Here is a 53,451-nt window from a genome sequence, read left to right on the forward strand (position 1 = left end):
CAGCCAGCTTGCCATCCCGTTCTACTTCGGGGGCACCTCGGTGCTGATCATCGTGTCGGTCACGATGGATACGATCAATCAGGTGCAAAGCCACCTGCTCGCCCACCAGTACGAAGGGCTTATTGAGAAATCGCAGCTGCGCGGTAAACGCGGTGGGACGACTGCGAAAAAGGGACGGAAGGGACCAGCCAGACGATGAACATCATTCTTCTTGGACCGCCGGGAGCCGGCAAGGGGACACAGGCCAAGAAACTCGTGGACAGCCGGGACATGATCCAGCTGTCGACCGGGGACATGCTTCGGGAGGCACGCACCTCGGGCACGGAAATGGGAAACAAGGTTGCCGCGGTCATGGACGCGGGCGGGCTCGTCACCGACGAAATCGTGATCGGTCTGATCCGTGAAAAGCTCGAGGGCGACAAGAAGGGCGGCTTCATCTTCGACGGCTTCCCGCGGACGCTGCCGCAGGCCGACGCGCTGGGCGATCTGCTGGCGGAGAAAGGCGAAAGCCTCGATGCCGTGATCGAGATGCAGGTGGACGATGATACGCTCGTGAAGCGCGTCGTGAACCGGGCCGCCGAAGCGGCCGCCGCCGGCCAGCCGGTGCGCGCCGACGACAACGAAGACTCCATGCGCACGCGGCTCATGGAATACTACAAGAAGACCGCGCCGCTCATCGGCTACTACTGGGCCAAGGGCGACCTCTCTTCGGTCGACGGTCTCGCCTCGATCGACGAGGTTTCGGGATCGATCGACAAGATCCTGGGGTAACCCTGACCCAATTGGCGAAAGACAGGGATCCCCGCGAGCTCCGCCTCGCGGGGATTTTCCATTTCCGGACCCGGTGGCAGGGGCCTGCCGCCGACACGAGCCGGTCACGGCGAAACATGCTTGACATCGCCTTTGCCCGGGGGCTTGACGTCCCGACCAAACACGCATAACCAGCCCCATCCCGAAAGGGTTAATCCGTCGAATCGGGCGCTTGCACGTTCTGCGCCACGGTCGACAGACCACCTCGAATGACTGCGGCCCGCAGGGAGATCCCGGCGGGCTTACGTTGTGAAAAAAGGACCTGGAAACACGGGTCCGCAACGAAAGGAACAGACACTTGGCACGTATTGCCGGCGTGAACATCCCGACTGCAAAGCGGGTTCCCATCGCTCTTACCTATATCACTGGCATTGGCCCGGCTTCTGCCAAAGCCATCTGCGAAGCCGTGAACATCGACGCGACCCGTCGTGTGAACGAACTGTCGGATTCCGAAGTGCTCGCCATCCGCGAACACATCGACGCCAACTACACCGTGGAAGGCGACCTGCGTCGTGAAACGCAGATGAACATCAAGCGTCTCATGGACCTCGGCTGCTACCGCGGCCTGCGCCATCGTCGCAACCTCCCGGTCCGCGGCCAGCGGACTCACACCAACGCCCGCACCCGCAAGGGCCCGGCGAAAGCCATCGCTGGCAAGAAGAAGTAAGGGAGGGACAACGATATGGCTCGTGACAAGACCCGCATGAAGCGCAAAGAGCGCAAGAACATCGCCGCCGGCGTTGCTCATGTGAACTCTTCGTTCAACAACACCAAGATCCTGATTTCCGACGTGCAGGGCAACGCGATTGCCTGGTCGTCGGCCGGCACCATGGGCTTCAAGGGGTCGCGCAAATCGACCCCCTTCGCCGCCCAGATGGCTGCGGAAGACGCTGGCAAGAAAGCCCAGGAACACGGCGTGAAGACGCTCGAAGTCGAAGTTCAGGGCCCCGGTTCGGGCCGTGAATCGGCGCTCCGCGCTCTGGCTGCTGTCGGCTTCAACATCACGTCGATCCGCGACGTGACGCCGATCGCCCACAACGGCTGCCGCCCGCCGAAACGCCGCCGGGTCTAAGGCTGATTTTATAAGCGCGGGCTGGGGTTTTCCCCGGCCCGCTGCTGTCATTTTGAAACCTCGGGCGTCTTGTCTTTTGGACATGGAGACGAGACTGGAATGGAGGGACGCATGATCCACAAGAATTGGGCTGAACTGATCAAGCCGACGCAGCTTGACGTGAAACCGGGCAACGAGCCCGCGCGTCAGGCGACTGTGGTCGCGGAACCGCTGGAGCGTGGCTTCGGCCTGACCCTCGGCAACGCGCTACGCCGCGTGCTCATGTCGTCGCTTCAGGGCGCGGCCATCACCTCGGTGCAGATCGACAACGTGCTGCATGAGTTCTCGTCCATCGCGGGTGTCCGTGAAGACGTGACCGACGTGGTTCTGAACCTCAAGGGCGTGTCCCTGCGCATGGAAGTCGAAGGGCCGAAGCGCCTGTCGATTTCGGCCAAGGGTCCGCAGATCGTCACCGCCGGCGACATCTCGGAATCGGCCGGGATCGAGATCCTCAACAAGGATCACGTGATCTGCCACCTCGACGACGGCGCCGACCTGTTCATGGAACTGACCGTCAACACCGGCAAGGGCTATGTCTCGGCCGACAAGAACAAGCCGGAAGATGCGCCCATCGGTCTGATCCCGATCGACGCGATCTATTCGCCGGTCAAGAAGGTGTCCTACGACGTTCAGCCGACCCGTGAAGGTCAGGTGCTCGACTATGACAAGCTGACGCTGAAAATCGAAACCGACGGCTCGATCACGCCGGACGACGCGCTGGCCTTTGCCGCGCGCATCCTGCAGGACCAGCTGTCGATCTTCGTGAACTTCGACGAGCCGGAATCGGCCAGCCGTCAGGACGACGAGGACGGTCTCGAGTTCAACCCGCTTCTGCTCAAGAAGGTGGATGAGCTCGAGCTGTCGGTGCGTTCGGCGAACTGCCTGAAGAACGACAATATCGTCTATATCGGCGACCTCATTCAGAAGACCGAAGCCGAGATGCTGCGCACCCCGAACTTCGGCCGCAAGTCGCTCAACGAGATCAAGGAAGTGCTCTCGGGCATGGGTCTCCACCTCGGCATGGACGTCGAGGAGTGGCCGCCGGAGAACATCGAGGACCTCGCCAAGAAGTTCGAAGATCAGTTCTAAGACCATTTCGGGTGCGCAGGCTCTGCGCACCCGTCCAATGCCCGGGTTTGCGGGGAACATCAGGGCACAAGCCCCAAGGAGAACGGCCGCTACGCACGGTCGTCAGACAAAGCAAAAACGCAAAGGAGATAGAAAATGCGTCATGGTTCCGGCTACCGCCGTTTTAACCGCACTCAGGAACACCGCAAGGCGATGTTCGCAAACATGGCTGGCTCGCTGATCGAGCACGAGCAGATCAAGACGACCCTGCCGAAAGCCAAAGACCTGCGTCGCGTGATCGAAAAGCTCATCACGCTCGGCAAACGCGGCGACATCCACGCCCGTCGTCAGGCTGCCGCGCAGCTCAAGCAGGACAAGCACGTTGCAAAACTGTTTGAAGTCCTCGGGCCCCGCTACGCCGAACGTCAGGGCGGCTATGTCCGCGTCCTGAAAGCCGGCTTTCGCTATGGCGACATGGCCCCGATGGCGATCATCGAGTTCGTGGACCGCGACCCGGCCGCCAAAGGCGCCGACGACAAGGCCCGCGTGGCTGCCGAGCTCGAGGCGTCCTTCGAGGATTGATCCCCGCACGGACCAGAATACGAAAGGCCCCGCGCATCACGCTGCGGGGCTTTTTCTTTGCGGCCTCACGCCTTGGACAGCGGCGGCCAGATTCGGGGAAGGCCTAGCAGAGGCGGCTTTTCGGTGCGTCTCGTCGCGCGGCGTGCAACAGGTCGAGCGCGGCCTGGAGCAGGACATCCCGCTCCTCGGCCAGAGGCGCGGCGTCCAGATCGGCGTATCCCAGGAACTCCGTCAGGTCGGATCTTTCCTGCCTGCTCAAGTCGTTATACCATTGAGCTATATCCGGATCCAAAATTCGCACGCACAACTCCGACAAAGTTGTGCTAGTGTGTGGTTGCAATTTAAAGTTGTCAATTGTGTGAACGGGTTCGGGACAGGCGCTCGAATCGGGGCGAGGGGATATGAACGACGTATTGGGACTGGATCACGGGTTGGCGCAGTTGTCCGACCTTGCGCCAAAGGGATATGCCCTTGGATTGCACATTCGGTTCGGGGCGGCGCATCTCATGATCCAGACCTATGATCCGCGCTGGTCGGAAACCTATACCGAGAAAGGCTACATGCTTGGCGACCCGATGATTTTCTGGGGGTTCGGCAACGACGGCCACATCCGGTGGAGCGAGATCACGCTTCCCGATCCGCACAACATCATCGCCCAGGCGGCGAGCTTCGGGCTGCGCTACGGGGTGGCCATCGCGATGGGCCCGACAAACTCGCGCACGATCGGCGGCTTCGCGCGGGACGACCGCGAGTTCACCGACGAGGAGATCGCCGAGATCCATGCGATCGTCGCCCAGTTGCATGACCGTGCGACGCCGCCCGACCAACTGACCTCGGCCCAACGCATGGCGCTTCGCCTCGTGGCGCGAGGCAGCCGGCATGCCGAGGCGGCGGCGCTTCTGGGAATTTCCGAAAGCGCGTTCAAGGCGCGGCTCAGATCGGCCCGCGATGCGCTCTTCGTGCGCACCACGGCGGAAGCGGTGCAGCGGGCGCAGGAACACAACCTGCTCTGAACGCGAAGCGACTGGTCAGGGACGCGCATCGCGATTAGCTAGGTCCTATGGCCGATCTCTTTTCCTCCATGGACACGCCCAAGCCCGACGCGGGCCCGCGACCTCTGGCCGACAGGCTCAGGCCTGCCGCGCTGTCCGAGGTCATCGGACAGGAACATGTTCTGGGCCCGGAGGGGCCGCTGGGCGTGATGCTTGGCGCGGGATCGCTTGGCTCGCTCATTCTCTGGGGGCCGCCGGGGGTGGGCAAGACCACCATTGCGCGGCTGCTCGCGCGCGAGACCGACCTGCATTTCGTTCAGATTTCCGCGATCTTCTCGGGCGTGCCGGAGCTTCGCAAGGTGTTCGAGGCGGCCAAGATCCGGCGCGGCAACGGGCAGGGGACGCTGCTTTTCGTCGACGAGATCCACCGCTTCAACAAGGCCCAGCAGGACGGATTCCTGCCGCATATGGAGGACGGGACGATCCTTCTGGTCGGGGCGACCACCGAGAACCCCTCGTTCGAGTTGAACGCGGCGCTCTTGTCGCGGGCGCAGGTGATCACGCTGCGTCGTCTTGAGCCTGCGGATCTGGAGCGGCTCATCCAGCGGGCTGAAAAGGAACTTGGTCGCGGACTGCCGCTCGACGGGCATGCGCGGGACGCGCTGATCGAGATGGCCGACGGTGACGGACGGGCGCTTCTCAACCTCGTGGAACAGGTGGCCGCCTGGAAGGTGGACGCGAAACTCGGCCGCGACGACCTGATCAAGCGGCTGATGCGGCGGGCTGCACGTTATGACAAGGCGGGTGACGAGCATTTCAACCTGATCTCCGCGCTTCATAAATCGGTGCGCGGCAGCGACCCGGACGCCGCGCTCTACTGGTTTTCCCGGATGCTGGAAGGTGGCGAGGACCCGCGCTTTCTGGCCCGCAGGCTTACCCGGATGGCAGTCGAGGACATCGGCCTGGCCGATCCGCAGGCCAATCAGGTCTGCATCGACGCCTGGAACACCTTCGAGCGGCTGGGAAGCCCGGAGGGCGAGCTCGCGCTGGCGCAAGCGGTCATCTATCTCGCCCTCGCGCCGAAATCGAACGCGGGCTATGTGGCCTACAAGGCGGCCAGGGCCGAGGCCCGCAAGACCGGATCGACCCCGCCCCCCAAGCATATCCTCAATGCGCCCACGAAGCTCATGGAGGACGAGGGTTACGGTGCCGGTTATGCCTATGACCATGACGCCGAGGACGGGTTCTCGGGGCAGAATTACTTCCCCGATGGCATGAAGCGCCCGATCTATTACGTCCCGGTCGAACGGGGGTTCGAGCGGGACCTCAAGAAGCGGGTCGAGTTCTTCGCGGGCCTGCGCGCCAAGCGGAACGGCTGACGCCCTGTTGACAAGGGCCGCGGCAGAGAGGACAGGAAGGCCATGTTACAGACACTCCTCGCCGTCGCGGCCGGAGGCGCCATTGGCGCTTCGGGCCGCTATCTCGTCAACGTCACGACCGGGCGGATGTTCGGGCTCGGGTTCCCCTATGGCACGATCACGGTGAACGTGCTTGGCAGTTTCCTCATGGGCGCGCTCTTCGTCGTTATGGCGCGAAAGGGCGGCACGGCGCTTGCCCCCTTCCTGATGACCGGCGTCTTGGGCGGGTTCACGACGTTCTCGGCCTTCTCGCTGGACGCCCTGACGCTGTTTGAGCGGGGGCAGGGCGGCACGGCGGCGGTTTATGTCGTGCTCTCGGTGGCGCTGTCGCTCCTCGCGCTTGTGGTGGGTGCCTTTCTGACACGGATGGTGATGGCATGAGTGGTGTTCAGACAATCACGGTCGCCAAGGGCGACGGCGACCAGCGGCTCGACCGGTGGTTCCGGCGTCAGTTTCCCCATGTGGCGCAGGGCCGCATCGAGAAGATGTGCCGAAAGGGCGAAATCCGCGTCGATGGTGGTCGCGTGAAGCCCGCGACCCGGGTGGAAGAGGGGCAGGAAGTGCGCATTCCGCCGCTGCCCGAGCCGGGACCGGAACCCGAGCGGCCCGAGCGTCCGCAGCGCGCGCGCGTATCGGATGCCGACGCCAAGATGATCCAGTCCTGCGTGATCTACCGGGACGACCAGATCATCGCGCTGAACAAGCCACCGGGCCTGCCGACACAGGGCGGCACCGGGGTCACGCGGCATGTGGACGGGCTGGTCGAGGCGCTGACCTTCGGGTTCGACGAAAAACCGCGTCTCGTGCATCGGCTCGACAAGGACACCTCGGGGGTCCTCCTGCTCGCGCGGACCCGTCTTGTGGCGAAGGCCCTGACCGATGCCTTCCGCGCGCGGGAATCGCGCAAGATCTACTGGGCGGTTGTCGCCGGCGTGCCGAGCCCGAAGAAGGGCACCGTGAAATGGGGGCTGGTGAAAGCCCCGGGCGGCGGTCACGGCGAAGGCGAGAAGATGCTCTGCGTTCACCCGGCGGAAGTCGCCAAGGTCGACGGCGCGAAACGGGCGGAAACGGATTACGCCGTGATCGAGAACCTCGCGCAGCGGGCGGCCTGGGTCGGACTGGTGCCGGTCACCGGGCGCACCCATCAGCTGCGCGCGCATATGGCCGAGCTTGGCCATCCCATCGTGGGCGACGGGAAATATGGTGGCTCGTCTCAGGAGAACCTCGGCGACGGTTGGGGCGCCATGCTGGGCGGTGAGATCAGCCGCAAGCTGCACCTTCACGCGCGCTCGATCGAAATCGACCACCCGGTGACGAAGAAGCGTCTGCGGATCGAGGCGGACCTGCCCGAGCATATGGCGAAGACCTGGGAGCAGTTGGGCTTCGACCTGCGGGGCGCGCCGGAGGATCCTTTCGAGGACGAAGAATGGGCCCCCTGAGGCTGGTGCTCTTCGACGTCGACGGCACGCTGATCGACAGCCAATACGCGATCGTCGCGGCGATGGAGATTGCCGCTGGTGTAGCGGGATTACCGGTGCCCTCACGAGAGGCCACGCTTTCGGTTGTCGGGCTGTCGCTGCCAGAGGCTGTCGCGCTTCTCTATCCCGCCGAGCACGCTGATGCGCAGGCGCGGATGGTAGCGGCCTATCGGCAGGCCTATATGCAATCACGCGCCGACGATGGCGCGCCGCCTCTCTTCGAAGGTGCGCGCGCCGCGATGGAGGAGCTCGCCGCGCGCGACGAGGTCTTTCTGGGCACGGCCACGGGCATGTCGCGGCGTGGAATGACCCGCATCGTCGAGGCCTACGGGCTTCACAAGCTCTTCGCGACCACGCAGACGGCAGACGATCACCCGTCCAAACCGCACCCGGCCATGGTCCTTGCCGCGCTGCGCGACACCGGGGTTGCGCCCGGCGATGCGGTCTTTGTGGGCGACACGGCCTATGACATCGAGGCCGGTCGTGCCGCCGGGGTCTTTACCATTGGGGTCACATGGGGATACCACGCCGCCGACAGGTTGCGGGCAGCCGGGGCGGATGCGGTGATCGGGCAATTCGCCGAGCTGATCCCGACGATCGACAGACGATGGAGTGCGGCATGAGCGAATGGGCCCCGAAACGGTTCTGGAAAGAGACGAAGGCAGGCGCGGTCGAGGGCGGCTTCACCGTGTTTCTCGACGCGCGGACGGTGCGCACACCCGCCAAGGCCGCGCTGACCGTGCCCACGCTGGCGCTGGCCGAGGCGCTGGCGGCGGAATGGGACGCACAGGCCGAGCGGATCGACCCGAGGACGATGCCGATGACCCGGACCGCCAATTCCGCCATCGACAAGGTGGTGCCGCAACACGCCGAGGTGGCCGAGATGCTTGCCGCCTATGGCGACAGCGACCTGACCTGCTACCGCGCCGATGCGCCCGACGAACTGGTGGCGCGACAGGCCGCTGGTTGGGACCCGTTGCTCGACTGGGCGGCCGAGACCTTTGGCGCGCGTCTGGCGCCCCGGACCGGGATCGTGCATGTGGCGCAGGAAGACGCCGCGCTCGAACGGCTAGCGGCCGAAGTCCACGCGCTCGACCAGTTCCGTCTCGCGGCCTTCCACGACCTCGTCGCACTGTCCGGATCGCTCGTCATTGCTCTCGCCGTCACCCGGGGCCGGCTGATGCCGGAAGAGGCCTGGCGCTTGTCCCGGATCGACGAAGATTTCCAGATCGAGCAATGGGGCGAAGACGAAGAAGCTGCCGAACAGGCAGCGATCAAAAGACAGGCATTCCACGATGCGGCGCTGTTTTTTCGACTGATCGATCAAAATTGAACACGCGTTCCTGACGGAATATCCAAACTTGACGGGGCGTTAGCCGGTTCCGCCGCGCTATGCGGGCAAGGGGCGGGTTGACCTGACCCGGAATATTTGCCCAAATCCTTGGCACGTAGGGAGAAACTCCCTTCCAAGTATCGCCAGGGGCGATCAGCCCCCTAAAAAAAGCCCACCAAGGGCATCCATCAGGAAGAGGTTAATAATGAAGAAATCCGTATTTCTCGGCGCAATGACCGTCGCTGGCCTGGTCGCCGGCGTGGCGGGGGCCGCGACTCTGGATGACGTGAAAGCGCGTGGTGCCCTCAAGTGCGGCACCAACTCGGGTCTGACCGGCTTTGCGGCACCGGATGCGAATGGCCGTTGGGAAGGCTTCGACGTGGCCGTGTGCCGCGCTGTCGCCGCCGCCACCCTCGGTGACCCGGAAGCCGTCGAATTCGTGCCGACGACCCCCAAGACCCGCTTCACCGCGCTCGCTTCGGGCGAAGTGGACATCCTCGTGCGCAACACCACCTGGACCCTGTCGCGCGACGTCGACCTGAAGTTCACCTTCACCGGCGTCAACTACTACGATGGCCAAGGCTTCATCGTGCCGAAGGCGCTGGGCGTGTCTTCGGCCAAGGAACTCGACGGCGCGACCGTTTGCATCCAGACCGGCACCACGACCGAGCTCAACCTCGCGGATTTTTTCCGCACCAACAACATCAGCTATGAGCCGGTGCCGATCGAAACCAACGCCGAAGCCCAGCAGCAATACCTCGCCGGGGCTTGCGACACCTACACCACGGACGCCTCGGGCCTTGCCGCCACGCGCGCCTCGTTCGAGACCCCCGGCGATCACGTGATCCTGCCGGAAATCATCTCGAAAGAGCCGCTCGGACCGCTTGTTCGTCATGGCGACGACGACTGGGCCGATATCGTGAAATGGACCTTCTTCGCGCTCGTCGCGGCGGAAGAATACGGCATCACCTCGACCAATGTCGAAGAGCTGGCCAAGGGCACCGACAACCCGGAAATCAACCGGATCCTCGGCACCGAAGGCAACATGGGCGAAATGCTCGGCCTCGACGCCGACTTCGGCATGAAGGCCATCATGGCTGTCGGCAACTACGGCGAGATTTTCGAGGCCAACATCGGCGAGTCGACCCCGATCGGCCTGTCGCGCGGTCTGAACGCGCAGTGGAAAGACGGCGGCCTGCAATACGCACCGCCGTTCCGCTAAGGAACACCAGAGGGGCGCGGGGCAACTCGCGCCCCTCTCGCTTTCACGCGACCAATAACCCGGGCCCGGGCGACGTGGGATCAACCCGCGCGAAAGAGGGCCGGGGCGCAACGGGGACCAACACATGACCACAGCGACGGACCCGCAAGGGAGCAAGTTCCGTTTCTCGATGCTGCTGTATGACAGCCGTTATCGCTCCGCGACGATCCAGATCATCGCGCTCATCCTTTTTCTGATCCTGATCGGCTGGCTGGTGTCGAACACGCTGTCGAATCTCGCGTCGCTCGGGAAATCGGTGGGCTTCGATTTTCTCGGCCTTCCGGCGGGCTATGACATCAACCAGCGCCTGATCGACTACACCTCGCGCGATCCGCATCTGCGCGCGGCTTTCGTCGGGCTTCTGAACACGCTGCTTGTGGCCTTCATGGGCTGCGTTACGGCGACCGTGGTCGGGATCATCGTGGGCGTGCTCCGTCTGTCCAACAACTGGCTCATCGGCCGGATCATGACGGTCTATGTCGAGCTTTTCCGCAACGTGCCGGTGCTGCTCTGGATCGTCTTCACCATGGCGGTGCTGATCGAAACGCTGCCGGCGCCGTCGGCCTTCCGGGGGGACGAGCCACAGGCGAGCATGTTCCTCAACGACAGCGTGGCGCTGACCAACCGGGGCTTCTATGTGCCAGAGCCGCTCTTCGGCCATACCGACGAAGAGGGCAATCCCGTCGGCTGGCGGCAGGGGATCGGCGATGTCCATCTGTTCGGAGACAGCGCGGTCGCCTTCGACGTGAGCCTCGACCTGATTGCCATCGTCGCCATTCTGGTCGCGGGGATCCTGATTTCGAGGCTTATCGGTCAACGCGCGGACCGGGTGCAGGCCGCGACAGGTGTGCGGCCCAAGACATGGTATTGGCGGGTCGGCGTGATCGTCTTGCCCACGGCCATCGTGCTGTGGCTTCTGGGGTTCTGGCTGTCGTCGCCTGAACTGCGCGGGTTCAACTTCGATGGCGGCACCTACATGCGCAACTCGCTCATCGCGCTCTGGCTTGCCCTGTCGCTCTATACCGCGGCCTTCATCGCCGAGATCGTGCGCGGCGGTATCCTCGCCATTTCCAAGGGCCAGACCGAGGCCGCGGCGGCGCTGGGCATGCGTCCGCGCCGGATCATGTCGCTCGTCGTCCTGCCGCAGGCACTTCGGGTCATCATCCCGCCGCTCATCTCGCAATATCTCAACCTGACCAAGAACTCGTCCCTCGCCATCGCGGTGGGCTACATGGACCTGACCGGCACGCTGATGGGGATCACCCTCAACCAGACCGGACGCGAGCTCGAGGCCGTGCTCATGACCATGCTCATTTATCTCGGCATATCGCTGGCCATTTCGGCGGTGATGAACGCCTACAACAATGCCGTGAAACTGAAGGAGCGCTGAGATGTCCGACTATTCCTTTGTTCGCACGGACATGCTCCCCGAGAAGGAGCCGCCGGTCACCTCGGTCGGAGTTATTGGCTGGATGCGGCAGAACCTGTTTTCGGGCTGGTTCAATTCGATCGTCACCGTCGCGCTTCTGGTGCTCGTGGTCTGGGTCATGGTCAACCTCCTGTCCTGGGTCCTCACACCCACCTGGAACGCGCAATCCCTGTCGGAGTGTCGCGAGATCATTGCGGCCCTCGCCAAGGAACATGGCGCCTGTTGGGGCGTGATCCGGGAACGCTGGATTCAGCTTCTGTTCGGGTTCTACCCAAGCGAGCTTTACTGGCGCCCCATCCTGACGCTGCTGCTGCTGTTCGTGGCGATGGCACCGATCCTGTTTTCGGGCGGCGTGCCGCGCCAGCTTCTCTACGTCTCGGCGGCTTTCCCCTTCCTCGCACCCTGGCTCATGTGGGGGGGAACCTTCTGGCTTCCGCTCATGGTCGCGGGCGGGCTGCTGATCGGCTATCTTGCCTTCCGGTTCCTGTCGCCCGTGATCGGGTCTCTGGGCGGGACCCTCGCGGCGATCCTTCTGCCGATCCTTTGGTGGCTCTTTGCCGTCGGGCCGGTGGCGGAGGCGCTGCATTCCATCCTTCCCATCGGCATTCAGGGTGTCGAAAGCCGCCTCTTCGGGGGCTTCATGCTTTCGGTCTGGATCGGGGTCGTGGCCATCGGGATTTCGCTGCCGCTTGGCATCGTCCTCGCCCTTGGCCGTCAATCCGACCTGATGATCGTGAAATACCTGTCCGTGGGGTTCATCGAGTTCATCCGGGGTGTGCCGCTGATCACGCTTCTTTTCGTGGCCTCGACACTTCTCAACATCTTCATGCCGCCGGGGACGAACTTCGACATCATCCTGCGCGTCATGATCATGGCGACGCTGTTTGCCTCGGCCTATATGGCCGAGGTGATCCGGGGCGGGCTCGCCGCACTTCCGCGTGGCCAGTACGAGGCGGCCGATGCGCTCGGTCTCGATTACTGGAGGGCGCAGCGGCTCATCATCATGCCGCAGGCGCTCAAGATCTCGATCCCCGGCATCGTGTCGACCTTCATTGGTCTCTTCAAGGACACGACGCTCGTCTCGATCATCGGGCTGCTCGATCCGCTCGGGCTGTCCACCTCGATCCGGGCCGACGCCAACTGGAACGGGATCGTCTGGGAGCTCTACGGCTTCATCGCGATCCTCTTCTTCCTCTCCTGTTTCTCCATGTCCCGTTACTCGATGTATCTGGAGCGCAAGCTGCGCACCGATAACAGCTAAGGAGCTTTTCCATGTCTCAGATAGACCTCGAAACAACCGTCGATCCCTCGGGCATGCAAATCTCCGATGAGGTGGCCATCCAGATTTCCGACATGAACAAGTGGTATGGCACCTTCCACGTGCTGCGCGACATCGACCTGACCGTCTATCGGGGCGAACGCATCGTGATCTGCGGGCCGTCCGGGTCGGGGAAATCGACGCTCATCCGCTGCATTAACCGGCTCGAGGAACATCAGGCCGGGCAGATCATCGTGGACGGGATCGAACTGACCTCGGACCTCAAGAACATCGACAAGGTGCGCTCCGAGGTCGGGATGGTGTTCCAGCACTTCAACCTCTTCCCGCATCTGACCATTCTCGAGAACTGCACGCTCGCGCCGATCTGGGTCCGAAAGGTTCCCAAGAAAGAGGCCGACGAACGGGCGATGCATTTCCTCTCGAAGGTCAAGATCCCGGATCAGGCGCACAAGTATCCTGGGCAGCTCTCGGGCGGTCAACAGCAGCGCGTGGCCATCGCCCGGTCGCTCTGCATGATGCCGCGGATCATGCTCTTCGACGAGCCGACCTCGGCGCTCGATCCCGAGATGATCAAGGAGGTGCTCGACACCATGATCGAGCTCGCCGAAGAGGGCATGACGATGATCTGCGTGACCCACGAGATGGGCTTTGCCCAGGCGGTGGCGAACCGCGTGATCTTCATGGCGGATGGTCAGATCGTGGAACAGAACGAGCCGCGAGAGTTCTTCAACAATCCGAAGTCGGAACGCACGAAACAGTTCTTGTCCCAGATCATCGGGCACTAGGGCCCGGAGGGACCAGGCGAAGCGTCAGACCGAGACGGGCGTGTCGGTCTCGGCGCCGGAGGCGGTGAGGGCAGCTTCGGTCGCCGCTTTCGCCTCTTCCTCGATCAGGTGGCGCGGCACCTCGAAGGCGGCAAGGGTGCCGCTCCGCCAGCCGATCGCGTCCCAGCTGTCGGCGTCGAAGTCGATCACGGCGGTCGCACCGGTGGGATAGCGGTCATAAAGGCTGTCGAGCCGCGGCGTTTCGAGGATCGAGCGCGCGAAGAAAGAGATACCCGGATTATGCGCGATCAGCATGACCACCTGTCCCGTCGCTCCCTTCAGGATCGACAGCATGGTGTCGGGTTCGGACAGGTAGAGCGCCGGGGAATGATCGGCCTTCACGTTGAACCCGGCTTCGCGCTTCACGATCTCCCAGGTCTCGCGCGTGCGTTCGGCCGCCGAGACGAGTGCTTGATCCGGGCGCATCCCGGAGCCGGCAAGCCAGCGCCCCAGCGCCGCCGCCGAGGCCCGCCCGCGCCGATTGAGCGGACGCTCGCGGTCCGTGATCAAAGGGTCGTCCCAGGAGGATTTGGCATGGCGGGTCAGAATCAGGCGCAGGGTCATGCGGGATGGAACGCTCTCATATGGAAATGGGACTGGTCCGCCTTTCTACCGTAAGAGGTACTGACGGGGCAAGCTCTGCGTGCCGCGCAACCCATGTTCAGGCAATCCGCACCATTTTCCGTGGAAAGCAATTCATGGCATGCATCGGTGTCATAGCTTGTCGCACTCAAGGCATTGACGGGACAGGCATTCAGGCAGGGTTGGTCTCCGCAGGATAGGCAGGGATTGGCCAGCTCCGGCAGAAGCGGCGCATGGTCGAGAAGGATCGCCCCCCGAAACGAAGTCCAGAGACCCTGACGCGGATGCACCAGCAGTCCGACCGGCGATTGCCAGACCTGCCCCGATCCGAGCGCCCAGCGGATGAAGGGGGGATAAGGCGGCCCGTCCGAGGGAAAGACCGCGCTGCCCCCCCATTGCGTGGCAAGGGCGCCGATCACACGCTTGGACCAGCGGTCCATCGGGTCGGGAGCACGGTCGGCGGCCTCGGGGCTGTTCTGGAACGCCTCCCAGAAGCCGGGCTCGTGCGGGCCGAGCAGGGCGACGAACCGTTCCCCTTCGGGCGCGACGGCGAGGAGGTCGAGATAAACCGCCCGCGCCTCCGCCGCATGGTCCATCAGCCGAGCCGGATGATCGAACCGGGGCCTTGCTCGGTATAGAGCTCGAGCAGGGCCGCGTTCGGCACGCGCCCGTCGAGGATCACCACCGCGCGACAGCCGCCCTCCAGCGCCTTGAGCGCGGTTTCCGTCTTGGGGATCATGCCGCCGGCGATGGTGCCATCCGCGGTCCAGTCCTTGATCTGCGAGGAGGTCAGCTCGGTGACGAAATTCCCATCCGGCCCCTTCACGCCCTGCACGTCGGTCATGAGCAGCAGCCGGTCGGCTTTCAGGGCCGCTGCAATCGCGCCTGCCGCCGTGTCGCCGTTGATGTTGTAGCTCTCGCCTTCGCGTCCCACGCCGATGGGGGCGATGACCGGGATCGTCTCGCTTTCGACGAGGCGCTTGAGCACGAAGGGATCGACTTCGACCGGGGTGCCGACGAACCCCAGTTTCGCGTCGGTCGGTTCGCAGACCATGAGGTTCGCGTCCTTGCCCGACAGGCCCACGGCGCGCCCGCCTTCCTGGTTGATCGCGGCCACGATGCGCGCGTTGACCGGGCCAGAGAGCACCATTTCCACAACTTCGACCGTGGCCGCATCGGTGACGCGCTTGCCGTTCACCCATTCGCTTTCGACGCCGAGTTTCTTCAGCATGTCGTTGATCATCGGCCCGCCGCCGTGCACGACCACGGGGTTCACGCCGACCATGCGCATGAGCACGATGTCACGCGCGAAGCTCGCCATCGCCTCGTCGTCTCCCATGGCGTTGCCGCCGAATTTGACGACGACCGTCGCGCCCTTGTAGCGCTGGAGATAGGGCAGGGCTTCGTTGAGGGTGCGCGCGGTGGCGATCCAGTCGCGGTTCATGCTGAGCTTTCTCATGTGCTGATCCTGTTGACGGCTGCCAACTTGATACGCGGCAGGACCGGGCTCTTCAAGGCGGGGGCTGGCCGGGCGCGGGCCTAGTCCAGCGATGCGATGATCGCGCGCAGCGTTTCGATCCCGTCGCCCTTCTCGGAGGAGGTCAGGACGATCTCGGGGAAGGCCGCGGGATGTTTCGACAGTTTCTCGCGCACCTGGGCGAGGATATTGTCGCGCTCGACCGCCTTCACCTTGTCCGACTTGGTCATCACGACCTGAAAGGTGACGGCGGCCTTGTCGAGCAGCGTCATGATCTCCTCGTCCACGGTCTTGATGCCATGGCGGTGGTCGACGAGGACGAAGGCCCGGCGCAGGGTGGCGCGGCCCTGGAGGTAGGATTTGAGAAGGCGTTGCCATTTCTCGACGATGGCTACCGGCGCATTGGCATAGCCATAGCCGGGCAGGTCGACGAGGTAGGGCCCGCCGGTGGTCGTGAAGTAATTGATCTCCTGCGTCCGTCCCGGCGTGTTCGAGGCCCGGGCGAGCCCCTTGCGGCCGGTAAGCGCGTTGATCAGCGTGGATTTCCCAACGTTCGACCGCCCCGCGAAACAGACCTCCAGCCGGTCATCGGGCGGCAGGCCATTCATGGCCACGACACCCTTCAGAAAGTCGGTCTGCGCCGCAAAGAGTTTGCGCCCCGCTTCGCGGGACGCATCATCCGGCTCTTCGGCCAGCGGAAAGGGCAGCGACGCCGTCACTTCTTTTCCGGCTCCGGCTTCTTCTTGAAGCTTGAAATGATGTTGCCGAAAATATCGGGCTTCGCGCCGTGGCTGCGCATGATCGTATATTGCTGAATGAAGGTCAGCGTGTTGTTGGTGATCCAGTAGAGCACGAGGCCGGAAGCGAAGCGTCCCAGCATGAACATGAAGACCCAGGGCATCCAGTTCATGATCATCGCCTGCGTGGCATCGGCCGGTGCCGGGTTCAGTTTCTGCTGGAGCCACATCGAGATGCCCAGAAGGATCGGCAGGATCCCCAGCGAGAAGAAGTAGAACCAGCTGGTCGGATCGGGCGCCGCATTGGGGAGCAGGCCGAAGAGGTTCAGGATCGACGACGGATCGGGAGCGGAGAGGTCGCGGATCCAGCCGAGCCAGGGTTGGTGGCGCAGTTCGAGCGTGACGAAAACCACCTTGTAGAGCGAGAACCAGATCGGGATCTGCAAGAGCACGGGCAAACAGCCGGAAGCCGGGTTCACCTTCTCCTTCTTGTAAAGCTCCATCATCTCCTGCTGGACCTTCATGCGGTCGTCGCCGGCTTTCTTGCGGATCTCCTCCATCTGCGGCTGCAGTTCCTTCATCTTCGCCATGGAGACATAGGACCGGTAGGCCAGCGGGAAGAGGATCGCCTTCATGATGAAGGTGAGCGCGATGATCGCCCAACCCATGTTGCCGATTAGGCCGTGGAGCCAATGGAGCACAGCGAAGATGGGCTTCGTGAGGAAGAAGAACATGCCCCAGTCGATCGAGTCGAGGAGCCGGTAGACGCCGCCCTCGTTCTGATAGTCGCGGATGACGTCCCATTCCTTGGCACCGGCGAAGAGCCGGGTGTCGATCGTGGCGGTCGCGCCGGCCGCCACGTCCATCACCGGCAGGCGCACGTCGGTCTGATAGATGTTGGCGCTGGGCAGGTACTTCACGACCGAGGTGAAGGTCTGGCCGTTTTCGGGAATGATCAGCGTTTCCCAGTAGTGATCGGTGAAGCCGACCCAGCCTTCGCCGTTGGCCTGCACCGTTTCGGCGGGCGCGCCCTCGCGGCCGTCCTGCTCGAATTCGCGCACGTCCTTGTAGTCGATCTCGGCCAGTTCGGCCTCGGTTTGACGGATGACGCCCTCGTGAAGGATGAAAAACCCCTTGAGATCAGAGGGTTCGCCATGGCGCACGATCTGGCTGTAGGGGGCGAGACGGATCGCCGTCTCGGTTCCGTTCTCGACGGACTGGGCGACGGTGAACATGTAGTCCGCGTCGATCGAAATCGTGCGGCGGAAGGTCAGGCCACCGGGGCTTTGCCAGACGAGGGTGATCGGGGTCGTGGGGGTGAGCGTCTCGCCCTCTTCGAGGGTCCACTCAGTGTTGGCATTGGGCACTTCGGCGGCGTCGAGATCGCCGGCCGGCGCCCAGCCGTAAAGCGTGTAATAGGCTTCCGGTTCGCCCGCGGGCTTAAGGAGCGTCACCGTATCGCTGTCGGCGTCGAGCGAGACGTTGTAGTCGTTGAGGTGCAGATCGTCGATCCGGCCGCCAAGCAGCGCGACCGACCCCGACAGCTTGGGCGTGTCGATGGCGATGCGGGGGCTCGCGGCAAGGGCGGACTGGGTGTCCGCCGGCGTCGCGGCGGGGGCGGTGTCGCCGGGGGCGTCGGGCGTGCCCGTCGCGGCCGGGGGAACGGCGGCCGAGCCGTCTTCGTTCACGGCGCCGGGGGCCAGGGTTTCGGCAACCTCCTCGGGTTCCACCGGGGCCGGGTCGGCTGGCGGGAACAGGACGAGCCACGCCGTGATGACGATGAAGCTCAGCACTGTCGCGATCAGGAGGTTCTTGTTCTGGCTGTCCATAGGGTCCCACCACGTCCTTTTTTGGGTCAGTGGCGTTCAACAGGCCACAAGGCCAAAGGTCAAGCAGATTCACCGGGCCGGCCGGCCCGCGCGCCTTGTTTCGCTTGGACGGCGGCGGGGCCGTGACCCGCCGTCAAACAGGCCGCGCGGGTCAAGACCGTGGTCAGCCAAGGGCTTGACCACGGTCGTCGGCACTGCGTCCGATCCGGGGCGGGCGAGGCACCTTTTCGTGATGTGCAGCGATCCAGTCGAGGGTGGCGGAGAAGGGCATCGGACGGGCAATTGAGTAGCCCTGAACATGGTTGCATCCCAATTGAGCGAGCATCGCATGTTCGCCGTGGGTTTCGACGCCTTCGCCCAGACTGTCGAGACCGAGCCGTTCCGCCATGGTGAGGATCGCAGAGACCATGTTCTGCTGGTCGCGGTCGGTGTCGACATGGGAAATGAAGCTCCGGTCGATCTTGATCCGGGTCACATCGAACCGCCGGATGTTGGAGATCGAGGCGTGGCCGGTGCCGAAATCGTCAAGGTCGATGCCGCAACCCAGGCGTGACAGCGCCGCGATGTTGCGCGTGGTGGTGTCGTCCTCGGATTGCGCGACGACGTTCTCGAGGATTTCGATGACCAGCCGTTCGGGTTTCAGGTCGAAACGGTCGAGTTCCCACCGGATCTTTTCGAACAGTCGGGGATTGCGCAACTCGTCCGCCGAGACGTTGACCGCGACATTCGGCACGATGAGCCCGCGCCGGTCCCATTCCTTGAGTGCCGTGAGCGACTGAAACAGCATTACCTCGCCCAGCCGTTCGAAGAGCCCCGCCGATGCGATGGCGGGGAGGAAGGCGGCGGGGGCGATCTGCCCCTTTTCCGGATGTTCCCAGCGCGCCAGCGCCTCGAGCCCCGAGAGCGCCCCGTCGTTCGTGGAAATCTGTGGCTGGAACCAGGGCACGATTTGACCAGTCTCGAGCGCCGCGACGACCTCGCGCGTCATGTTGTCGGGCACCGAGACACGGGGCCGCATCCCGCGGGAGAAGGCGCGCACCGATCCCGGCCCTGCCTCCTGCGCCTCGGCGAGTGCGCTTTCGGCTGCGTCGAGACAGCTCTCGCCGGTCTGGTCGGGCAGCCGCGACGGCAGGGCAAAGCCGATGCAGGCCGACAGGAGCACGCGCGTGCCATCGAGCGAAATCGGCTGTTCCAGCCGGTCCTGCAGCCGGCCGGCAAGCTGGATCATGGCTTCGAGGTCGGTGCGCGGCGTCTTGGCCAGGGCGAGACCGAAACGCCCAGGAGCCAGGGCCGCGAGGAGGTCGCCCTCCCGCAGGGCAAAGGCGATACGGTCGGCGCAGGTCCGGAGCACAAGTTCAAGCCCCGCATCACCGAATTGCGACAGGATCGAAGGGACATTGTCGATGTCGACGACGAGGCAGACGGATGGGTCACCCCTGTCGTTTGCGCCTTCCGTCATGCCCCGTGACAGCCGGTCGACCAGATCGGATCGCCCTGGCAGCCCGGTGAGCGCGTCGCGACCGCCACCCTTTGACCAGGGCCATTCGAATGTCCCGGTGAGGGCCAGAAGCGTGGGCATGGTAACAGCGATCACGAAAAGGAACCCTTCGCCCCCGAACCAGAAGGCGCCGAGCATGATGGCGGGCAGGAAGGCGAGCATCTGCGGACCGAACGCCAGACGCCGCAGTTTCCGAAAGAAGTCTTCGCGGCGTCGTGCCGGGGAAATCGTCATGTGCGCACCGTCCGAGGTCGTCAAGCTGAGGGAGCAGTCCCGAGTCGCGACGACCTTAGGGGTGTCGAGTCAATCGGCGGTTAACGCACTAGGCCTGATCCGGGTCGTCCGGCTTGCCAAGGCTGAGACCGGCGAAATCCCAGAGCTTCGGGTCGAGCAGATGCGATGGCCGCGCGTTCATCAGCGCGCGGAACATAACCTGCCGGCGACCGGGAGAGTTCTTCTCCCAGCCATCGAGGATCTGTTTGACCTGCTGACGTTGCAGCCCGTCCTGCGAACCGCAGAGATCGCAGGGGATGATCGGGTAATTCATCGCCTTCGCGAACTTCTCGCAATCCTCTTCGGCCACATGGGCCAGGGGCCGATAGACGAAGAGATCGCCCTCTTCGTTGACGAGTTTCGGCGGCATCGTGGCGAGCCGACCGCCGTGGAACAGGTTCATGAAGAACGTCTCGAGGATGTCATCACGGTGATGGCCGAGCACCACGGCGGTGCAGCCTTCTTCCCGCGCGATGCGGTAGAGGTTGCCACGCCTGAGCCGCGAGCAGAGCGCGCAGAAGGTGCGGCCGGCGGGCACCTTGTCCATCACGATGGAGTAGGTGTCTTCGTATTCGATCCGGTGCGGCACGCCGCGTTCTTCAAGAAACGTCGGCAGCACGGTCGCGGGAAACCCCGGCTGGCCCTGATCGAGGTTGCAGGCGAGGATCTCGACGGGCAGGAGCCCGCGCCACTGAAGCTCGTAGAGGGCTGCGAGCAGAGTGTAGCTGTCCTTCCCCCCCGACAGGCACACCAGCCATTTCGCGCCGCGTTCGATCATGCCGTATTGTTCGACCGCCTCGCGGACGTTGCGCAGGATCCGCTTGCGCAGCTTCTTGAACTCGGTGGTCGAGGGCGCGCCGTGGAAGAGCGGATGGATATCGTCGTGATCGTCGAGCATGGCCGCGAAATACGCCGCGAGGGGCCGCGTGGCAAGCGAGACTGCGCGCGTCAGGCGTCCATCAGCACGGTTTCGTCGAAGGCAAGTTCCGGGAAGACCGACAAGAGGGTGGCGTTGCCCGCACCGAGCCTTTCGCCAAGGCCGGGGGCATCCACCCAGGCGCCTTCGGCCAGAATGACCTGGGGTGCCTCGAAGCCCAGCACGACATAGATCACGGCGTCGCTGTTCAGCGCGTCGATTCCGGTGTCTCCCACGAGCCAGCCGACCGGCACCATAGGAGCAGTGGCGTCATCGGGATGCGTTGTGACGCGCAGGCGTGGTGCCACGACCATCGGACGGGTCGGAACGCCGGGACCCAGGGCGCCGCGCTCCACGCGGACCGGACGCAAGGCAGGGGACAACTGGTCGCCCGCGACTTGCCGTTGACCGACCCAGAGGACCGGCTGAAACCCGTTCTCCCGCGTCAGGACGAAATCGCCGGGTGTGAGATCCTCGACCGCACGGGGGCCTTCGACGGAGGTGATCCTGAGGCCGGGGGTAAGACCGGGAAAGCGCGTTCCGTCGGCCTCGCGTTCGAACTGCGCGGCCCGGTCGTCGGGCGCGCGGGTGGGGCCGGACGGCGCGATCGGTTCGAGACCTTCGGCGTCGCCGCGTGGCGTGGTGGTCATGTCGTTCATGTCGCTGCCCTGTTCCTTGGTGGGGCGGCTCTTGCGCAACGCCCGCAGTTTTGATCGTCCTCTAGAACGGTCAGGCGCCCCTGTGCAAAAAATGGTGCGAGAAACACAGATTTGGAGTGACTGACGCCCGGTGGCCGGCCGTCACATTCACGCTGCGTGAGCGGGAAGCGATCTTGCGGAGAGGATGTCGCGAATTGCCTCGACCATGTTCCGGCTCACGGGGAGGTTCTGCCCGTCGACCAGGGTGAGCCTCGGGTTGCCGGATTCGAAGCGAAGCGCGGCGAATTGATCCTTGGCGACCCAATGGGACCGGTGGATGCGCAGCCCAGTCTCGGGCGGCACGAGGTCCGCGGCCTCGGCCAGGGTCATGCGCAGAAGTTCTTCCCCATTGTCGGTGAGCACGCGCACATATTGGTTCTCGGCGGTCAGGCGCAGCACGCGGCCGCGGGTGTCGAAGCTGAGGTGCGGCTGCAAGCGGCAGTCTCCGACCGGGCGGAAATACCAGAGTTGTGCAGGGGTCACGTCGATGCCCGCCTTGGGCAGGGCCACGACCCAGAACAGGAGCAGGCCAACGATCACCGAGATCGCGGTGATCATCAGGACGGTCGCGAAGTGAAAGGCCATGGTCCAGGAATAAAGCGCGGCACCGTCGAGCAGCGCAAAGTTCGCGGCAACGAGGACCGACAGACCCAGATAGCTCGCGATCTGGACCCAGAGGATCGGCCAGCCGGCTGCGAAGGCCTTGCGAAAGAGCATTGGAAGGACGGCATAGCTGAAGCCCAGAAAGAGGGTGATATGTCCAAAATTGACGGCCAGCCGAAGCCAGATGGGATGAGCTTCCAGTAGCCCGCCAGGAGTCGTGAAGGCGACGAAGGCGCCCGAAAACAGGGCGAATCCTATGCAGGGAAGCGACAGGATATAGCCGCGCAACAGGTCTTGCACGTCACGTCCCTTGGACCTGATCTGCCGTGTGCCTGCGATCATGGATAAATCGTCGCGCCCCCTTGGCCGTCGTCTCGCGCCGTCCGTCGACCAGATTAAGGGGCGGTGTGGGCGGCTGTCCATGTGCAATGCGCAATAAAATTGCGTGGAGTGCACCTTCGTCGGGTCTGAGGAGCCGTCAGCCGGGATCAGATTGTTTTGTCTTCGCCAGAGGGGGGCGCGCCAGACGGCGGCCCGCGTCGAAAAACCGCCGGGCGATGGCTTCCGACTGAAGCGGTGTCCCGGCGGCGAGCCTTTGGCAGAAGGACCGCATCCTGTCGTCGAAGAAGGTTTGTCTGGTCTCGTTCTGGCGCGGCGGCATCTGAACGGTCTCTGCGGTCGCCGGGGTGCCGAGCGCGGAGAGAAGTCGCGCGGCGCCTTCGGGGATCGTGATCTCGGACAGGTCGACGCGGTGGATGTGGACGCGGGGCATGTCGGCGGTCAGGAGCGCGTAATACTCGGCCCGTGCGAAAACCTCGTGCACATACCAAAGTGCGTTGCCTGCGACCCCATGCTCGGCGAAGGGGGCGTTCCTGATGATGGTGTTGGGATAGCGGGGGTCGAGTGCGAAGAGCCAAGTGTAGCCGAAGTTCGCGAATTCGAAGCGGTTCACATAACTCCACTGGATCTTGAAGGCATCGCGCGTGAGGATGATCAAGTGAACATCGCCTGCCTCGGTCAGGGGGGCTATGTTCTCCACAAGCCCGGCCTTGAACAGGAAATGCGAAATCTCGGCGTAGCGGTCGGTGCCGGAGGCGAGGAGCCGGTCCCATTTCTGCCGCCAGAAGGCCTGCACATGCGGGTGATTTCCGACCGAGTTGAAGAAGGTGAAATGGCTCGCGTCGGGCGTTTCGATCCCGAGCGAGGTGTAGCCCAGCCTTTCGTGATGCACCAATCCGGGCCAGTTGCGGCGCAGGAGCTCGGTCAGGAAGACGGTTCCGGAGCGACCTGTGGTCAGGGGAAAGACGAAGGTTCGGGGCATCGTGCCTCCGGTTACTGCTTTTTCCCCTGATTACCCGGCTCGGGCACCGGGTCAAAGCCGGAACTGCCCAGGGGGTGACAGCGCCCGATGCGGCGGGCCGCGAGCCAGGTGCCCTTGAACGCGCCGTGTTTCTCGAGCGCCTCGAGCGCATAAGCCGAACAGGTCGGCTGAAACCGGCAGCTGTGCCCGACCCAAGGCGACAGGACGAGCCTGTAGGCGCGGACCGGCAGAGCAACGATATGGGCGAGCGGCGTCATGGCATGGATATAGGGGGTCCGGGTCAGCCGGGCCAGTCCAAAGGCTTGACGGATTGTCGCGGCAGTCGCAGGCTGACCTTGGTCGACATGGAGCGCGCGATGCTGACCCTGACCCATCTACTGCACCTGATCGTCGGGGTGACCTGGGCGGGTGGCAACCTGTTTTTCGCCCTTTGCCTCATGCCCGCGATGGCGCGCCGCCCTGCTGACGAAGCGCACGCGCTCTTCGAGGGGATCGGGCGCGCTGCGGGGCTCGTGATGGGGGTTTCGGGCGCCTTGGTGCTGATCACCGGGCCGATCCGGGCGGTGGTCGGTGGTGGGATCGGGGCAGTTTCCGACGTGTTCACTCCCTATGGGCTGATGGTGCTCGCATCCTTCGTCATCGCGGTCGCCGTGGCGGGCATCGACGGGGCGAGCCGGGGCCGATTGCGCCGGGCGTTCGACAACCCGGCAACCTATCCGGCGGTCGCGGGCGCGGTGGCTAGACGCAACGCCTGGGTCACGAGTATCGGGATGCTCGCGGTCATCCTGATCATGGGGGCGATGGGGCTCGGGCTTTACTAGCCGGGTCAGGACCCCGGTTTCGGATTGTGGACCCGGTCCATCGCGCGGTTCAGGTCGTCGAGCATGTCGGCATAGGGACGCGAGACCGTCGCATCGGGTCGTGCCACCAGCACGTAATCCCATCCGTCCCGTCCCTTGAGCGAAATCACCGCGCGGGCCAGTTCGCGCATCCGGCGTTTGGCCCGGTTGCGCATCACGGCGTTGCCGGTCTTCTTCGAGGCGGTGAAGCCCACGCGCACAGTCGTTGTGCCGTCGCGCCGGTCGCGGCCCTGCAAGAGGAAGCTGTCGGTCCCGGCCTTTGCCGCGCGCGCGCAGGCGAGGAAATCGGCGCGTTTGCGCAGGACCTGCAAAGACGAAACCGCCGGAGGTTTTCCCGCAGGTTCGGCTGGCGAGCCGTTCGCGGGGTCCTCCGGCGGTGTCAAATCCGTCGACAAAAGTCGCAAAGCGCCTACGCGCTCAGTTCCTTCCGGCCACGCGCGCGACGCGCGTTGATGATCTTGCGGCCAGCTTTGGTCGCCATGCGCGCACGGAAGCCGTGGCGGCGCTTGCGAACCAGGTTCGAAGGTTGGTAGGTGCGTTTCATCGCCCGTCTCCGTCCGTGTTTCAGTTCCGCCCGAGAGCGGGGTGGTTACAAACCCCATGATCCCACTGGAATCGGGGAAATCCGTTGAAGCCCGGTCTATAGGGTCGGTTTTGCGGCAAGTCAAACGTGCAGTTCACCTTTTCGCGGGAAATTGCGGAGGGTGGCTGGTCGGCGCCCCGGTGGATTGGCACAGTGGCGCAAATCTTCCAAGGAGAGACGATGTCCGAGCGGTTGAAACGATCCTTGCCCCTTATCCTGATCGTCCTCGCGGCGGCGGTCGGCTTCGTCCTGCTGCGCGACCGGCTGACCTTCGAGGCGCTCGCCGAGAATCGCGAAGCGCTCATCGCCTATCGCGATGCCCACTATCTGCCGGCCGTTCTGGTCTTTGTCGCGACCTATACCGGGATCGTAGGCCTGTCGCTGCCCGGCGCGACCATTGCGACCTTGACGGGCGGGTTCCTGTTCGGGCTGTTTCCCGGCGTCGTCTACAACGTGCTGGCGGCGAGCATGGGTGCGACGATCATCTTCAGCGCCGCCAAGGCGGGGGCGGGGGAACGGCTCGCCGCGCGGATGGACGTGGGGGCGGGGCGCATGGCGCGGCTCAAGCGCGGGCTCGACCGCAACCAGTGGTCGGTCCTCTTCCTCATGCGGCTCGCGCCTGTGGTGCCTTTCTTCGTGGCCAATGTGCTGCCGGCCTTCATGGGGGTGCCGTTGTGGCGGTTCGTCGTCACGACGGTGATCGGGATCATTCCGGGCGCTCTGGTCTATACATCGGTCGGCTCGGGACTTGGCACCGTTTTCGAGACCGAGGGCACACCGGACCTGTCCGTCATCTTCGATCCCGCGATCCTCGGACCCATCGTGGGTCTTTGCGCTCTCGCTGCTTTGCCCATGCTGATCCGCGTCTTTCGAAAGGAGCCAGCGCTATGAGTGCGAGACCAACCATCAAGACGGACATCTGCGTGATCGGCGCCGGGTCTGGCGGCCTTTCGGTCGCGGCGGGTGCGGTGCAGATGGGGGCGAAGGTCGTTCTGATCGAAGCGGGCGACATGGGGGGCGATTGCCTCAACACCGGCTGCGTCCCGTCAAAGGCCCTGCTGCATGCCGCCGCGCGGGGCGACGACTGGGACAAGGCCCATGCACATGCAAAAGACGCCATCGCGACCATCGCGCCCCATGACAGCCAGGAACGGTTCGAGGGGCTCGGATGCCGGGTGATCCGCGCGCATGCACGCTTTACCGGGAAGCGCCGGGTCGAAGCCGGCGGCGAGATCATCGAGGCGCGCCGCTTCGTCATCGCGACCGGATCACGCCCCTTCGTGCCGGATGTGCCGGGCATCGACGAGGTGCCCTATCTGACCAACGATACGATCTTCGACCTCAAGGAACGTCCGCGCCACCTTCTGATCATGGGGGGCGGACCCATCGGGATGGAGATGGCGCTCGCCCATCGCCGTCTCGGCTGCGAAGTGACGGTGATCGAGGCGGCCAAGCCGCTGGGCAAGGACGACCCGGAAGCGGCGGCGCTCGTCCTGTCCGAACTTGGCAAGGCCGGGATCGAGATCGTCGAGGGGGCCGAGGCGGTCAGGCTGCGCAAGCTGGACGAAGGGGTCGAGGTGGTCACCGCCTTCGGCCGGGTCTTCACCGGGTCGCATCTTCTTGTCGCCGTGGGCCGTAAGGCGACGGTCGAGGACCTTGGGCTCGAGGCGGCTGGCGTTGCCCATACCGCCAAAGGCGTGACGGTGGACGCGCGGTTGCGCACGACGAACCGAAGGATCTTTGCCGTGGGCGACGTGTCCGGCGGGATGCAGTTCACCCATGTCGCGGGCTATCAGGGCGGTGTCGTGATCCGCCCCACGGTGCTGCGCCTGCGGGCGAAGGTGCGGACCGACCATATCCCTTGGGTCACCTATACCGACCCGGAGCTGGCGCAGGTGGGCCTGACCGAAGAAACCGCTCGCGCCACCTACGGGGGGCGGGTCACGGTGGTGCGGGCAGAGTTTGCAGGCAACGACCGTGCCATCGCGTCGGGCGACACGTGCGGGTTCCTCAAGGTGATGGTCGTGGCCGGCAAGCCGGTCGGTGCGACACTCGTGGGGCGCGACGCTGGCGAGCTGATCGCGCCCTGGTCGCTGGCGATCGCGCGGGGGCTGAAGCTCTCGGCGATCTCGGGAATGGTGCTGCCCTATCCGACGCGCTCCGAAATCCACAAGCGGGTCGCGGGGAACTATTTCTCGCCAAAGCTGTTTGAAAATGAAACAATTAAACGTGTGGTGAGGGTGCTGCAGCGCCTTGTGCCATAGGGTCGGGGTGCATAGGTCCGGCTCAAAAGCGTGCCAGTAGTAAAGCAGTTGACCCGATGTTCCTGAACTCGCTGTCCGGCAGGTTCCTTATGCTGACCGCCGCATTCGTCATGCTGGCGGAAGTGTTGATCTTTGTCCCCTCGGTCGCGCGGTTTCGCGAGGATTACCTGCTCTCCCGGCTGGAACGGGCGCAGATCGCCTCGCTCGTGCTCTTGGCCGACGACATGATCGATGCCGAGCTGGAACAAGAACTCCTGCTCAATGCGGAGGTCTTCAACGTCGTCCTGCGTCGGGACGAGGCGCGCGAATTGATGCTTTCCTCGCCCGTGCCTGGCCCGGTCGCGGCGAGCTATGACCTGCGCAATGCCGCGGGGGTAACGCTGATGAAGGATGCGGTAATGCGGCTTTTGCATCCCGACAACGACGTGATCCGGGTGATCGGAAACCCGGTGCGCGAAGGCGGGCTGGTCATCGAGGTCACGATGGAAAGCGCGCCGCTGCGCATGGCGATGCTCGATTATGGGCAGCGCATCCTTTGGCTGTCGGCCATCATTTCGGTCCTCACCGGGCTCCTGCTCTATCTGGCGGTGCAGGTGCTCATGGTGCGTCCGATCCGCAAGGTCGTGGACAATATGGCGGGCTATGCCCAAGCACCGGAGGATGCGCGCAAGATCATCGCGCCCGCCTCGGGGATCACCGAACTGCGCGAGGCCGAAGAGGCGCTGCACGATTTGCAGGAGCAACTGTCGCAGGCACTGAAGCAAAAGGAACGTCTGGCCGCGCTTGGCGGTGCCGTGGCGCGGATTTCGCACGACCTGCGCAACATCCTGACCACGGCGCAGCTCTTCGCGGACCGGGTCGAGATGAGCGAGGACCCCGGAGTGCAGCGTGCCGTGCCCAAGCTCATGGGGTCGATCAACCGGGCCGTGAACCTTTGCGAAAGCACCTTGGCCTTCGGGCGTGCCGAGGAACCCGCGCCCCGCCTCACGCGGGTGCCGCTGGCGGATGTGGTGGGCGACGTGGTGGACAGCGAACGGCTGGCCGCGGGCGAGCACGATATTTCCTATGGCGAGGACGTGCCGGCGGGCATGCTCGTGCGGGCCGACAGCGAACAGCTCTACCGGATCCTGCGCAACCTCGTGCGCAATGCGCGCCAGGCCATTCAGGCGACCGGCAAGCCCGGCGAAATCCTCGTCTCCGGCGTCGAGACGCATGAGGAGTGGACGATCCGCGTGACCGACACGGGCCCGGGCCTTCCGAAGCGCGCGCAGGACCTGTTGTTCCAGCCCTTCGCGGCCGGCGGTCGCAAGGGCGGCACGGGGCTTGGCCTTGCCATCGCGGCAGAACTGGTGCGCGGGCATGGCGGCCGTCTGGAACTCGAGCGCACCGGACCCGAAGGCACGGTCTTCGCGATCCACCTGCCGCGCGGGCTGGAGACCTTGACCGAGACCCTGCCGCAGGAAGAAGCGGCACAATAGTCGAATTTCCCCCTTGCAACCCCGCGCCGGGACCGTTACATCGCCGCTACCCCGCGCGCTGGTAGCTCAGTTGGATAGAGTACTTGACTACGAATCAAGGGGTCGGGGGTTCGAATCCTCCCCAGCGCGCCACTTACTCCGCAAGCATATGAAATTGTTAGCCTAATTTGTCGATTTTGCACTTTGCGTGGAAACCTTTGCACTTTCACGTTCTGTTCTCGTTCTAATGTGGCGGTTATTGCGTGAAGGACGACGGAGTGAAGAGGCCGCCTGTTTCGGCCCTTAATTGCCATCCGAACCTCGCCCAAGGGTCGTCTTGACCCGGCCTTCATCGAAACATTCGAGGAGTGCGAGATCCATGACCGCAAGTGGCGCTTCGAACTCGCCACAATATTGGGTCGGATAGAAGCATTGGAGAATGACGCGGTCGTTCGCGGAGGAGAACTCCTAAAGCCAATCCACCTTTGGAGGAATGATTTAGACAGTTCTGAAAACGCGCGCGTCGGAGCTCGATAGAAACCTCTTAGCCACCAAGCAGGGATTCCAATTCATTCACCTCGACGACTAAGAACCGCTAAAAGAACATCCATAAAACAACTCACCATCTAGAGAGCAATAGGCTCCATGAAATGATCGGCACTATCCTTCGCGAACAAAATCAAAATTCTCGCAATAGCTTCTTCTGATTGCAGTGACTTGTGGCCACGCGACTCCCTAATGCACCAAGCAGTCAACTGCAAGAAATCATGCCCTCGAGAAACCATCTGGTGTGGTTCTCCAGAGAGTTTCGCAATGCGGGAATCAACTTCCTGCAAGAATGGCTCAATTTGAATTCCGCTATGGGATCTGGAAAGGCTTCGTTTAACCAGATCTTTGACGTGAAGAATTGGAATCCCATCAACAATTTCCAAGCACTTTCGGAAGTCTATCAGAGGAAAGTCAACCTGTCTCACGGCAAGTTCAAGCCTAAGGCAAAACAGCTGACGAAGGCAAAACTTCATAGCTTCAAAATACTCAGTCCACGATTCAATTCTCGCCCTTGCCGCATTGACGATGATATTCTCAACAAAGTTCGACGTCAGAAAAACAACCTCGGTATCCGAGTATTTGGTCATAACGAGCCCGTTTCTTTGGGGGAGGCTGGGCAACCACTGCTCAAAATCTCGGTCCACCAAAAAACGAACAACTGTATCCTCGGGTAGGTTGAGCTCGCTTGCAAGGGCTATGACCCTCTGCCGGTTCCCGGATGTAAGGCTATGCTTTTCGAGAATAGTCATGTCGACTTCAATATCGTCAATCGAATAACAAGGACGGAAAGATCCAACATCAGATCGAAATATTGAGTCGAATATTTCCTTATCGTAGCCTCCTTCCAGGTATACGTCATCCAAGTCCGGTTCGAGGTCATACCTTACTTGGAGTTCAGATATTCTTCTTTTCGGAATCTTCGGCGCGACTGCCATGAAATCAGCCAATCTCGACAACGGAATCGCGGTGCTGTGCAATTAGCTCAAGTGAGTGTGAGGCAAAGATAAACTGCGTCTCCGTTCCTTGTGTCACCTGATTGAGAGACTTCAATAGCTGCCTCTGCCACTTAATATTCAAGGATATCTCCGGTTCGTCGACGATAAATACACTCGGCTGATCTTGTGCGGTCAAAGCGTAGCAAAACATCAGTAATAGCTGCTGTTCCCCTGAGGATAGTTGAGAAGCTTCGAGATCCTCGCCTGCATTGCTCACTATCATGAACCCCTTAGACATCGAGAAGGTGAGAGTTTTCCGAGTGAGAAAGGTATTGATCTGACGAATAAACTCATCCAACTTTTTATAAATGGGAGCTATAGCCTCGAGCCTGCTCAATACCGACCTAACATATGGATCGATTAGCTTTGCAGATATAGCTCTGCCTTGCTCCGGTCCAGATGTCAGTGCATTTCGAAACCGGTCAACGTCAATCGCTCCAGTAATTTCGTAGCGGGAGTAAGAAGTGCTGTCTTTAGCTATGGTGTCCAGCTTGTCTACTATTTCGCTAATGCTGGAAGACTGCAGCGGCGTATCCTCATTATTGTAATCAGTTGCCAACTGACCCAAGATTTGCTCGTACACCGAGTGCACGTTCATAGAGCCTTGCGTTGCACTTCTTAGGGCTCGCTGTTGGACCCAACGTGAGGCTTTCAAAAGCGCCTGCTTGAGTGCAATTTGTCGAGACCTTTTAACGAGGTCCCCAACACGTCGACCGCGATTTTCATGAAATATTTCACGCAGTTCCAACTCTTCGGTCGGATCTGAAACGGCATCACTGTCAAGTCTTCGCTCTGCACTAACCAAGAAAATCGTAGGGGAGCATTCCGATAGAGCTCTCAGATACTGTTGCTCCCCCCGTCTTACTCCATCGTCTGGCGCCTTACTTCGTTTCAGCCGTATTTCGCGCGCGATACTGGCGGATATTTCATTTTCGTTCAAAAGTTGATCTAATACAATATCGCTTATATCTGAATCGGCGAAATAATCAGGTTGCCTGTAGCCCTTCCGATACTTCCATTCAGCATGCAACCGCGCCCCCTCGTATATTGAAAAAATTAACAACGGGGATTCTGCGTCGTCCTCTCTTTCAGCCTTCAAAGTGTAACCATTTTTCAATCTGACCGAAAGCGATAGGAAGGGTGTGCCGTAGATAGCAGTCCTATGGCCGCGATCTCCAGCACTTGACAATAAATGGAAGACGAGGGTAAGAAGGGTGCTTTTACCTACACCATTGTCACCATATAAAATTGAGGGATTCTTCAGCGTTCCACCTTCTGGCACCTCGTAGTCGAAGTGCCCAAAGAGCTTCTCAACTTTTATCGATTCAATTGTCCCAGTCTGCATATCGGCCTCGAGAACGCGCACTGTTTGCATTGGTCACAAAGAGTTGCTCGTGGTCAATGCTCTTATGCGAGATCGCAGTTTCAATTAGCTGGTGACTGCTGCCCTTCGAAACTTGCACAGTGAATGTCCGCTCTCCGCCCTTCTCGTCCGGTGCAGCTTCTGGCCCTTAGCAAACCTTCCGTGCAGTCCGCGGCAATGGCTGCAGCGTGAACGGCAGCTGGCTTCATGCTGTAGCATTCCTTCCGACGCGTTTGTTCTTGTCCCGACTCGATTTTGGGTCGCCAGTAGATTGGTCAGCGGTAGGAAAACGAACCATGTCTGATCGTGCCCATGTGGTCCTTGAAAGGGATCAAATTTTCGCAAGCGTTTTTAGCGTCGACGGAATGCAACGTGAGCGGTTGATCTTGGAGTATGCAAAGCGCTCAGAAGCTGCATTCGCTCCAGATACACGCAAGAATTACGTAAACATTATCAGAGGCTTTAAGCGCTGGTGCGCTGAGAATGGATATTCCAGTGACCCTCCGATTCCACCGCTCGTCCTCGCTTCCTACGTCGACGCAATGGGCGGGAGAATCAGAGCGTCAACGATTGAGACGCGACTTTGGGCCATAAATGAAATGCACCGAGCTCAGTTCCTGAGCCCTCCATCTCACCATCGATTGGTTGAGTTGGCTATGATGGGCGTTAAGCGGAGGTATGGCGCCGGTAGCAGACAAGTTCCGGCATTGGGCAAGGTGGATGTCTTACGCGCCATTTCGTCACTTGGCACGTCCCGCATAGAAGTTCGTGACAAAGCACTACTTTGGATGGCAACCGACACCTGGTGTCGTGCGTCTGAACTGGCCAACTTTCGAGTGCGAGATCTGCTGAGACAAGATGATGGGAGCAGCCTTTTGTACATCGCGCGCTCTAAGACAGATCAGTTCGGGGAAGGCGCCTACGCATTCTTATCTGAGAAGGGAACGCTGGCAGTTCTTGAGTGGATCGAATTGGCTGGACTGCGCACGGATGATCCGATCGTGACGAAGTCGCAAAAGAACGGTCAAAAGCGGCCTCTCGACGGCGCGACCATTTCGAGGATTTTCAAGCGATGTACTGGTCGGACTGACGTTTCGGCACACAGCACGCGCGTTGGAGGCGTTCAAGATGCACTGCGCTTGGGATGCGACATGTCATCTATCATGGTTGCGGGGCGCTGGAATTCTCCAGAAATGCCTGCGCGATACGGCCGGCGCCTTCTGGCCAGTCAATCGGCTGCGGCTAAGGTTTCAGCGGCATTCGCCGATTTCGAATGATCCCGGCTTTCGCTGGACTGGCCGTTGCCTGCTTCATCAGACTTCGAGCTTGGATCCGGAAAGAAGTCTGCGACAGATAGATTGAGCGCATTCGCGATCATCCAAATCCTTGACCCAGATACTCGGTTTGTGGCCGTTTCATACTTTTGGAGTTGCTGGAACTTGACGCCAATTCGCTGAGCGAGTTCGTGCTGTGTCATTCCGACGCCTTGCCGGGCAGCTCGAATTGTCTTGCCAATGTGAACATCTACAGGGTGATTCATGACGAACATTATTCACTTAATGGTTGTTTTGTAAACTGCTCGAAGTCAGCTTACATCGCTCCCCAGTCATTCGGGCAAGACGCGTCGAAGGACGGTTGTCCGCCCATATTCACCCCTGCGTCGGAGCTTCCGGGAATGGCCTCAACGCCTTCTCATGTCGGCCGAGCGCTCGACGACATTCCCCATCACCGCCCGTTTCCGGTTCGCCGCGATGGTGTAGTGCTCAATCTCTTTCAAGGACTCATGGCCTGTCCAAGCGCCGATCTGGATGGTGCTCGCGCCGGCGTCGGCGAGGGCGACAGCTCGGGCTTTTCGCAGGCCGTGGGCGCTCTTCCCGGTGATCTCGGACGCCACCGCCGCCTCCCGGATCATCGTCCCCAGGGCCTTGTCTGATCGCGTGCGTCCGCGCTCTGTGGCGAGGAAGGTCATATGCGCGCCCGAGGTGGCAGCGAGGGCTGCGTGCAACTGCTCGCGATCGGTGTGCATGCGGGTGGTCGCGTAGTCGGGAAGGATGCAGGTCCAGGGCACATAGGCAATGCCGCCGGTCTTGTTCTGACGGAATGACAGCACGCCCTCTCGATCGACCATGCCTGGGCCGAGGCGCACGCCATCGCCGATCCGGCATCCCGTCCAGTAGAGCAGCTCGAAGGCGGTGCGCTTGGACGTGCCGATCTTCCAGCGCTCGCGATAGGCGTCGATCTCGTCCAGCGTCCAGGGCTCGTGGCCGTCCGACCTCGCCCGGGCCGGCGCGGTCACGTCGCGGCTCGGATCGTCAGCGCGAAGCCCGGCATCCATCGCCCAGCTGCAGAGCCAGCGCCACGCTTTGAGCCGATCCTGGGGAGAGGTGGCCTCGGTCACGTTGGCGCGGATATGCGGCTCGCGGATCGCGCGAAAGGCCGCGGTGCCCACGGTGTTCTGCAGCTCGACCATGTGCCGGGTCATCGTCGCGCGGTAGACCTTAGAGAGTCCCGCGAAGCGTTCCGACCGCATGGCCGCGTCGATCGTGCCGGTGAGCGATCCGGGATCCGCGCGGCGGTCGCGCACGCCCGTCGTGCGCTTGGCCTCGGCGTAGGCTGCGAGGAACTCGGCACTGTCGTGCGGCTCGTCCGGCATCGGGATGAGCTTGTGCCCCTTGCGCCGGAAATACCAATAGGTCCGGTCGCTGCCCTTGGGCGTGACGGGCACGAGATAGCGCAGGGTCACCCTCGGCCCCCCTGAACCGCGAACAGGCGATCGCATGCCTCATCCTCTCTTTGGGTCGCGGTAGAGGGTAGGGCGGTTTCCGGCGCCGGGGCAAGGATTCTGACCGATCCATCCGGGCGCACCTCGAGCCCGCCAACCTCGTAGCCCATGCCCACCCACGCCTTCATGGCGCGGCGGATGGCAGCTTCGGAGGGGCGGGCTGCGGCCATGGTCAGGCACTCAGGTCCATGTCATCGAGCGCTTCCTCGATGGCGATCTGAATAGTGGCAACGATCACCGGGTCATGCATTCGACACCCTCCGTTCCCAGTCGGGCCAGTAAATCCGCCGCGCCTCTTCGACCGTGCGGCGCACGATCTCGGCATCAGTGAGGGGCAGGAAGTCCACGCCTTTGCAGACGTTGCAGGGCACTGGCTCGCGGATCGCCGGGCGGGTGTCCTGCACCTCGCGCCGCAGCTCGCAGGCCGGGCAGGGGTCGTGGTTTCCGTGAAGCGAGTTGTCGGTCATTGCACTTCCATGTTCACGTCCGGGAAGCAATCGCCCTTGAGCGCCCAGCCAAAGCGCCCATAGGCAAATGTCAGGAAGTCCTTCGTCGCTTCGCAATGAAGGTAGTTCGCGGGACCGGTGTCGAAGTCGTCGAACGACAAGGGGAGGAAATGCTCCTCCCGATCAGTGGCGACAATCGCGTGGAGGGTGAAGGTCTTGGCGTTCTCGAACACCTGGTCATAGGTGCTGAATAACTCGCCAGCCGTAGCCGGCGCGGCGACGCATGCGAGCATAAGCGGCAAGGTGAACTTCATTCCGGGTCCTCCGTGGAGATGGTCTCTTCGGCGAGCGTCTTGGCGATCGCGCCGATGACGCTGGCGGGTTGGTCGGTGCCCATCACGGGCACGCGGGAGAGGCTGCGGCCGATCTCGGCCGGGGTGGCGCCGTGCTGCAGGAGGAGGCTGATCAGGACGCAGCCGTCCGAGATCTCGTGCTGCAGCTGGGAGCCCACGCGCTGGCCGTCGGAATAGAACACCTCGGCCAGTTGGCCGGTCTCAGGGTCGTAGCCGAGGGTCAGGCTGAAGAACTGGCTGCCGTTGCCGGTCGACCATTCGACGTCGCGCGTCACGGCGGGGCGGCGGGGGGCGATGCGGGTTCGGGTCATGTGCGGCGGTCCTCGATGCGGGGGGTCGTGTCGAGGCGCATGTCGCGCGTGATCAGGACACGGTAGCCGCCACGTCCGCCCTCGCCGCGCAAGACCTTGGTCTGGGTAATGGTCGGATGATCGCGGTTTAGGCCGAGACCCGAGAGCGCCTCGCTGATGAGACGGTCGCGCAGCTCGTCCTCGGTGACGGCGATCTGCAAGGTGATGGTGCTGATGTCGAGCAGGGTCATCCCTCTCTCCTTTCCAGCCGCTCGATCGCGTCGGCGTAGCGGCTCAGTTGGTTGGCGAAGGCGTGGAGCGCCTCCGGGGTCATGTCGGGGCGGCTCGTCAGGTGCCAGCGGAGGGTGGCGAGCGTCTCGGCCGGGCCGAGGGCTGCCAGTGAGTTCTGGGCGAGATGCACGAGCGTGTTTTCGTGCCTACGGCGGCGGGGGTCGTGGGTGGTGGCCCCGGGAATTGGGGCTGGGGGTGACGCCGCCGCAGGCGTCCGGGCGGTGGGGTGTCCGCGCCGGAATAGGAAGAAAAGGCCCCGGCGCAGAGCAGAAGGCGCCGGGGCAGTCGCGGCCCCGTCACGCGCGGCAGTTGGCGCGGAGGAGCCGACAGGGAACTGGTGTTCGTCACGCATGATAGACGCCCCGTGGTAAGGTGTCATTGTGAAGCGAAACAATTGTCGTGGAGGGCGTGGCCAGGACTTGCCGAAAGTGATCCCTGACTGAAGCCGGATTTCTCCGGCGAGGGGCCTCGGCATGCGACGACTTCGAGCAAGAGGGCATCAAGCCCTTGGTCGCCGCATGGGTCTTCCTAGCCACGCAAGAACTAGTGCTAAGGGATGAACGAGATGGTTCATAGAGGGGAAATCGCCCTATGGTGGAAACCCTTACCATCATGCCACCTCTTAGGCCGTCTGCTTCAGATGCGGATGCAGGCGCGCGTTGATTTCGCGAGTGATTATGAACTGGGGGCCGTTGCCGGTGGTGGCCTGCTCGATGCGGGCATCGGCGAGCATCATGGATAGGTCGATGTCGTCGAAGATGTCGAAGAGACGGGAGGGCTCAGCCAGAAGCTCGGGCTTCGTGCGGATCGCGTTTGCGATGCCGTTTATGACGGCGCCATTGATCATGCCGACGTTGCCCTCGCCCGTGTCCACGATGCATTGGAGCACGGTAGTCAAGAGCGCGTCGCCATGGGCCGCGCGGGCGCGGCGCAGGACGCCGATGGAACGGGTTTCACCCCGGTTGGTGATGTCCTTGGAGCGGGTGATCGTCACGCCGGCCGCGTCGAGCATCGCCTTCATCGCTGCGGCTTCCAGGTCGCCGGCGGCGAGCTCGGCAAACCAGATGTCGACCGGGGAGACCGGCGTCACGTTGCCGTTGATCGCTGCAAAGGCCCCGGCGGCTTCCCGGGCTGTGCAGTCCAGGATGTAGGCCGGGACCTGGCTGATCCCAATCGACAGCGCGGCGGTTGTGCGGTGCTGGCCGTCGACGATGTCGTAGCCCTTTGGCGCGCGCACGACGATGACCGGCAGGAACTTGGCCCAGTTGAAGTTGCGCGCGATCGTGCGGATCACCTTGGCGGATTTCGCGTTGATCGACCGCTGATAGGCGTCGTCGATCCGAAGTTCTGCGATGGGCAGCACCGCTGGCTCACCGGGGCTGCCCGCGATCGAGGGATTGTCGAAGTCGAAGGGAATGGGGGTGATCGGGCGGGTCATTCCGCTGCCTCCGCGACACGGGTTTCCACGATCCCCAGCTCGTCGCGCATTTCGGCGGGGATCCAGCGGTCGAGGCGGGCGCCCTGTTCGCGCGAGATGCCCCATGCCTCGCGCAGGTCGAGGTTGGTGAAGAGTCGGCCGAGTTCGTTCGCTTTGACCGACTTCTTCATGACCGCGAACTTCGCGAGCATCTCCTCGTCCGCGTCGTGCAGGAGATCTTGCATGATGGCGTCGAGGGCTGCGGTGGGCAGGCGCTTGAAGAAGGCCTCGGTCGGGTGCCAGATCGCGCGCACGTCGACGCCGGTCTCGGCGTTGATCACCTTGGCGAGTTCGCTGGTCGACCCATCGAGCAGCCGGGCGAGCGCCTGCGTCAGCACCTCGTTCGTGTGCTTCATGCCCTTGGCGCGGAAGGCTGCGAAGCCCTCGGCCGTGATCTTGGCGTTGTGGTCGTTCGGCGCGTCGAGGCGGTGCCCCGGCTCCATCCCGTCGGTCATGTCGGGGAGGTTTCGGACGTGGCTTGGGGTCAGGCTGAAGATCCGTTCCCATCCGGTTGCGATCGACAGCTGGTAGGCGAGCATCTGGCGGGCCAGTTCGGGCTTCGAGAGAAGCGCCATCTGCCGGGCCCGCGTCGCGATCGCGTGCATGTCCGAGCGCACGGCCTGCGAGGGCTCCGGGCTTTCGGGTTTGGGGGCGGGGGCCTCAGCGGCATCGTCGCTGTCCTGGTCGTCGTCCTGGGCGGTTGCGCCGGGCGGCAGGAGCGCGCTGGACCGGCGCAGCGTGCCCTCATGATCGACCCAGAGCAGGATGCCGCAGGCGGTGACCTGTTCGTTGGTATAGGTGCCACGGGCCCGGGTTTCGAGTTCGTCGAGGCGGGCCCGGTCTTCCATGCTGCGCTGGTAGAGCGGGGTCTCCAGCAGGCGCTCGAACTCGGCCTCGTCGGCCTCGGGCAGGTCGACGGGTTCCGGCTCGACCTCTTCCAGCCCTTTGAGCCGGGGGTCGTTGAAGGGGTAGTGTTCCGGGTTGGTCCAGACGAAGGACCAGCCCTCGGCCTCGGCGTCGCGCTTGGCTTCCTTGAGGCAGCGGTCGAAGAGGCTGTTCAGGAGCGTCTCGTCGGGGAACCACGTGTCCTCGGAGAAGAGGTCGCGCTCGATGTGGCCACCCTCGGCCTCGTATCGGTCGGCGCCGACGAAGACGGCGCGTCGGTCGGTGCCCCTGATCTCGCCGCCGTGCAGTTCGTGCTTCACGCGATGGGCGGGCCAGTCGTTGCGGCGGGCGGCCTCCATCACCTCGACGGCGCGGTCGGGCGTGGGGGCGGTGGTGAGCGCTGCAGCCACGTCGAGGGTGATGTCGCGGGCGGCGAGCGCGTCGATCACCGGGTCGGGCAGATCGGCGAGCTTCAGGCGCTGGCGCACCCGTTTCTCGGTCACGCCAAAGGCGCGGGCGATGGTCGCGGGGTCGGCGTAGCCGTCGCGTGCCATGGTGCCATAGGCGCGGATTTCCTCGGCCGGGGTCAGGTCGGTCTGGGTCTGGGCAGCAATGCCCCAGGCGCGGGCTGTCGCCCAATCCTCAGTGACGTTGACCGGGATCGCGTCAATGAGGTCGGTGCGCTCTGGGAAATCCTTGGCGATCCGCTGCAACGCGAGCAGGCGGTAGCCCCCGGCGACGATGCCGATCTCGCCCGTCTCGGTGTCAATGTGCCCGGCGAGCGGGTTGATCAGCCCGACCGAGAGGATCGAGCGCATCTTGGCCTCGACCTCGGCCGGGTCATGGGACTGCCGTGGGTTGAGGGTGTGAACGAAGAGATGGGACAGCGGGGCGTTGTGAAGGTTCGTCATGCGGAGCCTCGGTCAGTTGATCTGCTGGGCATCGATCATGCCCCAATGGGTTTCGATGGAGGCCTTCATGCTCACGGCGAGCCGATCCACGAAGGCGAGCGCCTCGCTCACGTCATGGCCGGACGCGTGGTGGACGTAGGCGATGCAGTTCCAGAGCGCGTCGGCCGATGCGAGGATCGCGGGCTCCAGCGGCTGGCCGGCCAGAAGGTCGTGGATCGCCTCGGACAGCTTGTGGCGGGTTTCCTCGTCGGTGCTCATGCGGCTCTCCCGTTGAGCTGGTCGAGGATGTCCTGCGCCGCCGCGCGCCATGAGGCGGAGGTCGAGAGGCGCAGGATGGTGTGGGCGGCCTCGCGCTGACCTTGATCAGTTTCGACGGCGCGGAGCGTCGCCTCGGCGATCTGGAGCGTTGCGGCGCGCAGCCAAGCGGCGACGGCCTCGGAGACCGATGCGCCGGATCCGACGATGTCGTGCAGCTCGATGCGGACCTCGTCTCCGAGGGCGAAGACGCCGCCGGTCTCGATTGCCTCCGTGGTGATCAGGTCCACGGCATCGGCTTCGGTGCCGCCGCACATGACCATGGCGAGCTGTTGCGGGAAGTTCCTGGCGCGCGGGGGGATCATGCGCGGCCTCCCTCGATCACGGCGACGGCCGTCGGCGCCTTGCGGGGAAAAGGGATGACGTTCTCGGCCGGGTGCGAGCGGACGACGCGGAGCGCGAGGTCGCGCGTCGTGCCGGGCCATGTGCCCAGCGGCGAAGTGACGATCATCCGCGCGACGTCGACCTGGTCGCGGAAGCGGGGGTGATCGGTGGGGTGGTGCGGCATGGGAACCTCCATCGGGGTGATGGGAGTTATGTTTGCTATGAGAAAACATCTGCGTCAATGGGTTTGTTTTCTTATAGAAAACATTCCGGAGAGGGTATGGTTTTCCATACCTAAGTGATCCTTTGTTTCCGCTTGAATGCTAACGCGATCAAGGGAAGTCTGAACGCCTTTGAAACGAAGGGGACAGTAATGAAAACTAAGTCTACTCTGAGTGTGATGGCACTCTTGCTCGCTGCGGCGTGCGCAAAGCAGCCCGACCAAATTGCGGCTATCGATATCGGTCCTAATGCGTACCGGGGCTTCAGTTGCTCACAGTTGGCCCAGGCGGACGCCAAGTACGACATCGCGCTGGAAAATCTATCTGCTCAACAGCGAGATGCAGCGACTGGTGATGCTTTCGCAGTCTTCCTGCTGGGCCTTCCTCTGGCAAGCATGTCTGGGCAAGACCGTGAGACGCAGATTGCCGCGACAAAAGGGCACATCCAGGCGATCAAGCTTGAGCAGGCGCGTAAGGGGTGTCGTGTGGCCAGCTAAGGCTTATTCGTGAATGATCACGACGTCTTGGCGAGCAATGTGGCGGCGCAACGGCGCTGCCCATTGCAGCTTCACCCCATATTCTGGCGGTTGAAGGTTGTTGGCGCTGAAGAGATCAAACGCCCCTTCATCCCGACCAAATCTCAATAGCTTTACCAATGCTCTTCCGTCTTCCGTCTCGCAGATCGAAACGCGATTGACGGCGTTCTCGTCAATTCCGACGAAGTTTCGTGTGAAGAACAGGATATCACCTGGCATGATGATCGGGGACATGCTGTCTCCCTCGACCTCAACCGCGACTACCTCTCGCGACGGAAGATCTTCTGGGCATGCAACGCGGAATAAGCCCTCACCTTGGGGGAAGGCATCAACGAGTTCCACTCGGGATCCCGCGCCAACGCGTCCCGCGACGGGCACAGTCCTGGATGTTTCGTAGAGGGCCGAGATGTCGACCTCTAATGCATCAGCCGCTCTTTCCAGAAGGGATAGAGAGGGAGCTTTCTGGCCAGAGATGATTAGGCTCATGTGACCGCGCGAGACGCCGACAGCTTCCGCGAGTCGCGTCTGCGTCATGCCTTTTTTTCGCAGTATCCTGCCAATTTGAAGCCGCCTGTCTGTCATTCGGAAGAGTTGGTTCGGCGGTGGCGCTAAAGCGATAGGCGTCGTGAAAACATTTTCCATTAGAAAACAAAACGACTTGACGGCAATAGTTTTCCTATAGAAAACATTTTGCCATGCTGACCGAGTTCTTCAAGCGATCTGGTATGACCCGAACTGCTATGGCGGAGGCGCTCGGTATCGGCCGCGCATATCTGTCTCTTCTGGAAAACGGCAGGAAGCGTCCTAGCCTCGAACTCGCGTTCGCCATTGAACGGGCAACAAATGGAGAGGTTCCTGCGTCCTCTTGGATAGAGGACGCCGCCTGATGCTCTCGTGTCTGTCAGTCCAGCCATCCGAAGCCGTGTGCACGAGTTCCGGCACTGCAGAGCTCTTCCACCAGCGCGGCCTCAATATCGTCGATCTGCCCGTCTGCCTTGACGCTCTGCCTCAAAGCGTTGGCGAGACGGCCCAGTCGGATCGGTTCCCAGTTTGCCAGCGTCGCAAGGCTCCTATCTACGTCTTCCCGCGTTGGACGAATGCGGCGGATTGTTCGTTCGAGTTTCGCGAACATGGCAGCTTCAAGGTCGCCGTGCAGACTCCCGTTGTCACGCATCACACAGGCTTCATCTTCTGCATATCGGAGGATTCGGTCGATCTCACCCTCGTGGAGAATATCATCAGACCGCGCTGCTGCGATCAGGATGTCCAGCGCCGGCGTCAGGTCTCGCCTCAAGACGGTGTAAGGAGAGATGCTCGGGGCCGCCGGGACCGCCGACTTTCTTGTGGCCGCGATGTCCGAGTATGGCTTAGTCGTTATCTGGAAGTCCGTGTCCTCAAGAATGTCTGCGAACCAAGAGGTCGCGTCCTCAATCTCTCCGTCCTGATCAATGAGACAGATCACGCGGTCCGTTCTAAAGCTGCGCATGGCCTTCCGCTCGTGACAGTAAGCCCGCAGGATGTGGTTTCCGTCATATTCTTCGATTGTTCGCATGGTGACGTGCCGTCGTGTCACCTGACCTTTGGAATCGCGATACTCGATCATCCAGTAGTAGGGTTCGAGCGAGAGGATCTTCCGCTCCGGCCCCTGAGGTGGTTCGGGATCGTCATCGGGGGCCAGAAGGACGCCGCGCAGCGTAATTTGAGGCGACGGGTCTTCAAGGCGCGGCGTACGCTCGAACAGCGTCCTGAATGTGCTGAACATAGAAATCCTCTTTGGTCCATTGGTTCGCGCCTTGACCGTAGAGGGTGCAGGCCGGGTTTGTCGATCCGGCCTGCAGCTCTCTTTTCGGGGGTGACGGCATGATCCCGTTACGGTCATTCCCATGGTTGATCGCCCCTGTGACGGACCGGTTCTGCTCGCGTGCTCCTTTCTCACCCTCACAGGCTGGCATGGCGCATCGCCATGGCCAAGGAATCGAGGTTTCCGATGTCGGTTGACCCCCGCGCGATCGTGCGCCTGCAGATGTCTGCGCTGATCGAGAAGCTCGGCGGTTTCGATGCGGCCTGCGCCGTGCTCGAGGCGCGCTGGGGGCACTCGGTCAGCAAGGGGACGCTGTCCAAGAAGAAGGCGGGTGATCTCGATTACACGGTGTCGGATCTGATCGCGCTCCAGTCCGCGGCGGGCGAGTTCCCGGTGACCGAGTTCCTGATCCGGGACATGCGCGCCCAGGGCGGGGTCGCGAAATCCGAAGACCTGCTCGCGCTCTCCGGCGTGATCTCCAAAGAGACGGGCGAGGCCATCGCGGCGGTGCTGGGGCTGCTCGGCGCAGAGACGTCCGACGGGCGCGCGGCGACGATCAAAGAGATCGACGAGGCGATCAGCGCGATGACGCGGATCCGCAGGGCCTTGGAGGGGTGAGCGTGGACGGTTGCACCCTCATCGAGATGTTCCGTTCGTGCGGCCGCACGGGCGGGGCGAGCACCGGGCGACGGACGGGCTCCTCCCTATCCGTCGCCCGGCGCGATGTTTTCCCAGTTCGAAGAGGTGCCCCATGGCCGATGCCCTGACCGCAGAAGAGCGATACGCGATCGAGAGTTACGACGGGCCGGTCGAGTGCGTCCCGGTGGGCGTGCGTGGTGAAGACGACCGGATTACCTGGGATAAGGACAAGAACCGGCTGGTCTATGTCGATCCGGCCATCGCCCGGCGTCGCGTCCAGGCGAGCACGCAGCACTTGGGGCGCGAGACCCACGTGCCCGAACACATCCGTATTCGGCGCGCGAAGGTGTCGCATCTGGTGCGAAAGGGCCTGACCGCGCAGGAGATCGTCGACGAGCTGGGCGAGGGCGTGACCCTCAACATGGTGTATCGCGACGTGGCCCAGCTCAACCTCTCGATCAGCCGGAAGCTGTCGTCGTTCCATTTCCAGCCCGATCCCAAGGTCGCCGTGCGGCGCGATCGGGTGCGTGCGCTCTGTGACGGGGTCCGGACGGTTCCCGAGATGGCCAAGGCGCTCGGCCTGTCGCGGCGCATCGTGCACAACGACCTCAAAGCGCTCGGTCTCACGGCGCCGCATGGCGAGCCGGGGCGCAGGACGGGCACATCGCCGCGGATCCTCGCCCGGCGGGTCGAGGTCGCCAAACTGGCGGCCCAGGGTCTGACCGCGAAGGAGATCGCCGGGCGGCTCGGCGTGTCGGAGGCGACGGTGTTCAAGGATGCGTCCCTGACCTGTGTGTCGTTCCGGGCGCCTGCGGGGGCTGCCGATGGCTGACGTTCGGCTCTCTCCCGGTCCCGTCGCTTCGGCGGCCGCGTCGAGCGGGTTTCGCGCGTCGCGGGCCGAGCCTGTCGACAGTCTCGACGATTTCCCGACGCAGCCCTATGCGCTGCGCGCGCTTCTGGATCGTATTCAGGCGATGGGGCAGGACCTGCGCCGCGCATCGGCCTGGGAGCCCTGTGCCAATCGCGGCCACCTTGTGCGGGTGCTCTGCGAGCGGTTCGGGGCGGTTCTCGCCTCGGACATCGCGGATTATGGCGCCGGGTTCGTCCAGCGCAACTTCCTCTCAGGCCGGGTGCAGGAAGGATCGGTCGACTGGATCATCACGAACCCGCCCTTCAACGTCTGCGAGTCCGTCATCGCCCGTGCGCTCGATGTCGCGCATGTCGGCGTCGCCATGTTCCTGCGGACGAACGTGCTGGCCGGGGAAGAGCGGTATCGCTCGATCTTCGACCGCCGGCCGCCCTCGATGGTGCTCCAGTTCGCAGAGCGGATCCCGATCCACCGCGGCGTTCTGCGCGATCCGCGCGAACCCTACCTGAACCCGCGCACGGGCAGCTATGCGACGCCCACGACGCAGGCGGACTATCTCTGGCTCGTCTGGCTCAAGGCGCGGCGCGCCTCGGTGCCCGAGCTGCACTGGGTGGCGCCGGGGGCAAAGGCACTGATCCGGCCCGGCGACTATCCGGACGATCCGTGCGGCGTGGCGCATATCGAACGCAGGGAGGTGCTGATCGATGGCTGACGATGGCCAAAACCGGACAGGTGGCATGGTGACAGCGGCCGACGTGGTCGCGGTGGTGGCGCGGCGGCACGGGCTTTCGCCAGCCGCGATCCTCGGACCCAACCGGTGTCGTCCGCTCGTCCTGGCGCGGCAGGAGGCGATGTATCTCCTGCGGCACGTGCTGGACTGGTCCTATCCGAGGGTCGGCCGGTTCGTGCGGCGGGATCATACCTCGGTGATGCACGGTGTGCGCGAGGTCGAGCGGCGCATGTATGCCTCGGGCGACTACTGCGCCGAGATCAGCGAGCTCTTCGACGGGTTCGAGGCCTCGAGGCTCCTCAGGTTCTCGCGCGGCCCGATGGTGGCCGGGGTCTTCCGCAGCGTCCGCGCCGGGACGGGGCCAGAGCCACCTTAAGGTCCCCCTGACTGTCGGGGAAAGGCAGCGACAAGCCGTGAGTGTCTGGGGATGGTTTGACCCCTAACCACGGAGGCGAGAAGGCCGGGTTCGACCTTGCCCGGTGGCCTCGTCAACCAAACGCCCGCGCGGGGATGCCGCGCGGGACTGAGCAGGATTTGCGCCCGGAGAGGCGCGTGAGACGGGACAGAGGATGGGACAGGCATTGCCGCAAGACGACATGACCGCGCCCGAGGGGCTGCGTCTGATCGACGCTGCGGAATGGGACCGGGCGCGCTGGGTCTGGCTCGAGAGCGTCCGTCGCGACGCCTCGATCAACGCGACCGCGCGGCTGGTCGCGCATGTCCTCGCGCTCGACTTCGCGAACTACAACACGCTCCAGTGCGACCCCTCGAACGGCGATCTCGCGGACATCCTCGGCGTGTCGGAGGACACCGTGCGCCGCGCGATCGCTGATCTTCGCGACGCTCACTGGATCGCCCGGGTCCGGGGCAACGGCCGGCGCAACAAGTCGAACTACGGGTTCCTGACCTCGGCGAAAGTGGTGACCCTAAAGGGTGGCAAATTTGCCGGAAAAAGGGGTGCAGATACGCCACCCTTTAAGGGGTCCGAAAGGGTGGCAAATTTGCGGGAAAAGGGTAGCAAATTTGCCGGGGCCTATAATAAGGCTAAACCATATAAAAACCATAAGGGCGCGACGGGTGTCGAAACACCCGCTCCGAAGCGTTCTGAAAACCCAGCTGTCATCGCCGATGCCGAACGTGCCGTGCGGACCTTCCGTGAGGGTCGCCGGGATGCGCTCGACGATCTTCAGGGCTGGGTCAGATCGCACATCCTCGCGGCCGGTCTCCTGACCGACGGCGAGCTTCACGACATCGGTTGGACAGGCTGAGAAAGGGGACTGACGATGACGCAGGTGCAGACCACGACCGACGGTGACAACGCGGCGATCTCGGGGCGCGAGCGGGTCAGGCGCTGCCTGATCGAGCCCTTGGAGCGCGATGGGATGGTCCGGGACCCGAGAGGCACGGCCAAGGCCCATGGCGAGTTCCTGACCAAGCTGCAGGACCGCCTCGGCTACATGTCCGAGGACTCGCTCGAACGGCTGCGGCAGGTGGCGATCATGATGGCGGGCGGCAAGGCCAAGAACGTCTGGCCCGGCTGGGTCACGCTGCGCAACTTCGCCTATCGCTTCCAGTCCCCGCCCGATCCGGCGAACCCGATCTTCCAGACGTGGCTGCACTCGGTCGAGGGTCCGGCGCTCCGGTCTCAGGGTCTGCACGTCGCGGCCTATCGGTTCCTCGTCAAGCACCCGCGCCCGCTCTTCCCGACCGACATGCGCGAGATCGCGGCGGCGGCCGAGGATGATGCCCGGCGTCAGGCCCGCGCCAACGAGGCGATGGCGCGCGGCGATATCTTGCCCAGCGAGCGCGCTTGGCTCACCGACCACCTCGCTCTCACACGTCACGTCGACGAGCTGATCGACGCGGGGATTGCGCATCGGGCGGGCAGCGCGACCGGCGGAGAAGCGGCATGATGCTGGCGCCGAAAGACACCGCCCAGCTGGCGACCGTGCTGCCTCGCCCGCGTCCCGGCGTCCGGGTCGAGGCTGGCATCTGGCCGCTTGTGCAATGGGCGTTCCAGCGCGAGTGCGCGCGGCTGGAGTTCGATGAGATCGACCGGATCACGGGCGCTCGGCCCGGCTTCGGCACCGAGTTCGTCATGATCGAGCGGGCCCGGCTCGGCTGCAAGGTCGACGGTGGCGGGCGTTCGGAGCCGCACCCGGACGCCGATGTGGTTGCCGCTGCCGTAGCCGCGCTGCCCGTGGTCCATGGCGGGCGCTCGATGGCCGTGCACATCGCCGAGGCGGCGCGGGCCGGCATGATGCCGGACGCCATGGTGGGTGCAGTGCCGAGGGCATGGCCGGCCGGTAAGCGGGACCATGGGCCCGGTCGTCCATCGAAAGTGGCGGATGCGGCAGACCTCGGCTCCCTTGGCTGGCCTCATCAGCGCCGTGTCAATCGGCGTGGCGTCAGGGTGGTTGAGCCGGTCCAGTTCTGCCCTGTGGTGTGGTCGCCTACGTCGTCACAGATCGGCGCCGCGAGGCGTGGATACCTCGCCTTCTGGGGTGCACTGGCCGAGGTGCGAGACAACCTGCGAATCGGGCGCGGCCTCTCGTGCTTCGACGTGACGCTCGCCATGCCACCCAAGATGCCTTGGAAATAAGGCGTTCTGTGCGGGTGTTGACAGCCGAACTCGGAAATGTATTGACTGTGTGCCAGAGAACACCTGTGCGACCGGAGCGGATCACCCGCCCCGGTCGTTCTCGTTTCAGGGACATCGATGGGACGACTGACCGCTCCGCCCTCACGGGTGGCAAAGCTGGGCACGCGCATCGCCGTGGACCACGGCGCATCGCGGGATGCCGTGCGCCGGAAGGTGACGCCGTGGCGTGCTTGGTACTCGACGCCGCGCTGGTTCCGCCTGCGGCAGGCGGTCTTCGTCCGGGATGGTGGCGTCTGCCAGAAGACCGGCGTGCTGCTCGTTGGTGGCAAGAACGCACCGGACAGCCCGGTCGTCGACCACATCGTTCCGCATCGCGGAGACCCTGACCTGTTCTGGAACATCGACAACCTGCAGCTCGTGTCCAAGGCGTGGCACGACAGCGAGAAGCAAAGTCAGGAGCGCGGCGGCTGACAGAGGGGGGGCGGGTAGAACCCCATGACCCCTCCAGCCCCTAGCCCGCGCCCCACCCATTCGGAGGTTTAATTTTGGCTGACCTGGAATATTCGGGCGGGGAGGTCCTCGTCGATCTCTTCGGGAACCCGGTTTTCCGGGTCCTCGGCACGCGCGGTCGGCCGCCCTTCGAGCGGACGGACGAAAACGCGAGGAAAGTCAGTATGTTGCTGGCGATGGGTTGGAGCAACGAGCGGATTGCAGGGGTGATCCGGGATCCGCGTACCGGGAAGTCGATCTCTGTGCCGACGCTGAAGCGGTATTTTAGACCCGAGCTTCAGGTGCGGCTCGTCGCGCGCGACATGCTGATGGCGCGGCAGCTCGAGGTCGCCTTCGCGAAGGCGGAGGAAGGCAACGTCGGCGCGATGAAGCACTTCCTCCAGCTGGTCGAGAAAAACGACCTAATGCTGGCGGCAAAACGCATGGCCGACGATCTGCCGGACGAGGACGATAAGCCGGCGGCGGTGGGCAAGAAGGAAGCGGCGCGTCGGGCGGCGCTCGATGCGGTATCCGATGAGGATGACCACCTTCTGACGCCGGGCAAATGGGCGAACTGATCCGGTCGGCCGCCTGGGACACGGCGCTTCCCGACTGGGAGGACCGGCTTGTCCAGGGACTGTCCCTGATCCCGCCGCTGCCGCTCTTCGAGCAGGTCGCGGACAAGGCGGTGGCCGTGTTCAAGCGGCTCCGGATCCCGGACATGATCGGGAAGCCGACCTTCGGCGCCACCGCCGAGGATTGGGTCTTCGACTTCGTCCGGGTCGTGTTCGGGTCCTACGATCCGGACACCAAGAAGCGGATGATCCGGGAGTTCTTCCTGCTCATCCCGAAGAAGAACACGAAGACGACGATCGCGGCGGGCATCATGGTGACGGCCGCGATCCTGAACGAAAGACCTGAGGCGGAGCTGCTCTTCGTTGCGCCGACGCAGGAGGTTGCGAAAACCGCGTTCAGCCAGGCGAAGGGCATGATCAAGGCCGATGCCCGCCTCGATGCTGATCTCGGCGAGGGGGGCATTTTCAAGATCCGCGACCACAAGCGGACCATCGAGCATCTCGTCACGGGGGCGGAACTAAAGATCGTCTCGGCCGACACCGATGTGGTGACGGGCACAAAGGCGACATACGTCCTCGTCGACGAGACCCACGTCCTGGGTGCAAAGCCAAAGGCGCCGGACATCTTCACCGAGCTGCGCGGCGGTCTCGCTTCGCGACCAGACGGGTTCTTCCTGCAGATCACGACGCAGTCGAAGGAAGAGCCGCGCGGACAGTGGAAGGCAGAGCTCGCGACGGCGCGACAGGTGCGGGACGGCACGCTGAAGCTTCCGATGCTCGCGGTGCTCTACGAGCTGCCGGAGAAGATGGCGAAGGCCGAAGCGTGGCGGGACGAAAAGACCTGGGGCATGGTCAATCCAAACCTCGAGCGGTCGGTGTCGATCGAGTTCCTGCAGGACGAATGGCGCAAGGCACAGGGCAGGGGAAAAGAGGCCGAGGCGCTCTTCGCGTCGCAGCATCTGAACGTCGAGATCGGTCTCGGGCTGCACTCGGAGCGCTGGGTCGGGGCGGATTATTGGCAGAAGCTGGTCGATCCGGGACTGGCGGACCTCTACGCGCTGATGGAGCGATCCGAGGTCGTGGTGGTCGGCGGGGACATGGGCGGCGCGGATGACCTCTCCGCGCTCGCCTTCCTCGGCCGGGAAAAGAAGACCCGCCGGCTGCTCCATTGGGGGCGCGCCTGGGTGTCGCCGGACGCTCTGACGCGGCGCAAGGAGATCGCGCCGATCCTCGAGGAGTTCGAGGCAGACGGTGACCTGGTCATCGAGCCGGACAGCGAGGAGCACGCGCGCCAGATGGCCGAGCTCGTCACGATCCCGCGCGACGCCGCGCTCTATCCGGAGGCGGGCTTCGTGGGCCTCGATCCGCACGGGGTCGCGGCGCTGCTCGATGAGCTCGAGGCCGCGGGGTTCTCGCCCGAGGCGTTCTATGGCGTCGGCCAAGGATACAAGCTGAACGGCGCCATCAAGGGGCTCGAGCGTCGCTTCCTCGACGGCCGGTTCCGGCACGGCGGACAGGGCATCATGCGCTGGTCGATCGGGAACGCGAAGGCCGAGACCCGGGGCAACAACACGATCATCAACAAGGCCCGCGCCGGCGCCTGCAAGATCGACCCGCTGATCGCGCTCTTCAACGCCGCGATCCTCATGGACCTGAACCCGGTTGCGGCCGGGGGCGGCATCAACAGTTACTTCGAAGCGCTGGGGGCGTAACCTTTGGGCATCTGGACACGCATCAAGTCGGCCCTTCAGCCGCGTGTTGAACTGTCGCTGACCGACCCTACCGGATGGCGTGTTGCCAGCGGGTCGTCGGCCGGAACACCGATCACGGAGAGCTCGGCGATGGCGCTGGCCACGGTCTGGGCCTGCACGAACCTGATCGCAGGCACGCTTGCGTCACTGCCAGTCGAGATCACGCGCAAGGGTGCGGACGGCCGCCGCGAGGTCCTGGGTGACCACCCATTGTCTCGCGTCTTGCGGGAAGCGCCGAACGCAGATCAGACCGCGCTCGAGTTCATCGAACATCAGGCCCTTGCCATCGAGCTCTGGGGCAATGGCTTTGCGCGCAAGATCATGGGCGCGACCGACAGGGTGATCGGGCTGGAGCCGCTGCACCCGGGGAAGGTGCAGGTCTATCGGGCGTCGGACGGTGCTCTCGGATATCGCTGGACCGATGACCGCGGGAAGCAACACCAGGCGGGAGAACGCGAGATCGTCCACCTGCGGGGGTTCGGGGGGCATCCTCTTGGCGGGCTGTCGACGCTCGCCTTCGCGCGCAATTCGTTCGGGCTCGCGCGCCAGATCGACCGCTCGGCGGCGGCGATGTTCGAGAACGGGATGCAGCCGTCCGGGGCGCTCACATTCAAGGAGTTCCTGACGGCCGAGCAACGCCAGATCGCGGAGACGAGGCTGGTGGAGCGGCACCTCGGTGCGCGCAACGCCGGGCGGCCGATGATCCTCGAGGGCGGGGTGAGCTGGGAGCCGATGATGATCAATCCCGAGGATGCGCAGATGCTCGAAGCGCGTCGCTTCTCGGTCGAGGAGATCTGCAGGTTCTTCCAGGTGCCGCCGCATATGGTCGGCCACACGGACAAGGCGACGAGCTGGGGGTCAGGGCTCGAACAGCAGATGCTGGGCTTCCTGACCTTCACGCTCCGGGTTCGGATCAAGCGGATCGAGACGGGTCTCGAGCGACAGCTCCTGACCCCGGCGGACCGGGCGCGCGGGATCGGGATCAAGTTCAACGTCGAGGGGCTGTTGCGGTCCGACAGCGAGGCGCGGTCGGAGTTCTACGAGCGCGCGCTGCGCAATGGCTGGATGACGATCAACGAGGTCCGGGCGCTGGAAGGGCTCGAGCCGGTCACAGGCGGCGAGGTGCCGCGCATGCAGATGCAGAACGTTCCGATCACCGATACGGGCAAGGAGGCAGGGAATGGCCAGTGAACAGAAATCCGCGCCGATCATGGAGATCAAGGCGCTCGACGACGAAACCGGCGTGATCGAGGGCTATGCCTCGACCTTTGGTGGGGAACCCGACGCCTATGGCGACGTGATTGCCCCCGGTGCCTATGCCGACAGCCTGGACAAGCACCGGGCCAAGGGCACCATGCCGAAGCTCTTCTGGCAGCACGACAGTCACGAGCCCATTGGGCGCTGGACCGAGATGCGCGAAGACGACCACGGGCTCCTCGTGAAAGGAAAGCTCAACCTCGCCGTCCGGCGCGGGGCCGAGGCACTCGCGCTGCTCAAGGATGGCGACATCGACGGGCTGTCGATCGGCTACCGGATCAAGGAATACTCGGTCGACACCGAGACCAGTGTCTGGACGCTCGAGAAGCTCGACCTGATCGAGGTGTCGGTCGTGTCGACACCCGCGAACGAGAACGCGACCATCGCCAGCGTGAAAGCGGCGAAGGCGGTTCACGAACTCACCGTAATGCTCAAGGCCGGGGACCGGCTGACAGAGCGGCAATTCGAGACCTGGCTCAAGGGATTGGGCTTTTCGAATGCGCAGGCGGAGCGTGCCGCGCGCCTCCACCTGAAAGGGCAAGGGGATCTTGCCGATGACGCGGACGATGCACTCGCGCGTTTCGCGGCGGTGCTCATGGGCTGAGGCCCGACCTAACCACATCATCACAGGAGATTCCGATGTCGGATCCGAAACTGACGCCCGAGCAGCTCGCGGCGGACCTGAAGAAGGCGCAGGATGATATCCGCGCCAAAGCTGACGAGGCGCTTGGCCGCGCCGAGAAGGGCGAGAAACTGACCGAAGGCCTGAAGGAGCAGATCGACGAGGCGCTTCTCAAGATGGGCGAGCTTACCGAGCAGGTCGCTGTGCTTGAACAGAAAGGCGTGCGTGATCCCGGCCAAGGCGCATCGCGGTCGCTCGGCCAGATGTTCGTGGACGACGAAGGCGTGAAGTCCTTCCTCGACGGGCGTCCGACCAAAGGCAAGGCTGACATGATGGTCAAGGCGACGATCACGTCGCTCACCACCGACGCCGCGGGCTCGGCCGGTGACGCCATTGCGCCGGCGCGCCTGCCCGGTGTGCAGATGATGCCAAACCGTCGCATGACGATCCGCGATCTGCTCATGTCCGGTCGCACCGAGTCGAACGTGGTGCAGTATGTGCAGGAAACCGGGTTCACCAACTCGGCCGCGCCGGTGGCCGAGGGCGCAAAGCGGGCCGAGTCCGACGTCAAGCTCGAACTCGTGAATGGGAACGTGGCCACGATCGGTCACTACATGAAGGCCTCGCGTGAAGTCCTGAACGACGCGCCGATGCTCGCCTCGATGATCGACGGTCGCCTGCGCTACGGTGTCGACTTCAAGGAAGAGGTTCAGCTCCTGTCTGGTGACGGCACTGGTCAGAACCTGTCCGGTCTCGTGACCGAGGCGACGGCGTATTCCGTGCCTGGATCGCTGACTGCAGAGAACCTCGTCGACACGCTGCGGTTCGCCGCTCTGCAGGTGTATCTCGCTGAGTTCCCCTCGTCCGCGTTCGTCTTGAACCCGATCGACTGGGCCTTCATCGAGACCCTCAAGGACGACATCGGGAACTACATCATCGGCGACCCCCAGAGTGGCGCGACGCCGACCCTGTGGCGTCTGCCCGTGGTGCAAACGCCCGCGATGACGGTCGACAAGTTCCTGACCGGGGCCTTCGACAGCCAGGCGCAGGTGTTCGACCGCGAGCAGACCCGCGTCGAAGTGGGTTACGAGAACGACGACTTCACCAAGGGACTGGTCACGATCCTCGCGGACGAACGGCTGGCCCTGGCGGTCTACAGGCCCGAGGCCTTCGTCTACGGCGATCTCGGCCGCATCGCCTAAGAGCGTCGGTTGATCGAGGGGGCGGGAGACCGCCCCCTTTCCTGAACCGATGACATCGAACGGAGGGTTCCATGGCGAAGCAGACTTATGACGTGAAGCGTCCGCACCAGGGTGATCGCTGGTACGCCGTAGGCGAAAAGCGCGTCGCGCAGCCGGGCGAGGTCGATCACCTCGTCGCACGCGGCGTTCTCGTGCTGCATGGCGAAGACGAAGCGCCCGCAAAACCGAAGGCGGCACCCAAGCCCAAGAACAAGGCCGTCGTCGCCGAGAAGAACAAGTCCGAGGCGGACCTCCCCGACGATGAGGGTGCGGCCGACGAGGGTGACGCCGAATGAACCTGAGCCTCGTCGCTCCTGCAGCTGGCGAGCTGATCTCGGTCGAGGACATGAAGACCCATCTGCGTGTCCTCGAGGAACACGAGGACGAATTGATCGAGGGTTACGTGCGGGCGGCTGTCGGTCATCTCGACGGGCCGAACGGCTATCTCGGGCGGT

General features: G+C 63.5%; 67 protein-coding genes and 1 tRNA gene (2 of these 68 only partly in view). 39 read left to right on the top strand and 29 right to left on the bottom strand.

Going from position 1 to position 53,451, the window contains the following annotated elements; translation table 11 throughout:
- The 16 genes from secY to KJP29_RS04050 all read left to right on the top strand — a co-directional run.
- Positions 1-199, top strand: partial view of a preprotein translocase subunit SecY gene (gene secY, locus KJP29_RS03975; protein WP_218462256.1) — the end only. 1,175 nt of this gene lie to the left of the window's left edge; the window shows 199 of its 1,374 coding nt (coding positions 1,176-1,374); its start codon lies off the left edge, out of view; the stop codon is at positions 197-199.
- A complete protein-coding gene (locus tag KJP29_RS03980) occupies positions 196-771 on the top strand; it encodes an adenylate kinase (RefSeq protein ID WP_218462257.1) in 576 nt (191 codons plus the stop codon). Before secY ends, KJP29_RS03980 begins: the two co-directional genes overlap by 4 nt.
- Positions 772-1,108: 337 nt before the next feature.
- Complete coding sequence (rpsM, locus tag KJP29_RS03985; RefSeq protein ID WP_218462258.1) at positions 1,109-1,477, top strand: 30S ribosomal protein S13; 369 nt, start codon at positions 1,109-1,111, stop codon at positions 1,475-1,477.
- Positions 1,478-1,492: 15 nt separating this feature from the next.
- Positions 1,493-1,882: a 30S ribosomal protein S11 gene (gene rpsK, locus KJP29_RS03990; RefSeq protein ID WP_218462259.1), complete on the top strand. Its 390-nt coding sequence runs from the start codon at positions 1,493-1,495 to the stop codon at positions 1,880-1,882.
- 111 nt (positions 1,883-1,993) lie between these two features.
- Positions 1,994-3,010, top strand: a complete 1,017-nt coding sequence (locus tag KJP29_RS03995; protein WP_218462260.1) for a DNA-directed RNA polymerase subunit alpha — start codon at positions 1,994-1,996, stop codon at positions 3,008-3,010.
- Positions 3,011-3,145: 135 nt separating this feature from the next.
- Positions 3,146-3,571: a 50S ribosomal protein L17 gene (gene rplQ / locus KJP29_RS04000; protein ID WP_218462261.1), complete on the top strand. Its 426-nt coding sequence runs from the start codon at positions 3,146-3,148 to the stop codon at positions 3,569-3,571.
- A 401-nt stretch (positions 3,572-3,972) separates the two neighbouring features.
- Positions 3,973-4,584: an autoinducer binding domain-containing protein gene (locus KJP29_RS04005; protein WP_218462262.1), complete on the top strand. Its 612-nt coding sequence runs from the start codon at positions 3,973-3,975 to the stop codon at positions 4,582-4,584.
- A gap of 47 nt (positions 4,585-4,631) precedes the next feature.
- The gene (locus KJP29_RS04010; protein ID WP_218462263.1) at positions 4,632-5,942 is read left to right on the top strand and encodes a replication-associated recombination protein A; all 1,311 of its coding nucleotides are present in this window, start codon (positions 4,632-4,634) and stop codon (positions 5,940-5,942) included.
- Positions 5,943-5,984: 42 nt separating this feature from the next.
- Positions 5,985-6,362 (top strand): fluoride efflux transporter CrcB, encoded by a 378-nt coding sequence (gene crcB / locus KJP29_RS04015; protein ID WP_218462264.1) that lies wholly within the window; start codon positions 5,985-5,987, stop codon positions 6,360-6,362.
- Positions 6,359-7,420, top strand: coding sequence for an RluA family pseudouridine synthase (locus KJP29_RS04020; RefSeq protein WP_218462265.1), 1,062 nt, complete (start codon positions 6,359-6,361; stop codon positions 7,418-7,420). Before crcB ends, KJP29_RS04020 begins: the two co-directional genes overlap by 4 nt.
- On the top strand, positions 7,408-8,082 hold the full coding sequence (locus KJP29_RS04025) for an HAD-IA family hydrolase (protein ID WP_218462266.1): 675 nt from the start codon (positions 7,408-7,410) through the stop codon (positions 8,080-8,082). The genes KJP29_RS04020 and KJP29_RS04025 overlap by 13 nt, the downstream gene beginning before the upstream one ends.
- Positions 8,079-8,792: an ATP12 family chaperone protein gene (locus KJP29_RS04030; RefSeq protein WP_218462267.1), complete on the top strand. Its 714-nt coding sequence runs from the start codon at positions 8,079-8,081 to the stop codon at positions 8,790-8,792. The genes KJP29_RS04025 and KJP29_RS04030 overlap by 4 nt, the downstream gene beginning before the upstream one ends.
- Before the next feature lie 205 nt (positions 8,793-8,997).
- Positions 8,998-10,014, top strand: coding sequence for an amino acid ABC transporter substrate-binding protein (locus KJP29_RS04035; RefSeq protein WP_218462268.1), 1,017 nt, complete (start codon positions 8,998-9,000; stop codon positions 10,012-10,014).
- Positions 10,015-10,138: 124 nt separating this feature from the next.
- Positions 10,139-11,443 carry an amino acid ABC transporter permease gene (locus KJP29_RS04040; RefSeq protein ID WP_218462269.1) on the top strand — a complete coding sequence of 435 codons (1,305 nt, stop codon included), beginning with the start codon at positions 10,139-10,141 and terminating at the stop codon, positions 11,441-11,443.
- Position 11,444: 1 nt separating this feature from the next.
- Positions 11,445-12,743: an amino acid ABC transporter permease gene (locus KJP29_RS04045; protein ID WP_218462270.1), complete on the top strand. Its 1,299-nt coding sequence runs from the start codon at positions 11,445-11,447 to the stop codon at positions 12,741-12,743.
- Positions 12,744-12,754: 11 nt separating this feature from the next.
- On the top strand, positions 12,755-13,546 hold the full coding sequence (locus tag KJP29_RS04050) for an amino acid ABC transporter ATP-binding protein (protein WP_305067315.1): 792 nt from the start codon (positions 12,755-12,757) through the stop codon (positions 13,544-13,546).
- Between the two features lie 24 nt (positions 13,547-13,570).
- On the opposite strand, the gene KJP29_RS04055 is transcribed toward KJP29_RS04050, so the two are convergent.
- From KJP29_RS04055 to yidD, 11 genes are all read right to left on the bottom strand, one after another.
- The gene (locus tag KJP29_RS04055; RefSeq protein ID WP_218462271.1) at positions 13,571-14,149 is read right to left on the bottom strand and encodes a histidine phosphatase family protein; all 579 of its coding nucleotides are present in this window, start codon (positions 14,147-14,149) and stop codon (positions 13,571-13,573) included.
- On the bottom strand, positions 14,146-14,763 hold the full coding sequence (locus KJP29_RS04060) for a ferredoxin (RefSeq protein WP_218462272.1): 618 nt from the start codon (positions 14,761-14,763) through the stop codon (positions 14,146-14,148). Before KJP29_RS04060 ends, KJP29_RS04055 begins: the two co-directional genes overlap by 4 nt.
- Positions 14,763-15,626: an acetylglutamate kinase gene (gene argB / locus KJP29_RS04065; RefSeq protein ID WP_218462273.1), complete on the bottom strand. Its 864-nt coding sequence runs from the start codon at positions 15,624-15,626 to the stop codon at positions 14,763-14,765. The genes KJP29_RS04060 and argB overlap by 1 nt, the downstream gene beginning before the upstream one ends.
- An 80-nt stretch (positions 15,627-15,706) precedes the next feature.
- Positions 15,707-16,363, bottom strand: a complete 657-nt coding sequence (gene yihA, locus KJP29_RS04070) for a ribosome biogenesis GTP-binding protein YihA/YsxC (protein ID WP_218462274.1) — start codon at positions 16,361-16,363, stop codon at positions 15,707-15,709.
- Positions 16,360-18,210 carry a membrane protein insertase YidC gene (gene yidC / locus KJP29_RS04075; RefSeq protein WP_218462275.1) on the bottom strand — a complete coding sequence of 617 codons (1,851 nt, stop codon included), beginning with the start codon at positions 18,208-18,210 and terminating at the stop codon, positions 16,360-16,362. Before yidC ends, yihA begins: the two co-directional genes overlap by 4 nt.
- Positions 18,211-18,373: 163 nt before the next feature.
- Positions 18,374-19,942, bottom strand: a complete 1,569-nt coding sequence (locus KJP29_RS04080; RefSeq protein ID WP_218462276.1) for a bifunctional diguanylate cyclase/phosphodiesterase — start codon at positions 19,940-19,942, stop codon at positions 18,374-18,376.
- 88 nt (positions 19,943-20,030) lie between these two features.
- Positions 20,031-20,879 (bottom strand): tRNA 2-thiocytidine(32) synthetase TtcA, encoded by an 849-nt coding sequence (gene ttcA / locus KJP29_RS04085; RefSeq protein ID WP_218462277.1) that lies wholly within the window; start codon positions 20,877-20,879, stop codon positions 20,031-20,033.
- 50 nt (positions 20,880-20,929) lie between these two features.
- A complete protein-coding gene (locus KJP29_RS04090) occupies positions 20,930-21,556 on the bottom strand; it encodes a Hint domain-containing protein (protein WP_218462278.1) in 627 nt (208 codons plus the stop codon).
- A 147-nt stretch (positions 21,557-21,703) separates the two neighbouring features.
- Positions 21,704-22,540, bottom strand: coding sequence for a LytTR family DNA-binding domain-containing protein (locus tag KJP29_RS04095; RefSeq protein WP_218462279.1), 837 nt, complete (start codon positions 22,538-22,540; stop codon positions 21,704-21,706).
- A gap of 136 nt (positions 22,541-22,676) precedes the next feature.
- A complete protein-coding gene (locus tag KJP29_RS04100) occupies positions 22,677-23,519 on the bottom strand; it encodes a hypothetical protein (RefSeq protein ID WP_218462280.1) in 843 nt (280 codons plus the stop codon).
- Positions 23,520-23,530: 11 nt separating this feature from the next.
- Entirely contained in the window at positions 23,531-23,776 is a 246-nt protein-coding gene (yidD, locus tag KJP29_RS04105) for a membrane protein insertion efficiency factor YidD (protein WP_218462369.1), read from the bottom strand.
- 99 nt (positions 23,777-23,875) lie between these two features.
- On the opposite strand from yidD, the gene KJP29_RS04110 reads away from it, so the two are divergent.
- Entirely contained in the window at positions 23,876-24,340 is a 465-nt protein-coding gene (locus tag KJP29_RS04110; RefSeq protein WP_218462281.1) for a hypothetical protein, read from the top strand.
- A gap of 5 nt (positions 24,341-24,345) precedes the next feature.
- Here KJP29_RS04110 and rnpA read toward each other — a convergent pair whose 3' ends face one another.
- Together rnpA and rpmH are read right to left on the bottom strand one after the other, a co-directional pair.
- Complete coding sequence (rnpA, locus tag KJP29_RS04115) at positions 24,346-24,762, bottom strand: ribonuclease P protein component (RefSeq protein WP_218462370.1); 417 nt, start codon at positions 24,760-24,762, stop codon at positions 24,346-24,348.
- Positions 24,763-24,788: 26 nt separating this feature from the next.
- Positions 24,789-24,923 (bottom strand): 50S ribosomal protein L34, encoded by a 135-nt coding sequence (gene rpmH / locus KJP29_RS04120; protein WP_218462282.1) that lies wholly within the window; start codon positions 24,921-24,923, stop codon positions 24,789-24,791.
- Between the two features lie 219 nt (positions 24,924-25,142).
- On the opposite strand from rpmH, the gene KJP29_RS04125 reads away from it, so the two are divergent.
- The 4 genes from KJP29_RS04125 (at position 25,143) to KJP29_RS04140 (ending at position 28,836) form a co-directional block, all read left to right on the top strand.
- Positions 25,143-25,853 (top strand): TVP38/TMEM64 family protein, encoded by a 711-nt coding sequence (locus tag KJP29_RS04125; protein ID WP_218462283.1) that lies wholly within the window; start codon positions 25,143-25,145, stop codon positions 25,851-25,853.
- Positions 25,850-27,226 (top strand): NAD(P)/FAD-dependent oxidoreductase, encoded by a 1,377-nt coding sequence (locus KJP29_RS04130; RefSeq protein WP_218462284.1) that lies wholly within the window; start codon positions 25,850-25,852, stop codon positions 27,224-27,226. Before KJP29_RS04125 ends, KJP29_RS04130 begins: the two co-directional genes overlap by 4 nt.
- 56 nt (positions 27,227-27,282) lie before the next feature.
- Positions 27,283-28,704, top strand: a complete 1,422-nt coding sequence (locus KJP29_RS04135; RefSeq protein WP_218462285.1) for a sensor histidine kinase — start codon at positions 27,283-27,285, stop codon at positions 28,702-28,704.
- A gap of 55 nt (positions 28,705-28,759) precedes the next feature.
- Positions 28,760-28,836 (top strand) — tRNA-Arg (locus KJP29_RS04140).
- Positions 28,837-29,309: 473 nt separating this feature from the next.
- Here KJP29_RS04140 and KJP29_RS04145 read toward each other — a convergent pair.
- Positions 29,310-29,981, bottom strand: coding sequence for a hypothetical protein (locus tag KJP29_RS04145; RefSeq protein WP_218462286.1), 672 nt, complete (start codon positions 29,979-29,981; stop codon positions 29,310-29,312).
- A 190-nt stretch (positions 29,982-30,171) separates the two neighbouring features.
- Positions 30,172-31,572 (bottom strand): AAA family ATPase, encoded by a 1,401-nt coding sequence (locus KJP29_RS04150; RefSeq protein WP_218462287.1) that lies wholly within the window; start codon positions 31,570-31,572, stop codon positions 30,172-30,174.
- Between the two features lie 314 nt (positions 31,573-31,886).
- Here KJP29_RS04150 and KJP29_RS04155 point away from each other — a divergent pair, with 314 nt between their 5' ends.
- Positions 31,887-32,867, top strand: a complete 981-nt coding sequence (locus KJP29_RS04155; RefSeq protein WP_218462288.1) for a tyrosine-type recombinase/integrase — start codon at positions 31,887-31,889, stop codon at positions 32,865-32,867.
- Here the strand turns inward: KJP29_RS04155 and KJP29_RS19415 are convergent.
- From KJP29_RS19415 to KJP29_RS04215, 12 genes are all read right to left on the bottom strand, one after another.
- Complete coding sequence (locus KJP29_RS19415) at positions 32,819-33,139, bottom strand: helix-turn-helix domain-containing protein (protein WP_370630827.1); 321 nt, start codon at positions 33,137-33,139, stop codon at positions 32,819-32,821. The genes KJP29_RS04155 and KJP29_RS19415 overlap by 49 nt on opposite strands.
- A gap of 132 nt (positions 33,140-33,271) precedes the next feature.
- Positions 33,272-34,333: a tyrosine-type recombinase/integrase gene (locus KJP29_RS04165; protein ID WP_218462289.1), complete on the bottom strand. Its 1,062-nt coding sequence runs from the start codon at positions 34,331-34,333 to the stop codon at positions 33,272-33,274.
- Positions 34,334-34,614: 281 nt separating this feature from the next.
- A complete protein-coding gene (locus KJP29_RS04170) occupies positions 34,615-34,839 on the bottom strand; it encodes a hypothetical protein (protein WP_218462290.1) in 225 nt (74 codons plus the stop codon).
- Complete coding sequence (locus KJP29_RS04175; RefSeq protein WP_218462291.1) at positions 34,836-35,132, bottom strand: hypothetical protein; 297 nt, start codon at positions 35,130-35,132, stop codon at positions 34,836-34,838. Before KJP29_RS04175 ends, KJP29_RS04170 begins: the two co-directional genes overlap by 4 nt.
- A complete protein-coding gene (locus tag KJP29_RS04180; RefSeq protein WP_218462292.1) occupies positions 35,129-35,482 on the bottom strand; it encodes a hypothetical protein in 354 nt (117 codons plus the stop codon). Before KJP29_RS04180 ends, KJP29_RS04175 begins: the two co-directional genes overlap by 4 nt.
- Positions 35,479-35,712: a hypothetical protein gene (locus tag KJP29_RS04185; protein WP_218462293.1), complete on the bottom strand. Its 234-nt coding sequence runs from the start codon at positions 35,710-35,712 to the stop codon at positions 35,479-35,481. Before KJP29_RS04185 ends, KJP29_RS04180 begins: the two co-directional genes overlap by 4 nt.
- Positions 35,709-35,882 (bottom strand): hypothetical protein, encoded by a 174-nt coding sequence (locus KJP29_RS04190; RefSeq protein WP_218462294.1) that lies wholly within the window; start codon positions 35,880-35,882, stop codon positions 35,709-35,711. Before KJP29_RS04190 ends, KJP29_RS04185 begins: the two co-directional genes overlap by 4 nt.
- A 492-nt stretch (positions 35,883-36,374) precedes the next feature.
- Positions 36,375-37,190 carry a ParB/RepB/Spo0J family partition protein gene (locus tag KJP29_RS04195; protein WP_218462295.1) on the bottom strand — a complete coding sequence of 272 codons (816 nt, stop codon included), beginning with the start codon at positions 37,188-37,190 and terminating at the stop codon, positions 36,375-36,377.
- Positions 37,187-39,025 (bottom strand): ParB/RepB/Spo0J family partition protein, encoded by a 1,839-nt coding sequence (locus KJP29_RS04200; RefSeq protein WP_218462296.1) that lies wholly within the window; start codon positions 39,023-39,025, stop codon positions 37,187-37,189. The genes KJP29_RS04195 and KJP29_RS04200 overlap by 4 nt, the downstream gene beginning before the upstream one ends.
- Positions 39,026-39,037: 12 nt before the next feature.
- On the bottom strand, positions 39,038-39,283 hold the full coding sequence (locus tag KJP29_RS04205) for a hypothetical protein (RefSeq protein WP_218462297.1): 246 nt from the start codon (positions 39,281-39,283) through the stop codon (positions 39,038-39,040).
- Positions 39,280-39,645 (bottom strand): hypothetical protein, encoded by a 366-nt coding sequence (locus KJP29_RS04210; RefSeq protein WP_218462298.1) that lies wholly within the window; start codon positions 39,643-39,645, stop codon positions 39,280-39,282. The genes KJP29_RS04205 and KJP29_RS04210 overlap by 4 nt, the downstream gene beginning before the upstream one ends.
- Positions 39,642-39,848, bottom strand: coding sequence for a hypothetical protein (locus tag KJP29_RS04215; protein WP_218462299.1), 207 nt, complete (start codon positions 39,846-39,848; stop codon positions 39,642-39,644). The genes KJP29_RS04210 and KJP29_RS04215 overlap by 4 nt, the downstream gene beginning before the upstream one ends.
- A 189-nt stretch (positions 39,849-40,037) precedes the next feature.
- Here KJP29_RS04215 and KJP29_RS04220 point away from each other — a divergent pair, with 189 nt between their 5' ends.
- On the top strand, positions 40,038-40,382 hold the full coding sequence (locus KJP29_RS04220; protein WP_255553419.1) for a hypothetical protein: 345 nt from the start codon (positions 40,038-40,040) through the stop codon (positions 40,380-40,382).
- A gap of 3 nt (positions 40,383-40,385) precedes the next feature.
- Here the strand turns inward: KJP29_RS04220 and KJP29_RS04225 are convergent, their stop codons facing one another.
- Positions 40,386-41,063, bottom strand: coding sequence for a helix-turn-helix domain-containing protein (locus KJP29_RS04225; RefSeq protein WP_370630828.1), 678 nt, complete (start codon positions 41,061-41,063; stop codon positions 40,386-40,388).
- A gap of 53 nt (positions 41,064-41,116) precedes the next feature.
- Between KJP29_RS04225 and KJP29_RS04230 the strand changes: the two genes are divergently transcribed.
- A complete protein-coding gene (locus tag KJP29_RS04230; protein ID WP_218462301.1) occupies positions 41,117-41,308 on the top strand; it encodes a helix-turn-helix transcriptional regulator in 192 nt (63 codons plus the stop codon).
- A 14-nt stretch (positions 41,309-41,322) separates the two neighbouring features.
- Here KJP29_RS04230 and KJP29_RS04235 read toward each other — a convergent pair whose 3' ends face one another.
- Complete coding sequence (locus KJP29_RS04235) at positions 41,323-42,183, bottom strand: WYL domain-containing protein (RefSeq protein ID WP_218462302.1); 861 nt, start codon at positions 42,181-42,183, stop codon at positions 41,323-41,325.
- Between the two features lie 225 nt (positions 42,184-42,408).
- Here KJP29_RS04235 and KJP29_RS04240 point away from each other — a divergent pair, with 225 nt between their 5' ends.
- From KJP29_RS04240 to KJP29_RS04310, 15 genes are all read left to right on the top strand, one after another.
- Complete coding sequence (locus tag KJP29_RS04240) at positions 42,409-42,840, top strand: hypothetical protein (protein ID WP_218462303.1); 432 nt, start codon at positions 42,409-42,411, stop codon at positions 42,838-42,840.
- Between the two features lie 133 nt (positions 42,841-42,973).
- Positions 42,974-43,693 carry a helix-turn-helix domain-containing protein gene (locus KJP29_RS04245; protein WP_218462304.1) on the top strand — a complete coding sequence of 240 codons (720 nt, stop codon included), beginning with the start codon at positions 42,974-42,976 and terminating at the stop codon, positions 43,691-43,693.
- Positions 43,686-44,441, top strand: a complete 756-nt coding sequence (locus KJP29_RS04250; protein WP_218462305.1) for a hypothetical protein — start codon at positions 43,686-43,688, stop codon at positions 44,439-44,441. The genes KJP29_RS04245 and KJP29_RS04250 overlap by 8 nt, the downstream gene beginning before the upstream one ends.
- Complete coding sequence (locus KJP29_RS04255) at positions 44,434-44,835, top strand: helix-turn-helix domain-containing protein (protein WP_218462306.1); 402 nt, start codon at positions 44,434-44,436, stop codon at positions 44,833-44,835. The genes KJP29_RS04250 and KJP29_RS04255 overlap by 8 nt, the downstream gene beginning before the upstream one ends.
- A gap of 193 nt (positions 44,836-45,028) precedes the next feature.
- The gene (locus KJP29_RS04260; protein WP_218462307.1) at positions 45,029-45,727 is read left to right on the top strand and encodes a helix-turn-helix domain-containing protein; all 699 of its coding nucleotides are present in this window, start codon (positions 45,029-45,031) and stop codon (positions 45,725-45,727) included.
- Between the two features lie 15 nt (positions 45,728-45,742).
- Positions 45,743-46,372 (top strand): hypothetical protein, encoded by a 630-nt coding sequence (locus KJP29_RS04265; RefSeq protein WP_218462308.1) that lies wholly within the window; start codon positions 45,743-45,745, stop codon positions 46,370-46,372.
- A 35-nt stretch (positions 46,373-46,407) separates the two neighbouring features.
- Complete coding sequence (locus KJP29_RS04270; RefSeq protein ID WP_218462309.1) at positions 46,408-47,061, top strand: hypothetical protein; 654 nt, start codon at positions 46,408-46,410, stop codon at positions 47,059-47,061.
- 117 nt (positions 47,062-47,178) lie between these two features.
- On the top strand, positions 47,179-47,532 hold the full coding sequence (locus KJP29_RS04275) for an HNH endonuclease (RefSeq protein WP_218462310.1): 354 nt from the start codon (positions 47,179-47,181) through the stop codon (positions 47,530-47,532).
- Between the two features lie 74 nt (positions 47,533-47,606).
- Positions 47,607-48,128 (top strand): resolvase, encoded by a 522-nt coding sequence (locus tag KJP29_RS04280; protein WP_218462311.1) that lies wholly within the window; start codon positions 47,607-47,609, stop codon positions 48,126-48,128.
- Entirely contained in the window at positions 48,116-49,837 is a 1,722-nt protein-coding gene (locus KJP29_RS04285; protein WP_255553420.1) for a terminase large subunit, read from the top strand. The genes KJP29_RS04280 and KJP29_RS04285 overlap by 13 nt, the downstream gene beginning before the upstream one ends.
- A 3-nt stretch (positions 49,838-49,840) precedes the next feature.
- Entirely contained in the window at positions 49,841-51,067 is a 1,227-nt protein-coding gene (locus KJP29_RS04290) for a phage portal protein (protein ID WP_255553421.1), read from the top strand.
- The gene (locus tag KJP29_RS04295) at positions 51,057-51,737 is read left to right on the top strand and encodes an HK97 family phage prohead protease (RefSeq protein ID WP_218462312.1); all 681 of its coding nucleotides are present in this window, start codon (positions 51,057-51,059) and stop codon (positions 51,735-51,737) included. The genes KJP29_RS04290 and KJP29_RS04295 overlap by 11 nt, the downstream gene beginning before the upstream one ends.
- 35 nt (positions 51,738-51,772) lie before the next feature.
- On the top strand, positions 51,773-52,957 hold the full coding sequence (locus KJP29_RS04300) for a phage major capsid protein (RefSeq protein WP_218462313.1): 1,185 nt from the start codon (positions 51,773-51,775) through the stop codon (positions 52,955-52,957).
- A 71-nt stretch (positions 52,958-53,028) separates the two neighbouring features.
- On the top strand, positions 53,029-53,292 hold the full coding sequence (locus KJP29_RS04305; protein ID WP_218462314.1) for a hypothetical protein: 264 nt from the start codon (positions 53,029-53,031) through the stop codon (positions 53,290-53,292).
- Positions 53,289-53,451: the 5' portion of a phage head-tail connector protein gene (locus tag KJP29_RS04310; RefSeq protein ID WP_218462315.1), read on the top strand. It continues 416 nt past the right edge of the window; 163 of the gene's 579 nt are visible here — the first part of the coding sequence; its start codon is at positions 53,289-53,291; its stop codon lies off the right edge, out of view. The genes KJP29_RS04305 and KJP29_RS04310 overlap by 4 nt, the downstream gene beginning before the upstream one ends.

This window comes from Maritimibacter sp. DP1N21-5 (assembly GCF_019218295.1).
Taxonomy (GTDB): domain Bacteria; phylum Pseudomonadota; class Alphaproteobacteria; order Rhodobacterales; family Rhodobacteraceae; genus Maritimibacter.

Coding starts and splice junctions, on each gene's coding strand:
- KJP29_RS04275 (WP_218462310.1), top strand. CDS start 47,179: ATGGGACGACTGACCGCTCCGCCCTCACGGGTGGCAAAGCTGGGCACG.
- KJP29_RS04030 (WP_218462267.1), top strand. CDS start 8,079: ATGAGCGAATGGGCCCCGAAACGGTTCTGGAAAGAGACGAAGGCAGGC.
- KJP29_RS04055 (WP_218462271.1), bottom strand. CDS start 14,149: ATGACCCTGCGCCTGATTCTGACCCGCCATGCCAAATCCTCCTGGGAC.
- crcB (WP_218462264.1), top strand. CDS start 5,985: ATGTTACAGACACTCCTCGCCGTCGCGGCCGGAGGCGCCATTGGCGCT.
- KJP29_RS04305 (WP_218462314.1), top strand. CDS start 53,029: ATGGCGAAGCAGACTTATGACGTGAAGCGTCCGCACCAGGGTGATCGC.
- KJP29_RS04095 (WP_218462279.1), bottom strand. CDS start 22,540: ATGATCGCAGGCACACGGCAGATCAGGTCCAAGGGACGTGACGTGCAA.
- KJP29_RS04130 (WP_218462284.1), top strand. CDS start 25,850: ATGAGTGCGAGACCAACCATCAAGACGGACATCTGCGTGATCGGCGCC.
- ttcA (WP_218462277.1), bottom strand. CDS start 20,879: ATGCTCGACGATCACGACGATATCCATCCGCTCTTCCACGGCGCGCCC.
- KJP29_RS04125 (WP_218462283.1), top strand. CDS start 25,143: ATGTCCGAGCGGTTGAAACGATCCTTGCCCCTTATCCTGATCGTCCTC.
- KJP29_RS04170 (WP_218462290.1), bottom strand. CDS start 34,839: ATGACCGACAACTCGCTTCACGGAAACCACGACCCCTGCCCGGCCTGC.
- rpsK (WP_218462259.1), top strand. CDS start 1,493: ATGGCTCGTGACAAGACCCGCATGAAGCGCAAAGAGCGCAAGAACATC.
- KJP29_RS04050 (WP_305067315.1), top strand. CDS start 12,755: ATGTCTCAGATAGACCTCGAAACAACCGTCGATCCCTCGGGCATGCAA.
- KJP29_RS04180 (WP_218462292.1), bottom strand. CDS start 35,482: ATGACCCGAACCCGCATCGCCCCCCGCCGCCCCGCCGTGACGCGCGAC.
- KJP29_RS03995 (WP_218462260.1), top strand. CDS start 1,994: ATGATCCACAAGAATTGGGCTGAACTGATCAAGCCGACGCAGCTTGAC.
- KJP29_RS04255 (WP_218462306.1), top strand. CDS start 44,434: ATGGCTGACGATGGCCAAAACCGGACAGGTGGCATGGTGACAGCGGCC.
- rpmH (WP_218462282.1), bottom strand. CDS start 24,923: ATGAAACGCACCTACCAACCTTCGAACCTGGTTCGCAAGCGCCGCCAC.
- KJP29_RS04295 (WP_218462312.1), top strand. CDS start 51,057: ATGGCCAGTGAACAGAAATCCGCGCCGATCATGGAGATCAAGGCGCTC.
- KJP29_RS04210 (WP_218462298.1), bottom strand. CDS start 39,645: ATGATCCCCCCGCGCGCCAGGAACTTCCCGCAACAGCTCGCCATGGTC.
- KJP29_RS04060 (WP_218462272.1), bottom strand. CDS start 14,763: ATGGACCATGCGGCGGAGGCGCGGGCGGTTTATCTCGACCTCCTCGCC.
- KJP29_RS04235 (WP_218462302.1), bottom strand. CDS start 42,183: ATGTTCAGCACATTCAGGACGCTGTTCGAGCGTACGCCGCGCCTTGAA.
- KJP29_RS04080 (WP_218462276.1), bottom strand. CDS start 19,942: ATGACGATTTCCCCGGCACGACGCCGCGAAGACTTCTTTCGGAAACTG.
- KJP29_RS04260 (WP_218462307.1), top strand. CDS start 45,029: ATGGGACAGGCATTGCCGCAAGACGACATGACCGCGCCCGAGGGGCTG.
- KJP29_RS04150 (WP_218462287.1), bottom strand. CDS start 31,572: ATGCAGACTGGGACAATTGAATCGATAAAAGTTGAGAAGCTCTTTGGG.
- KJP29_RS04005 (WP_218462262.1), top strand. CDS start 3,973: ATGAACGACGTATTGGGACTGGATCACGGGTTGGCGCAGTTGTCCGAC.
- KJP29_RS04200 (WP_218462296.1), bottom strand. CDS start 39,025: ATGACGAACCTTCACAACGCCCCGCTGTCCCATCTCTTCGTTCACACC.
- KJP29_RS04110 (WP_218462281.1), top strand. CDS start 23,876: ATGCTGACCCTGACCCATCTACTGCACCTGATCGTCGGGGTGACCTGG.
- KJP29_RS04215 (WP_218462299.1), bottom strand. CDS start 39,848: ATGCCGCACCACCCCACCGATCACCCCCGCTTCCGCGACCAGGTCGAC.
- KJP29_RS04265 (WP_218462308.1), top strand. CDS start 45,743: ATGACGCAGGTGCAGACCACGACCGACGGTGACAACGCGGCGATCTCG.
- KJP29_RS19415 (WP_370630827.1), bottom strand. CDS start 33,139: ATGTTCGTCATGAATCACCCTGTAGATGTTCACATTGGCAAGACAATT.
- KJP29_RS04230 (WP_218462301.1), top strand. CDS start 41,117: ATGCTGACCGAGTTCTTCAAGCGATCTGGTATGACCCGAACTGCTATG.
- KJP29_RS04240 (WP_218462303.1), top strand. CDS start 42,409: ATGTCGGTTGACCCCCGCGCGATCGTGCGCCTGCAGATGTCTGCGCTG.
- rplQ (WP_218462261.1), top strand. CDS start 3,146: ATGCGTCATGGTTCCGGCTACCGCCGTTTTAACCGCACTCAGGAACAC.
- KJP29_RS04135 (WP_218462285.1), top strand. CDS start 27,283: ATGTTCCTGAACTCGCTGTCCGGCAGGTTCCTTATGCTGACCGCCGCA.
- yidC (WP_218462275.1), bottom strand. CDS start 18,210: ATGGACAGCCAGAACAAGAACCTCCTGATCGCGACAGTGCTGAGCTTC.
- KJP29_RS04195 (WP_218462295.1), bottom strand. CDS start 37,190: ATGACCCGCCCGATCACCCCCATTCCCTTCGACTTCGACAATCCCTCG.
- yidD (WP_218462369.1), bottom strand. CDS start 23,776: ATGACGCCGCTCGCCCATATCGTTGCTCTGCCGGTCCGCGCCTACAGG.
- KJP29_RS04175 (WP_218462291.1), bottom strand. CDS start 35,132: ATGAAGTTCACCTTGCCGCTTATGCTCGCATGCGTCGCCGCGCCGGCT.
- KJP29_RS04220 (WP_255553419.1), top strand. CDS start 40,038: ATGAAAACTAAGTCTACTCTGAGTGTGATGGCACTCTTGCTCGCTGCG.
- KJP29_RS04090 (WP_218462278.1), bottom strand. CDS start 21,556: ATGAACGACATGACCACCACGCCACGCGGCGACGCCGAAGGTCTCGAA.
- KJP29_RS04040 (WP_218462269.1), top strand. CDS start 10,139: ATGACCACAGCGACGGACCCGCAAGGGAGCAAGTTCCGTTTCTCGATG.
- KJP29_RS04155 (WP_218462288.1), top strand. CDS start 31,887: ATGTCTGATCGTGCCCATGTGGTCCTTGAAAGGGATCAAATTTTCGCA.
- KJP29_RS04010 (WP_218462263.1), top strand. CDS start 4,632: ATGGCCGATCTCTTTTCCTCCATGGACACGCCCAAGCCCGACGCGGGC.
- KJP29_RS04205 (WP_218462297.1), bottom strand. CDS start 39,283: ATGAGCACCGACGAGGAAACCCGCCACAAGCTGTCCGAGGCGATCCAC.
- KJP29_RS04245 (WP_218462304.1), top strand. CDS start 42,974: ATGGCCGATGCCCTGACCGCAGAAGAGCGATACGCGATCGAGAGTTAC.
- KJP29_RS04225 (WP_370630828.1), bottom strand. CDS start 41,063: ATGGAAAATGTTTTCACGACGCCTATCGCTTTAGCGCCACCGCCGAAC.
- KJP29_RS04185 (WP_218462293.1), bottom strand. CDS start 35,712: ATGACCCTGCTCGACATCAGCACCATCACCTTGCAGATCGCCGTCACC.
- KJP29_RS04035 (WP_218462268.1), top strand. CDS start 8,998: ATGAAGAAATCCGTATTTCTCGGCGCAATGACCGTCGCTGGCCTGGTC.
- argB (WP_218462273.1), bottom strand. CDS start 15,626: ATGAGAAAGCTCAGCATGAACCGCGACTGGATCGCCACCGCGCGCACC.
- KJP29_RS04250 (WP_218462305.1), top strand. CDS start 43,686: ATGGCTGACGTTCGGCTCTCTCCCGGTCCCGTCGCTTCGGCGGCCGCG.
- KJP29_RS04145 (WP_218462286.1), bottom strand. CDS start 29,981: ATGACTATTCTCGAAAAGCATAGCCTTACATCCGGGAACCGGCAGAGG.
- KJP29_RS04025 (WP_218462266.1), top strand. CDS start 7,408: ATGGGCCCCCTGAGGCTGGTGCTCTTCGACGTCGACGGCACGCTGATC.
- KJP29_RS03980 (WP_218462257.1), top strand. CDS start 196: ATGAACATCATTCTTCTTGGACCGCCGGGAGCCGGCAAGGGGACACAG.
- KJP29_RS04285 (WP_255553420.1), top strand. CDS start 48,116: ATGGGCGAACTGATCCGGTCGGCCGCCTGGGACACGGCGCTTCCCGAC.
- KJP29_RS04100 (WP_218462280.1), bottom strand. CDS start 23,519: ATGCCCCGAACCTTCGTCTTTCCCCTGACCACAGGTCGCTCCGGAACC.
- KJP29_RS04045 (WP_218462270.1), top strand. CDS start 11,445: ATGTCCGACTATTCCTTTGTTCGCACGGACATGCTCCCCGAGAAGGAG.
- KJP29_RS04300 (WP_218462313.1), top strand. CDS start 51,773: ATGTCGGATCCGAAACTGACGCCCGAGCAGCTCGCGGCGGACCTGAAG.
- KJP29_RS04020 (WP_218462265.1), top strand. CDS start 6,359: ATGAGTGGTGTTCAGACAATCACGGTCGCCAAGGGCGACGGCGACCAG.